Source organism: Buchnera aphidicola (Drepanosiphum platanoidis) (assembly GCF_964020165.1).
Classification (GTDB): Bacteria; Pseudomonadota; Gammaproteobacteria; order Enterobacterales; family Enterobacteriaceae; genus Buchnera_J; species Buchnera_J aphidicola_BL.
On the sequence record NZ_OZ026537.1, the window covers coordinates 288,358 to 346,028 of the forward strand.

Below are 57,671 nucleotides of genomic sequence, written 5' to 3' on the forward strand. Positions count from 1 at the left end.
TTTAATAAAAAAAAAATTTTTTTCTATAGCTGTTATTTTTTTAGCCCCTCTTGAAATTGATTCTATGGCTAAAGAACCACTACCTGAAAAACAATCTAAACATGTAGAATTTTTTATAGAAAACATTAACCAATTAAATAAAGTTTCTTTAATATAATTAGTTGTAGGTCTTAATAAATTTGTTTTTGGAGTATATATTTTTTGATTTTTCAATATACCTGAAATAATTTTAATAAAATTTTTTTTTTTTTTTTTCATAATAATTTGTAAAATTTTAAAATAATAAGATTAAACTTTATATGAAATAATTATATATCAATTATTTTATTTATGTAATATAGAAAATATTTTTTAATAAAACAAAAAATTTTTTATAAAAAATTTTTATATGTTTGAAAATAAAGGTAATATTTAAATTTATGTCAAAAAATAAAAATGTAGGTTTTTTTTCTTGGATAAAAAATATTAAAAATAAAATTTTAAAAAAAGATATAAGAAATAAAAATAATAATAAAAAAAAATTAAGTTTAAAAATTAAAAAAAAGTCTAATAATAAATTTTTAACTTTTTTAAAAAAAAAATTAATACAAACAAAAAATAAATTTTCTAAAATTTTTAAAAATACTTTTTTTAAACAAAAAATAAATAAAAAATTTTTAAAAAAATTAAAAAAAAAAATGATTTTAGCTGATATAGGTTTGGATACAACAAAATATATTCTTAAAAAAATTAAAAAAAAAATTAACTTTGAAGAATCAAAAAATGCTATTAAAATAAAAGATTTAATATTATTAGAAATGAAAAAAATATTGAAAAAAACAAAGTTTAAAAAAATTAAAAGATTAAATAAGCCTTATATTATTTTAATCGTTGGTATTAATGGTGTAGGAAAAACTACTTTAATATCAAAAATTTCTAATTTATATGTTAAAAAAAATAAATCTGTTATTTTAGTAGCAGCTGATACTTTTAGAGCGGCTGCAGTAGAACAGCTACAAATTTGGGGTAATCGAATTGATGTTCCTGTAATTAGTGGAAAAAAAAATTCTGATCCTGCATCTGTTGTTTATAATGCTTTAAATATTGCTATAAAAAAAAAAGTGGATTATTTAATTATTGATACAGCTGGAAGAATGCAAACTAAAATAAATTTAATCAGAGAATTGAATAAAATTGTATCTGTAATAAAAAAAGTCAATAAAAATCCTCCTGACGAAATTATGTTAGTTATAGATGCTTGTATTGGACAAAATACTTTTAATCAAGCAGAAATATTTCATAAAAGTTTAAATGTAAATAGCCTCTCTTTAACAAAATTAGATGGTACTGCAAAAGGAGGTATTATTTTTTCTATATCAAGAAAATTTTTAATTCCTATTAAATATATAACATTAGGAGAATCTATTAACGATATTCAAAAATTTAATTATAAAAAATTTATTCACGCTATATTTAATAAAAATTAATAATTTTTTATAATTATTTAATTTTTACAAGAATTAATACAAATGTGTTACTATTGAGAAATTTTTAAAGATGAATTTTATAAAAAATAAAATAAAAATATTACCAGAATTTCCAATAGGGAATATAGAAGAATATATTAGAATATCAAATTCATGGTCTATTTTATCCATTAAAGAAGAACAAAAATTAGCTAAAAAATTATTTAAAAAAAATGATTTGTATTCAGCTAAAATTTTGATTTTATCGCATTTAAGATTTGTAATTCATGTAGCTAAAAGTTATTCAGGTTATGGATTACCTCAAGCAGATTTAATTCAAGAAGGAAATATTGGTTTAATGAAATCTGTTAAACGTTTTAATCCTAATTTTGGAGTTAGATTAATATCATTTGCAATATATTGGATAAAATCTGAAATACATGAATATGTTTTAAAAAATTGGAGAATTGTAAAAGTTGCTACTACTAAATCTCAAAGAAAATTGTTTTTTAATTTAAGAAAAAAAAAGAAAAAGATTGGATGGTTAAATAAACAAGAAATAAATTTAGTAGCTCAAGAATTAAAAGTAAGTCAAAAAGATGTAAAAGAAATGGAAACTAGAATGTTTGCTAAAGATGTTACATTTAATTTTTCTTCTAAAAATGATAACACAGAAAATTATAATTTTTTTTGTTCACAAAAAAATTATTTAAAAGATCAAATATCAAATTTTTCTAATATTATAGAAAAAAAAAATTGGGAAAAATATGCAATAAAAAAACTTAATCAAGCTTTATTATGTTTAGATAAAAGAAGTAGAAAAATTATTTATAAACGATGGTTGAATAAAAAAAAAAAAATAACTTTAAAAGAAATTGCTGAAAAATATAATATTTCAGCTGAAAGAGTTCGTCAATTAGAAAAAAATGCTATGAAAAAATTGCGTTTGGCTATAGAAAATTAATTTATAAAAAATTTTAAAATTGATTTAAATTTATATTCATATTTTTATTAATTTGGTTTAAAATAAAAATAATTTTTTTTATTAAATATCAGAATTATTTTAGAGTTATAAAGTTTAAAATAATCAATATATATATAAAATATATTGATTATTTTATTTGTTATTAAATAATTTTATAACATAAAATAATTAAAATAAATTATTATACATATTTTTAATTTTTTTAATTTAATATTTTAAGTTTTATAAAATCAATTAATTATTAACATATAATTTTAATAATTTTAATTTAAAAATTTTGTAAAATATTTTATTAAAATTTTTTTAATATTTATTAAATTTTTTTTAATATTTATTAAATTTTTTTTATAGCTTCTTTTAAAGTTTTCCCAGAAGTAAATGATGGTACTTTTGTTGCAGATATTTTAATTTCTTTTCCAGTTTTTGGATTTCTTCCGGTTCTTGCAGCTCTTTTATTTACTTTGAAAGTTCCAAAACCTACTAATTGTACATTTTTACCTTTTTTTAAAGAATTAGTAATTTCAGACAAAATAGCATTTAAAATAATTTTTGTAATTTTTTTTGATAATTTTACTGTTTTTGAAATTTTTTCTATCAATTGTGATTTATTCATGATAATTTCCTATAAAAATTTTTTATAAAATGAAAGTTTTAAAAATTTTTATAAATAATAAATTTTTATTATTTACTTTAAATTACTAGAATTTAATAGTTCAGCTAAACTTGCTGTAGCTTCTTCAGCACTAATTTGAGATTTTTTAGAAAATTTTTTATTTTTTATTTTTTTTTGTTTATTTTTATTTTTTAAAATTCTATCTTGATGATATGAATATCCTGTTCCTGCTGGTATTAATCTACCAACAATAACATTTTCTTTTAGCCCTCTTAAATCATCTATCTTTCCAGCAACAGCGGATTCAGTTAAAACTCTTGTAGTTTCTTGAAAAGATGCGGCAGATATAAAAGATTCGGTAGCTAAAGAAGCTTTAGTAATTCCTAATAAATTTCTTATATATTTTATTTTTTTTTTGTTTTTATATTTTAATTTTTTATTTACAGTTTTAATTTTATAATATTCAATTTGTTCTCCATCTAAAAATTTTGAATCTCCTTTATCTAAAATAGTGGCTTTTCTTAACATTTGTCTAATAATAACTTCTATATGTTTATCATTTATTTTAACACCTTGTAAACGATATACTTCTTGAACTTCATGAATGATATATTCTGTAACTGATTGAACTCCTCTTAATCTTAAGATATCATGAGAAGATTCTGGCCCATCAGAAATTACATCTCCTTTTTCTATTTTTTCTCCTTCAAAAATATTTAATTGTCTCCATTTTGGAATCATATCTTCATATTTTTTTTTTCCATTAATAGAAGTTATGATTAATCTTCTTTTACCTTTTGTTTCTTTTCCAAAAGAAACAACACCAGTTTTTTCGGCTAATATTGCTACTTCTTTAGGTCTCCTAGCTTCAAATAAATCAGCAACTCTAGGAAGACCCCCAGTAATATCTTTTGTTCCTAAAGATTCTTGAGGCACTTTAGCTAAAGTATCTCCAGATTGTATTTTACATCCATCTTCTAATTGAATAATAGATTTTCCCGGAAGAAAATATTGAGCAGGCATATCTGTTCCTGGAATTAAAACTTGTTCATTATTTTTATTTATTATCTTTAAAGATGGTCGTAAATCTTTACCAATTGCACTTCTTTCAGAAGGATCTAATATTACTATAGAAGACAAACCAGTTAAATCATCTGTTTTTTTTACAATAGTTTGATTTTCAATCATGTCTATAAATTTAATATATCCATTGACTTCTGTAATTACAGGAATAGTATGAGGATCCCATACTGCTATTATTTCTCCTGGAAATACTTTTTCTCCAATTTTTTTTTTTAAAGTTGATCCATAAGGAATTTTATAACTTTCTTTAATTCTTTTAGTATTATCTAATATTTTTAGTTCTACATTTCTAGATGTAATAACAATTTTGTTAGATGAGTTAATAACATATTTTTCATTATTTAAGGATATATAACCAATATTTTTTACTTTAATATTTGATTCAGTTGCTATTCTAGAAGCTGCTCCTCCAATATGAAAAGTTCTCATAGTTAATTGTGTACCTGGCTCTCCAATAGATTGAGCGGCAACTACTCCGATAGCTTCTCCTTTTTTAACTAAATTACCTCGAGCTAAATCTCTTCCATAACAATACGCACATACTCCAAAATCTGATTCACAATGAACTACTGATCTTACTTTAATAATATCAATAGAAAATTTTTCTATAATTTTACACCATTGTTCATCAATAAGAGTATTTTTAGGTATTAATATATTTTTTGAATTATTTTCATACACTGTTTTTATAGTAACTCGACCTAAAATTCTTTCTTTTAAAGTATTTTTTATATCGCCTCCATCAATAATAGATGTCATAAAAATACCTTTTTTTGTAAAACAATCATCTTTAGTAACTACGAGATCTTGAGCAACATCTACTAATCTTCTAGTTAAATAACCAGAATTAGCAGTTTTTAAAGCTGTATCAGCTAATCCTTTTCTAGCACCATGAGTAGAAATAAAATATTGTAAAACATTTAATCCTTCTCTAAAATTTGCAGTAATAGGGGTTTCTATAATAGAACCATCTGGTTTCGCCATTAAACCTCTCATTCCAGCTAATTGTCTAATTTGAGCTGCTGAACCTCTAGCTCCAGAATCGGCCATCATAAAAATACTATTAAAAGAAGTTTGTTTTATTTTTTCTCCTCTTTTATCAATTACTGAATCTAATGATAAATTTTTCATCATTGTTTTAGAAATTTTTTCATTTGCAGAGACCCAAATATCAATAATTTTGTTATATTTTTCACCTGAAGTGACTAATCCTGATTGAAATTGATCTTGTATTTCTAAAACTTCTAATTTTGCTTTTGAAATAATATCTTTTTTTTCTAAAGGAATTACCATGTCTTCAATTCCAACTGAAGATCCTGAGCGTGCAGCATAATAAAATCCAGTATACATAATTTGATCTGCAAAAATAACAGTTTTCTTTAAACCTAAAATACGATAACAAACATTTATCATTTTTGAAATTGTATTTTTTTTTAACGTTTTATTAATCATAGAAAAAGGTAATCCTTTAGGTACAATCATCCATAAAATAGATCGCCCTATAGTCGTATTAACAATTTTTTTTTTTTTTTTTATTTTTTTTTCTTTTTTGATTTTATATTCTGTTATTCTTACTTTTACTTTTGAATGTAATTCTACTAATCCTAATTTATAAAGTTTTTCAGCTTCTTTAGGACCAGTTAAAATCATTTTTTCACCTATTCCATTTATTTTTTTTCTAGTCATATAATATATTCCTAATACTACATCTTGAGATGGAACAATTATAGGTTCTCCATTTGCTGGTGATAAAATATTATTTGTAGACATCATTAATGCTCTAGATTCTAATTGAGCTTCTAGAGTTAATGGAATATGAACTGCCATTTGATCACCATCAAAATCTGCATTATAGGCTGCACATACTAGAGGGTGTAATTGTATAGCTTTTCCTTCGATTAATATAGGTTCAAAAGCTTGGATTCCTAATCTATGTAGAGTCGGAGCTCTATTTAAAAGAACAGGATGTTCTTTAATTGATTCATCTAAAATATCCCAGACAATAGGATCTTCTCGTTCAACCATTTTTTTTGCAGATTTTATGGTATTAGCTAATCCTTTTAATTCTAATTTTCCATATATAAAAGGTTTAAAAAGTTCAAGAGCCATTTTTTTCGGTAATCCACATTGATTTAATTTTAGATATGGCCCTACAGTAATTACTGATCTTCCAGAATAGTCTACTCTTTTTCCTAAAAGATTTTGACGAAATCTTCCTTGCTTTCCTTTTATCATATCTGCAAGAGATTTTAAAGGTCTTTTGTTGGATCCAATAATTGCTCTACCTCTTCTTCCATTATCTAACAAAGCATCGACAGATTCTTGAAGCATTCTTTTTTCATTTCTTATAATAATATCTGGAGCAGATAATTCTATTAATCTTTTTAATCTATTATTACGATTTATAACTCTTCTATATAAATCATTTAAATCAGAAGTAGCAAATCTTCCTCCATCCAATGGAACTAAAGGTCTTAAATCAGGGGGAAGAACTGGTAATACATTTAATATCATCCATTCTGGTTTATTTTTTGATTTTATAAAAGCTTCTATAAGTTTAATTCTTTTTGTAATTTTTTTTTTTTTAGTTTCTGAATTAATTTTATCTAGCTCTTTTTTTAAAACTTTATATTTTTTTTTTAAATTTAAATTTTTTAATAATGTTTGTATTGCTTCAGCTCCCATTTGAGCAATAAATTCATCTCCAAATTTTTTTTCTAAATCTAAATAATTTTCTTCATTTAAAATTTTTCCTTTTTTTAAATTCGTTGTACCTGAATCTACTATTACATAAGATTCAAAATATAATATTCTTTCAATGTCTTTTAAAGGCATGTCTAATAATAATCCAATTCTAGATGGCAATGATTTTAAAAACCAAATATGAGCAGTTGGAGATGATAATTCAATATGTCCCATTCTATCTCTTCGAACTTTGCTTTGAGTAACTTCTACACCACATTTTTCACATATTACTCCTCTATGTTTTAATCTTTTATACTTTCCGCATAAACATTCATAATCTTTTATAGGCCCAAAAATTCTAGAACAAAATAATCCATCTCTTTCAGGTTTAAAAGTTCGATAATTAATAGTTTCTGGCTTTTTTACTTCTCCATAAGACCATGATCGAATATTTTCAGGAGAAGACAAAGAAATTTTAATTGAATTAAAATCATTAGATTTATTTTTTAAAGATGTAAATTTTTTTAATTCTTTCAAAAATTATTTCCTATTAAATTGAAACGATTGATAAAATTTTAAATTTTTTATAAATATTATTAATTTTCTAAATCGATATTAATAGCTAATGAGCGAATTTCTTTTACTAAAACATTAAATGATTCTGGCATTCCAGGTTCCATTTTATGATTTCCATCGACTATATTTTTATACATTTTTATTCTACCAGTAACATCATCTGATTTTACTGTTAACATTTCTTGTAAAGTATAAGATGCTCCATATGCTTCTAATGCCCAAACTTCCATTTCTCCAAATCTTTGACCTCCAAATTGAGATTTACCTCCCAATGGTTGTTGAGTAACTAAACTATATGATCCAGTAGATCTAGCATGCATTTTGTCGTCTACTAAATGATTTAGTTTTAAAATATACATGTATCCTACAGTGACTAATCTTTCAAATTTTTCTCCTGTTTTTCCATCAAAAAGTAATATTTGACCAGATTTATCAAATCCTCCTAATTTTAAAAATTCTTTAATTTCAAGTTCTGTAGCTCCATCAAATACTGGAGTTGCCATTGAAATCCCATTTTTAAAGTTGTTAGATAATTCTAAAATTTCTTCATTAGTAAAATTATTGAAATCAATTTTTTGAGATATATTATTATTTTGAGTAAATATTTTTTTTAAAAATTTTCTTAAAAAAAATATTTTTTTTTCTTTTTTTAATAATTTAGATATTTTTTCACCAATTCCTTTAGCTGCCATTCCTAAATGTGTTTCTAAAATTTGACCAATGTTCATCCTTGATGGAACTCCCAAAGGATTTAGAACAATATCTACAGGAACTCCATTTTCATCATAAGGCATATCTTCTACTGGATTTATTTTAGAAATTACTCCTTTATTGCCATGTCTTCCAGACATTTTATCTCCAGGTTGTATGTTTCTTTTTACAGCTAAACATATTTTTACAATTTTTAAAATTCCTGGAGATAAGTCGCATCCCTGAGAAATTTTTTTTTTTTTTTTTTTTAATTTTTTTTTTAATTTTTTTTTTAAAGTAAAATACTGTTTTTTTAATTGTATAATTTCTTCTTTTATAGATTTATTTTTTATTTTTAACATAAAAATTTTTTCAAAATCATTTTTATTATTTTCAAAAGAAATATCATTTTTTTTTAATATTTTTGTTATTCTTTTAAAAAAATGTTTTTTATAAACAGTAAATTCTTTTTTAAAATTTTTTTTAGATTTTTTAAAATTAATTTTTTCAATATCTAAAGTTCTTTTGTCTTTTTTTACTCCATCCCTTGTAAAAATTTGCACATTAATAATTGTCCCTGAAGTGCCGTTTGGAACTCTTAATGATGAATCTTTTACATCTGAAGCTTTTTCTCCAAATATTGCTCGTAATAATTTTTCTTCTGGTGTTAATTGAGTTTCTCCTTTAGGAGTTACTTTTCCTACTAAGATATCCCCTCCATTAACTTCAGCTCCTATATATACTATTCCAGATTCATCTAATGTTGATAATGCTGAAGCTCCTACATTTGGTATATCGGCTGTAATTTCTTCTTTTCCTAATTTTGTATCACGACAAATACAAGATAATTCTTGAATATGAATACTTGAAAATCTATTTTCTTTAACGACTTTTTCAGAAATTAATATTGAATCTTCAAAGTTATATCCATTCCATGGCATAAATGCAACACGCATATTTTGGCCTAAAGCTAATTCTCCTAAATCAGTTGCAGGGCCATCTGCTATAATATCATTTTTTTCAACTTTTTCTCCTATAGATACACACGGTGTTTGATTAATACAAGTATTTTGATTTGAACGATTATATTTTTTTAAATAATAAATATGAATTCCTAATTCATTTTTTTTTAAATTTTTATTATTTGATTCGATTATAATTTTGTATGAATCTAAATATTTTACTATTCCTTTTTTTTTAGACAATACTGTAGAACCTGAATCTTTTGCTACAAATTTTTCCATTCCAGTTCCAATTAAAGGAGCTTCAGATTTTATTAAAGGAACAGCTTGTCTTTGCATATTAGCGCCCATTAAAGCTCTATTAGCATCATCATGTTCTAAAAATGGTATTAAAGATGCTCCAACTGATACTATTTGTTGAGGAGATACATCTATATAATTAATTTTTTTTCTTTCGAATAAATTAGATTCATTTTTGTGTCTACAAGGGACTAATTTATGTAATATTCTATTTTTTTTGTCTAACTTAGTATTAGCTTGAGCTATTATAAAATCTCCTTCTTCAATAGCAGATAAATAAAAAATTTTTTTAGTTACAATTCCTTTTATTACTTTTCGATAAGGTGTTTCTAAAAATCCATATTTGTTGGTTCTAGCAAATACTGATAATGAATTAATTAATCCAATATTTGGACCTTCAGGGGTTTCTATTGGGCATACTCTTCCATAGTGAGTTGGATGAACGTCTCTTACTTCAAATCCAGCTCTTTCTCTAGTTAATCCTCCAATTCCTAACGCAGATATTCTTCTTTTATGGGTAATTTCTGCTAAAGGATTATTTTGATCCATAAATTGCGATAATTGGCTAGAGCTAAAAAATTCTTTTATTGCGGCTGAAATTGGTTTTGCATTTATTACATCTTGAGGCATAATATTATCTATATCATTAGAAGAAATTTTTTCTTTTACAGATCTCTCTAATCGAATTAAACCTAATCTAAATTGATTTTCTGTCATTTCTCCTACAGATCGCACTCTTCTATTACCTAAATGATCAATATCATCTACTATTCCTTTTCCATTTTTAATATTAATTAATTTTTTAATAACGTTTATAATATCTTTTTTATTCAAAATTCCAGATTTATTTTTTTTTTTTGATTTTATAGATTTATTTAATTTCATTCTTCCCACAGGAGATAAATCATATTTTTCTTCAGAAAAAAATAATGATTTAAATAATCTTTCAGATGATTCTTTGGTTGGTGGTTCACCTGGTCTCATAATTCTATATATTTCCATTAATGCTTGAGATTTATCTTTAACTAAATCAAATTTTAATGTATCAGAAATATATGATCCGTGATCAGAGTTATTAGTAAATATAGTTTTAATATTATTAATTTTATATTTTTTAAATTTTTTTATTATTTTTTTTGTAAATGGTTGATTAGCTTTTATAATGTTTTTATTATTTTTTGGATTTTTATAATTTTTTGAAGAAATCTTTCCAATTAAATAATCATAAGAAATATTTTTAATATAAGAAATTTTATTTTTTTTGATTTTTTCAATATGTTTATTAGTAATTCTTTGATTTTTTTTAAATAAAATATTGCCATTTTTTTTTAATATTTTAAATGGTATAATTTCTCCTTTTAATCTTTTTGGAACAAGAACCATATATATTTTATTTTTTTTGATTTTGTAAGTAGTTTCTTTAAAAAATATTTTTAATATTTCCTCTTCATTATATCCTAAAGCTTTTAATAAAATGCTGACAGGTAGTTTTTTTCTTCTATCAATTCTTGCAAAAATATGATCTTTTGCATCAAATTCAAAATCTAACCAAGATCCTCTATAAGGTATAATTCTAGCGCTATATAAAATTTTTCCAGAAGAATGAACTTTTCCTTTATCACTATCAAAAAATACTCCAGGGCTTCTATGTAATTGAGATACAACTACTCTTTCTGTTCCATTAATTACGAATGTTCCATTTTTTGTCATTAATGGAATTTCCCCCATGTAAACTTCTTGTTCTTTTATGTTTTTTATATAAATATTAGAATTTTCTTTTTTTTCATAAATTATTAGTCTTAAAATTGTTCGTAGAGGAGCTGCATATGTGGCTCCTCTTTTTAAACATTCTGATACAGTGAAATGACATTTTCCTAAATTATAATCAACATATTGTATTTCAGAAGTTTTATTATAATTTTTTATTGGAAAAATTGACTTTAAAGCTGATTCTAATCCAAAATTAGAATTTTTTTTTTTTTTTATAAATTTTTTGTATGAATCTATTTGTATGGAGAGTAAATATGGAATTTTTAAAATTTGAGATTGTTTTCCAAAATTTTTTCGAATTCTTTTTTTTTCTGTATTAGAATAATTCATTTTACCTTCATAAGTATAATTATAATAATTTTTATTTTGGAGGGGGGGATTTTGAATTTATTTATTTTTAATTTTTTTTATAAAAATTTTTTTTTAAATATGTAAAAAACTAAAAAAAGCTGGTGACTTTATTAATCACCAGCGACTAAATATTAAAAATTAAAATTAAATTTTTAACAATTTTTATTTAATCTCAACTTCAGCGCCTGCTGATTCTAAAGCTTTTTTTAGTAATTCAGACTCATTTTTATTAATTTTTTCTTTAATCATAACAGGAGCAGATTCAACTAAATCTTTAGCTTCTTTTAATCCTAAACTAGTTGTACTTCTTACAGCTTTAATAACTGAAATTTTATTTTTTCCAATTGATTTTAAAAATACATTAAATTCAGTTTTTTCTTTTTTAATTTCTTGTTTTTCTGTAGGATTATTAACAATATTAATATTAGCAGAAACATTAAATTTTTTTTCTATTGCAGAGATTAATTCCATAATTTCCATAACAGACATTTTTGATATAGATTCTAATATTTCTTGATGAGTAATAGACATTTTTTTTTCCTGAAATAAATTTTATTTTTTTAATTTTTCCAATTTTTTTTTATTTTTTAAAGAACATATTAATCGTAGTAATTTTCCAATAGATAAATCTTTTAAAAGAAATAAAATTTTTTGTATGGATTCTAAATATGTTGGAATTTTTGCTAATTTTTTTATTTTTTTAAAAGATAAAAATTTTTTATTAAATGATGCTCCTTTTATTATAAAATTTTTATTTTTTTTAGAAAATTTAATTAATAATTTAGCTGCAGTTCCTGGATGATCCATAGAATGGGCAATTAAAGTAAATCCTGAGATTATTTTTAATAAACATTTTATAGGTGTTTTTTTAATTGCTTTTTTTAAAAGAGTATTTTTAACAATAGTAATTTTAACTCCAGATTTTCTGGATTTTTTTCTTAACTTATTAATTTCATTTGATGTAATTTTGTTTGAATCTGCAATTACCGCAGAAATAGAATTATTAGAAAGATAATTTATTTTTTTTATAATTTCTTTTTTTTTTTTTATATTTAAAGCCATTTTTTTGCCTATAGATTTTTTAAAAAAAATCTTTTATAATTATTTTATTTATATTTATATTATTTTTATTATTAATTATATATAATAATTTTATATATATTATTAAATAAATAATATAAACTGTATAATTATATTTTAAAAAATTTTTTCCTTTTTATCTGATTTAATTTTATAAATTTTTATTTATAGTTATATTTTAAAAAATATAAAATATTATTTTTTCATATTAATATACAAATAAAAATTTAAATAAAAATTTTTATTTTAAAATTTAATGTTATTTTTTATTTGTATTTAGAAGTAATATAAAATAAAATAAAAGATAAACAAATAATAAAAATATTTTAATTTTTATTATATTTTTTAATTTTATTTTTTAAAATTTTTATTAAAATAGATTTTCCCATAGTTTTAGATAAAAAAATTTTTTTTATATACTGTCCTTTTACTTTATTAGGTTTTAAAGATGTTATTGTAGAAATTATTTTTAAAAAATTTTTTTTTATTTTTTTATATTTAAAATTTATTTTTCCGATAGAAGCATGTATAATTCCATTTTTATCATTTTTAAATCTAATTTGACCTTTTTTTATTTTTTTAACCGTATCATAAATTTTATTAGTGATAGTTCCAAATTTTAAATTTGGCATTAAATTTCTAGGTCCTAAAATTGGACCTAATTTGCTTACTAATTTTATAGTATCTTTAGTTGCTAAAATTACATTAAATTTTTTTTTATTTTTTTTTATTATTTTTAATAAATCATTTGTTCCTATTGCATCTGCTTTTGCTTTTTTAGCTTCTTTTACTAATTTTTCTTCATTTGTAAAAACTGCAACTTTTATTTTTTTTTTTAATCCATATGGTAAATTTATAACTCCTCGAATATTTTGATCTGGTTGTTTTGTGTCTATTCCAAGATTTATTGCAATATCAATGTTTTCAACAAATTTTTTTCTTTTTTGTTTTTTTAATATTTTAATAGCTTCTTTTAATGTAAAAGAATTTTTTTGTGTTGTATTAAGTTTTTTTTTCATATAATGATTTAATTTTTAATTTTTTTTAAGTTTTTTTATTTTTAATTTTTACTTTTATTCCCATAGATTTTGCTGTTCCAATAATGCAACTACATATTTTTTCTAAATTTGAACCTGTCATATCCGGTTTTTTTATTTTTGCAATTTCTATAATTTTGGAAAAATCTATTTCTGCTACATTTTCTTTTGATGGAATTTTAGATCCTAATTTTATTCCTGCTGCTTTTTTTAATAAGTTTGATGCTGGAGGAGTTTTAGTTATAAAAGAAAAACTTTTATCTTGATAAACTGTAATTATTACTGGAATAGGAAGTCCTTTTTCTAAAGATTGAGTTTTTAAATTAAATGATTTACAAAATTCCATTATATTAACTCCTTTTTGTCCTAATGCTGGTCCTATAGGAGGGCTCGGATTTGCATTTCCAGCTGGAATTTGTAATTTTATATATGATTGTATATTTTTTTTCATAAAATTTTCAGTATTTTAAAGTAAAATTAAATAATAAAGTAAATGAATTAAAATTATTTTTATATTATAAAAAATTTTTAATTAAATGTTTTTTGCTTATTTGGAATTAAATTAGTTTAATTTTTTTCAATTTGACTAAAATCAAGTTCTACTGGAGTAGATCTTCCAAAAATTGAAACTGAAACTTTTAATCTATTTTTATCATAATCAACTTCTTCTACAATTCCATGAAAATCAGAAAAAGGACCTTCTTTTATTCTTAAAGTTTCACCTGGCTCAAATAATACTTTTGGTCTAGGAGTATTTCCTATTTTTTTTAATTTTTTTAAAATTTTTTTTATTTCATATTTTTTGATTGGTAAAGGTTTTTCAGAAGTTCCACCTATAAATCCCATTACTTTTGGTATATTTTTTATTATATGCCAATTAATTTCATTCATAAACATTTCTATTAAAATATATCCAGGAAAAAATTTATATTCACTTTTCTTTTTTTTTCCTTTTTTTATTTCTATTACTTTTTCTGAGGGAATCATAATTTTCCCAAACATATTTGATAAATTTTTTTCTTTTATAGAAGTTTTAATTGAATCTACAACTTTTTCTTCCATTCCAGAAATTGATTGAAGAACATACCATTTTTTTTTTAACATTTTATTAAAATTTTTAATTATTTTTAAATTTAAAATATTATTATTGTATTAATTTTAAAAATCTTGTAGAGGGATAGTTAAAGATGTTAAATAAGAAATTAAATGCATTATAATATTATCTAAACTCCATAAAATAATAGAAACTATAGTACTAATTAATATAATGAATAAAGTCATATATAAAGTTTCTTGAATATTTGGCCATTTTATTTTTTTTATTTCTGATTTTAGTTCTAATAATTTAAGAATTATTATTTTTTTATATTTTGAATTATTTAAAAAAGATATAAAAGAGGTTATTAAAACGATAATAGAAATACTTTTATTTATATAATTCATGTTGTAATATTTAAAAAATATAATAATAAAAGTAATAATAAATATTATAAAACTAAAAAATTTTATAATTTTTTTAAAATTTGATAAATTTAAATATTGAAATATTTTTTTAAAAACCATTATTTTCCTTTAAAAATCATAAATAAAAAATTTTTAATTAAATTTATAATTTATAAAATAAATTTAATATTTTTATTTTTAATAATTTTATTTTATTTTTATTATTATATTTTTTTGCTGATACCCAGATTTGAACTGGGGATCTCACCCTTACCAAGGGTGTGCTTTAACCTCTAAGCCATACCAGCAGAAAATTTTAAAAATGTTTTTATTTCTGATTTTTTAAAATTAAAAATTTAATTTTTTTAGCGAGCAGCGGGAATCGAACCCGCATCATCAGCTTGGAAGGCTGAGATAATAACCCTTATATGATGCTCGCAAAAATTTTATATTTTTTTTAAATTTTTAAATAAAAAATAATAATATAAAATTATTATAAGATTTTAAAAATTTATAAAAATTTTTTTGGTGGGAGAAGGATTTGAACCTTCGAAGTCGTAAGACATCAGATTTACAGTCTGCTCCCTTTGGCCACTCGGGCATCCCACCTATTTTTATTAAATTTTTTTTAATTAAATTTTTAATAATTAAAATAAAATTAATTAATTTTTTATTAAAATTTTTATAAAAAAATAATTAAAATTTTAATTATTTTTTATTTAAAAATTTAAATATTTTTTAAAAATTATAAAAAATTATATTAATTATACATTTAATTAATATAATTTACATCATTTTTATAATTATTAAGAATTAAAATTTTAATTATTTTTTTAATAATTAAAATTTTTGATAAAAAATAATTTATAATATTATTTATTAAATTAAATTTTTAATATATAAAATTTAAAAATATTTTTAATGATTTTTTTTTTATGCCGGCTACCGGAATTGAACTGGTGACCTACTGATTACAAGTCAGTTGCTCTACCTGCTGAGCTAAGCCGGCAAATTTATTTATTTATTTTATACTTGTTTTTTAAGTTTTTTGAAATTTAAAAAATTTAAAGTTTAAATAATAAAATATTTTAATTAAAAATTGTATTTTTAAAAAATTTGTTTAATTTTTTAATTTTTAGTTAATTTATATAATTTTAATAAATATATTATTAAAAATTAATAATTTAGATAAATTTTATATTAATTTTATAAAAATTAAAAATTTTAAAATTAAAATTTTAGTTTATGATAAAAAAATAAATATAATTTTTAATTATATTATAATTTAAATTATATATAAATTAAAAAATTTTTAAATGTATTATTAAATTTTTAAATATTATATTATATTTGTTATTTATTTTTTTATAAAAAATAAAATAAATTTAAATTAATTTTTTTCTTAAATGAGAATTATATATATTTTTAAAAAAAATATCAAATTATAAAATAAAAATTTTTATATTTATTATTTTTTATTTTAAATAAATTTTTAAAAAATTATTTTTTAATTTTTGATAAAATTGTTTATTTATTTAAAATAATAAATATTTTTAAGATAATATTTTTATTTATGATTTATTTTGATAATTAATTAATAAAAAGTATATAAAATTATTATAAAATAATAAAAAAATAAATTTTTTTATTTTTTAAATTAATTTTTTTATAATAACATATAAATATAAAAATTTTTTATTATATAAAAAATAAAAATAATAAAAATTTTTTGTTTATAATAATTAATTTTTAAAATTTTTTAAATTAAGTATTATTAATAACAAAATTAAATTAAAAAAATTAAAAAATTATAATTTTTATTATAAAAATTTAATATAAAATTTTTTTTTTATTATTATCTATATACGTATTTTAATAATAAATATTATAGTGATAATATTTAATTTATATTAAAAATATATGAAAAAATTCTTTTATAAATTTTAAATAAATATTATATATTAAAATAAATTTATTATTATAAAAAATTTAAAATATTTTATTATAATAAATTTTTTTATATTTTTAACATTTTTTTGTTAATAATTTTTTATACATTATTTTAATTTTCTAAATATTTTTTATAAAATTAATATAATATAATTATTTTATGATTTAATTATTATAGTTATAATAATGTTAAAATAATTTAATATTATTTATAATTTTATATAAAACATTTAAAATTTTTTAAAAAATATTAAATTTTTTAGTATTAATTGTTATGTATTTTTTATATTAAATTAAAATTTTTTAAAAAATATAGTGAATGTATAAAATTAAAAATATTGTAAAATTTTTTTTAAATTTTTAAAATTAATTAATTTCTTTTAAAAAAAAGTGAATTATAACTTATTATTTAAACTTTTTTTAATATTATAAAAGTATTTTTTAAAAAAATATTTTTAAATAACACAAACAATTTGTTTTTAATAAAATTAATTAAAGATTAATTAATTTTTATTTATATATTATTAAATAATGTTTTTTATAGATATTAATTTTTTTATTTAGTTAATAAAAAAATTTTTAATAAAACAAAATATTAATATTTTATTTTTTTTTATTTATTTAAATTAATATATATATATATTATATATTGTTATATATATATGATATACAATATATAAAAAAATTTATAAAATATATTAAATATTTTAAATTATGTAAAATAAATTTTTTAATAAAATTAATTTTATATCAATAATATTATAATTATATATTTATTATAACTTTAAAATTTAAAATTTATTATTTTATTAGTCAAAAATCATAAAGTTTAATAATAAAACAAATTATAATTTTTTTTATAAAATTACAAAATTTTTTTATTTTTTGCATTAAATTTTTTAAAATATTATTTTTATTTTATTATATTATAAAAAATTTTTTAATTTTTTATTAGGAGATATTTATTTATGTTTGTTAAAAATAATTCTAAAAAAGAAAAAGTAGTTTTAGCGTATTCAGGGGGATTAGATACTTCAGCTATTATTCCATGGTTAAAAGAAAATTATGATTTAGATGTAATTGCAATGGTTGCTGATGTAGGCCAATCAAAAAAAGATTTATTAGGGATTGAAACAAAAGCAATAAATTCTGGAGCATCAAAATGTTATGTTATAGATTTAAAAAAAGTTTTTGTAAAAAAATATGTTTACCCTGTTTTAAAAACTGGAGCGTTATATGAAGGAAAATATTTGTTAGGAACAGCTATAGCTAGACCTATAATAGCTAAAGCTCAAATTCAGTTGGCAAATAAAATCAAAGCAAAATTTGTTTGTCATGGAGCAACTGGAAAAGGAAATGATCAGGTAAGATTTGAAATGGCTTATGCTTTTTTATCTCCTAAAATTAAAATAATTGCTCCATGGAGAGAATGGAATATGAAATCTAGAAAAGATCTTATAAAATATTTAAAAAATAAAAATATTACCACCGATGCTTCTTTAAAAAAAATATATAGTAGAGATGAAAATATATTTCATATTTCTACAGAAGGAGGTAATCTTGAAGATACTTGGAGTAAACCTAAAAAAAACACATGGGTATGGACTAAGAACCCAGAAATTTCTTCTGAAAAACCACAATATGTTTTAATAAGTATAAAAAAAGGACATGTAATTGGAGTAGATAAAGTATTTATGTCTCCTATAAAATGTTTAAAAAAACTTAATTATATAGGTTCTTTGCATGGAGTAGGGAGAATAGATATTGTTGAAAATCGTTTGATTGGAATGAAATCTAGAGGATGTTATGAAACTCCAGGGGGATCTATTATGTATGAGGCAATTCGATCAATAGAACAATTAACTTTAGATAGAGAATGTTTTTATTGGAGACAAATTATAGGATTGCAAATGTCACAAATTGTATATGATGGAAAATGGTTTTTGCCTATTAGAAAAGTTCTTCAGGTATCTTCTAATCAAATATCTAAAAAAGTCAATGGAGAAGTGTTGATTAAATTATATAAAGGTTCAATTACAGTTATTAAAAAACGATCTAATAATTCTATATATTCTAAATCTTATTCTACATTTGAAAAAGATTCCGTTTACAATCAGAAAGATGCATCTGGTTTTATAAACATATATTCTTTATCTTCAAAAATAATGTCAAAAAATAAATAATATTTCTTTATTTTATATTTTTTTAAATTTTTTAGTCTTTTTTTATAAAAATTTAATTATTTAAATTTAACTTTTAATAATAGGTTTTAATTATGAGTCTTTGGGGTGGTAGATTTAAAAAAAAATCTAATTTTTTTTTTAGTAAATTTAATAATTCTTTAAAATTTGATTATTTTTTAATAAAATTTGATATCATTGCTTCTATTGCTTGGTCAAAAATTTTATGTTCTTCTAAAATTATTACTAAATCTGAACAAATTAAATTAGAAAATGCTTTGAATATATTATTGAAAGAAACTAAAGAAAATCCTAAAAAAATATTTTTAAGTCACGCAGAAGATATTCATTCTTGGGTAGAAGAACAGTTAATAAACATGATAGGTGATTTAGGTAAAAAATTGCATTCTGGAAGAAGTAGAAATGATCAAGTTTCAACAGATTTAAAATTATGGTGTAAATATCAAATAAATAAAATTAAAAAATTAATTTTAAAATTTCAAAATAAATTACTTAATCTTGCAGAAAATCACATTTCTTCTTATGTCTCGGGTTATACACATTTGCAAAATGCTCAACCTATTTCTTTTGCTCATTGGTTTTTAGCTTATTTCGAAATGTTTAAAAGAGATTTTCAAAGATTAGATGATTGTTTGTCGAGATTAGATATTAGTCCTTTGGGTTCAGGAGCATTATCTGGAACTGCTGGGAATATTAATAGAGATAAACTAGCAAAATTAATGAATTTTAAAGAATCTACCGAAAATAGTTTAGATAGTGTTTCAGATAGAGATTATGTAATTGAACTTTTATCTTCAGCTTCTATAAGTATGATGCATCTATCAAGATTTTCTGAAGATTTAATTTTTTTTAATTCCGGAGAATTAAATTTTATAGAATTATCAGATTTAGTAACTTCTGGTTCATCTTTAATGCCTCAAAAAAAAAATCCTGATGCATTAGAGTTAATTAGAGGAAAAACGAGTGGAGTTTATGGGTCTTTAATTTCTCTTTTGGTTTTATTAAAAGCTCTTCCTTTAGCTTATAATAAAGATCTACAAGAGGACAAAGAACATCTTTTTAAATCTATAAATGTATGGAAAGATTGTATTCAGATGAGTATTATTGTTTTAAAAAATCTTAAAATAAATCATAAAATATGTAAAATTTCTGCTATGAAAGGATATAGTAATTCTACTGATTTAGCTGATTATTTAGTTAGTAAAAAAATTGCTTTTAGAAGTGCACATGATATAGTTGGAAAAATTGTATTGTATGCAATTTCTAAAAATAAATCTTTAGAAGAACTAAATTTAGTTCAATTGAAAAAATATAGTTCAGTAATTTCTAAAGATGTTTATGAATATATTAGTTTAAATTCATGTATAAAAAAAAGAAATTCTAAAGGAGGTACTTCAAAATTTCAAGTTTTAAAAGCAATTAAGCGAGCAAAAAAATATTTAAAAAGTTATTATTAATTTTTTTGTTAATCGCATTAATTTTTTAAAATTTTGTAATATTAATTAAAATATTTTTTAAAAAAAATATATAAAATATATTATACTTTGACAAATATTTTTTATATTTTTAAAAAATAAAATTTTTTATTTTTTTTAATATTAAATAAAGAGTAATATTATTATGGATTTAACTAATAAAATCAATAAAAAAAAAATTTTCTTTAATCTCAAAAAAGTTTATATAAAAGATATTTCATTTGAAGCTCCAAATACTCCAAAAATATATAATGAAAAATGGAATCCAAAAACTTTATATAACGTTAATATTATTAATAATGATGTTGAAGATAACTTATTCGAAATAATTTTACAAATATCTTTAAAAGTTATTATAAATTCAAAATTAGTATTTTTATGTGAAGTTCATCAAGCTGGATTATTTTTTTGTAAAAATATTCCACAGCATAAAATGTTATTTTTTTTAAGAGTGCAATTTCCTCATATTCTTTTTCCTTATGCAAGAGAATGTGTATCTAATTTAATTTGTAGAAGTGGTTTTCCTCAGTTAAATTTAGATCCAATTAATTTTGAAAAATTATATAAAAATTTAAAAAATTAAAAAAATGTTTTTTATGTTTTATATTTTAATTTTTTAAGAAATAATTTAAATATTTTTAAAAATTTTGTTTTTTTATGTTTTATACTATTGTTAACAATAATTTTTTGATTATTGTTAACTAAATTTCTTTATTATGTTATTTTTAATTATCTAAAAAACTTTTTAAAATTTCAGATCTACTTGGGTGTCTTAATTTTCTTAATGCTTTTGCTTCAATTTGTCGAATTCTTTCTCTAGTAACGTCAAATTGTTTTCCTACTTCTTCTAATGTATGATCAGTATTCATATCAATTCCAAATCTCATTCTTAAAACTTTTGCTTCTCTAGGTGTTAATCCAGATAAAATATTATTTGTTGCATGTTTTAAACTTTTTGAAGTAGCAGATTCTAATGGAAGCTCTAAATTTGTATCTTCGATGAAATCTCCTAAATGTGAATCTTCATCATCTCCAATTGGAGTTTCCATAGAAATTGGTTCTTTTGCAATTTTTAAAACTTTTCTAATTTTTTCTTCTGGTATAAGCATTTTTTCAGATAATTCTTCTGGAGTAGGTTCTCTACCTATTTCTTGCAGTATCTGACGTGAAATTCTATTTAATTTATTTATTGTTTCTATCATATGAACAGGAATTCGAATTGTTCTGGCTTGATCCGCTATAGATCTAGTTATTGCTTGTCGAATCCACCATGTTGCATATGTAGAAAATTTATATCCTCTTCTATATTCAAATTTATCTACAGCTTTCATTAATCCAATGTTTCCTTCTTGAATCAAATCTAAAAATTGTAATCCTCTATTAGTATATTTTTTTGCAATTGAAATCACTAATCTTAAATTTGCTTCTACCATTTCTTTTTTTGCTTTTTTCGCTTGAATTTCTCCAATAGAAACCTTTTTATGAATTTTTTTTATATCAGTAATTTTTATTCCTACTTTTTTTTCAATTTTTTTTAAATTTTCTATATAAAATTTTATTTTTTTTTTTATTTTTTTTATTTTTTTAAACCATGGGCTATTTTTTTTATTAAATATTTTTAGCCAAGTGTAGTTAGCTTCATTTTTTAAAAAATGATTAATAAAAATTTTTTTTGGTATTTTACCTTTTTTGATACATAATAAAATTATTTTATTTTCTTGTTTTTTAATTTTTGTAATATGTTGTTTAATTTTATTTAATAAAAAATCAAATTGTTTTGGAACTAATTTAAACTGTTTAAATATTTTTGATAGTTTTTTAATTTCTTTAATAGATTTGTAATGATTACGTTTTTTTTTTTTAATTATTTTAATAGTTTTTAAATATTGATTTTTTAGTTTTAAAAATTTTTCATATACTAATTTTTTATTTATAGAATTTTCTGAAAAATTATTTGTATCTTCTTTTATTTTACATTTTTTTCTTTCAAAATAATCTTTTTTTTTAGCTTTTTTTATTTTTTTTTTTTTAGATTTTTTTTCTATAAATCCAATAATTATATCAGATAATTTTATTTTTCCTAAAATTGAAAAATTATATTGCTCTAAAATATAATTAATAGAATTTGGAAATTCTGCTATAGAAGATTGTATTGTTCGAATTCCTTTTTCTATTCTTTTTGCTATTTTTATTTCTCCTTCTCTGGTTAATAGTTCAACCGTCCCCATTTCTCTCATATACATTCTTATTGGATCAGTGGTTTTTACAAGATCAGATTCTACATTAGATAATACTTGAGCTGCTTCTTCTACAGCATCATCATCAGTATTTTCAGTGTTTGAATTATTTAAAATTAAATTTTCTGTATCAGGAATTTTATCAACTACTTGAATGCCCATGTCGTTAATCATTTGAATAATTTCATTTATTCTTTCAGAGTTTGATAAATCTTCAGGTAAATGATCATTAATTTCAGAAAAAGTTAAATAGCCTTGTTCTTTTCCATATTTTATAAGTTTTTTTAAACGAGATTTTGGGTTTTGATCCATGATATGACTCTCATTTATAATGTTAATTTTTAAGTAGTTTTATAAAAAATTTTTTTTATAATGTTTAAGTAATAATGAAAGTAATTAATTTTTATAACGAACTAATTAAATTTTTTTTTTGTTATATATTTATTAATCTTCCAAAAAATTTTTTTTTCTTTTTTTGTTAATTTTTTTTTTTTACTTTTTAAAATTATTTTTTCTTGTTTTCGTTCTAAAGATTCTAAATATAATTTTTTTATTATTTCTAAAAATATTATTTTAATTTTTTTTTTAGAAATCATATTATTCCATGAAGATAAATTTTGTAAAGTAGAAAATATTTTTTTGTTTCTATATACTTCTAAAATTTTAGCGGTATTAACATTTTTTATATTTAAACAATTTTTTAATATATTTATAAATATCTTAGATTCTTTAGAGTTTATTTTTTTTATTTTTTTAAATTTTATAATTTTTTTAGCTAAATTAGGATTTTGAATGATTAGACTAATTAAAATTTTAATTTTTATATTTTTTTGACAACTTTTTTTATTTTTTTTAAGTTTGTATGTAATTTTTTTTTTGTTATTAAAAATTTTTTTTAATTCATAAAAATCTGATATTCCAACTTTTTTACCTAATTTTTTTAAAAAAAATAATTTAACTAGTTTACCTGGAATTTTTTTTATTAAATGAATTGATTTTTTTAAAAAAAAAGTTTTTTCTTCAATTTTTTTAATTTTTTTTTTTTTTGAAATTGATTCGAATAAAAAATCATCTATAGATAAAGCATTTAATATTCTTTTTTTAAATAAATGTAGTCCTTCTTTTCTAATAATAGAATCTGGATCTTCTCCTTTTGGTAATAAAATAAATTTAATAGTTCTATTATCATATATATGTGGTAGTGATAATACAAAAGAATTCCACATTGCTTTTTTTCCTGCTGTATCTCCATCATAGCAGTATATTAATGTATTTGTATTTTTAAATAAAATTTTTAAATGTTCATTATTTAATGTGGTTCCTAATAGACCAACGCAATATTTTATATGAAATTGTGTTAATGTAATAACATCGATATAACCTTCAACTAAAATTAAATATTTTAATAATTTAAAAATTTTTTTTTGTTCATATAGTCCATAAATTTGCTGGCTTTTATAAAATATTTTTGTTTCTTGTGAATTTATATATTTTGGACAATTGCTATCATTTATAATACGAGCTCCAAAACCCGTAGTTCTTCCATATATATCTCGTATTGGAAAAATTATTCTATTGATAAATTTACTAGATATAACATTATTTTTTTTTTTATAAAATAGTCCAGTATCATTTATATCAATTTTTTTGAATGATTTTTTTTTTATAATATTTAATAATTTAATATTACTTTTAAAATTTGAAAATCCGATAGAAAAAAATTCTATCATTTTTTTATTAATACCTCTATTTTTTAGATATTTATATGCATATTTACTATTTTTTTTAAAAATGTTTTTATTATATATTTTTTTAGCGAATTTCATTAATGTAAAGAGATTGTTTTTATAATTAAATTTTTGAAGTTCTTGATTATTTTTTTTTTTTTTTGGATATTCTAAATTGTTTAATTTAGATAGTTCTTTAATAGTTTCTAAAAAATTTAAATTGTTATATTTCATTAAAAAATCTATACTATTTCCATGTAATTGACATCCAAAACAATGAAAAAATTGTTTTTCATAATTTACAACAAAAGATGGAATTTTTTCATTATGAAATGGACATTTTGCATAATAATTTTTTCCTTTTTTTTTTAATTCTATATAAGATCCTATTAAATCTATAATGTTAGTTTTTGATAGTATTTCGTAAATAAATTCTTTTGGAATTTTTCTATTCATAAAGTTAATTTTTTAAACAAAAATTTTGCCGTTTTGTTTAAATTAAAAACGGCATGTTAAATTAAAGATGTTTTAAAAATTTATAAAATTTTAATACATTCTAGTTCTTTTTAAATTTTCTCTAGCTAATTTTTTTGATAATCTTTTTTTTGCTGATGCTTTGGCCCTTTTTCTAGCTGTAGTTGGTTTTTCATAACATTCTCTTCTTCTTATTTCTGATAAAATTCCAGCTTTTTCACATGATCTTTTAAATCTTCTTAAAGCTATATCAAATGGTTCATTTTCACGAACTTGAATTATTGGCATATAATTTTTCTCTATTTTAGATTGATAATAAAATTTGTATGTTATTAATTTTATAATTTATTAAAAAGGTAATATTAAGTATATTATGAGAATATTAGGTATAGAAACTTCATGCGATGATACTGGAGTTGCAATATATGATGAAATTTATGGTTTAGTAAAAAATTTTTTACATAATCAAAAAAAAAATCATAATAAGTATTATGGCATAGTTCCTGAATTAGCTGCAAGATTACATACAAAATATGTTCTAAAATTTTTAAGAAAATGTTTAAATTATTCTGTAAATACTAAAAATAAAATTGATGCTATTGCTTATACTGCAGGCCCAGGTTTGGTTGGTTCTTTATTAGTAGGAGCATCTATTGCTTCTTCTTTTGCATTTTCTTTAAATTTACCAATGATCTTGATTAATCATTTAGAAGGTCATTTATTATCTTCTATGATAGAACATAAAAATTTAAAATTTCCATTTTTAACTCTTTTAATTTCTGGAAAAAATACTCAGTTAATTTATGCAAAAAAACTTGGAGATTATATAATTTTAGGAAAAACTTTAGATAATAGTGTAGGAGAAGTATTTGATAAGGTTGCTCGAGGTTTAAATTTAAATTATCCAGGAGGACCTGAAATTTATAAAATTTCTAAATTTGGAAAAAAAAATAATTATAATTTTCCTAAACCTTTAATTTATAGTAAATGTTTTAATTTTAGTTTTTCTGGATTAAAAACTTCAGTTTTAAAAACTATATATAGCGAATCTAAATCTTTTCAGACGAAAGCAAATATTGCAACAGACTTTCAAAATTCTATAATAGAAATATTAATTAAAAAATGTTTTTCATGTTTATTACAAACTGGTTTAAATCGTTTAGTAATTACTGGTGGAGTAAGTTCAAATTTAAAATTAAGAAAAAAATTTATTTTTTTTTCTAAAAAATTTAAAAAAAAAATTTATTTTTCATCGCAAAAATTTTGCACAGATAATGGAGCAATGATTGCGTATGCTGGTTATTTAAAGTTTATTAATCATTGTTATCATAAAAATTCATATATTTTTGTAAATCCAAAATGGAATATTGAAGATTCATGGGTTTTATAATTTTATATTTTTTAAAATTTACTTTAAGAGCAATTTTAAAATATGAAAGTATATTTAGTTGGAGGGGCAGTTAGAGATTTTTTATTAAAGCTTCCAGTACATGATAAAGATTGGGTAATAGTAGGGGGTAAATCGGAAGAATTATTAAGTAAAAAATATAAACAAGTTGGAAAAGATTTTCCAGTTTTTTTACATCCAAAGACTTTTGAAGAATATGCTTTAGCTAGAACAGAAAAAAAAAATGGAGTAGGTTATACAGGATTTTTAACAAATTATTCAAAAAATATTACTTTAAAGCAAGATTTAAAAAGAAGAGATTTAACAATAAACGCTATAGCTCAAGATAGTAAAGGAAAATATATAGATCCTTTTAATGGAATAAAAGATTTGAAAAATCGTCTTTTAAAACATGTTTCTAATGCTTTTGAAGAAGATCCTTTAAGAGTTCTAAGAGTAGCAAGATTTTCTGCAAAATTATCAAATTTAGGTTTTGTAATTTATAAAAAAACTTTGAAAGTTATGAAACGAATAGTTGATAAAAAAGAAATTTTAAATTTAACGTCTCATAGAATTTGGAATGAGACAAAAAAATCTTTAGATACAAAATTTCCACATGTATATATTTTAGAATTAAATAATTGTTTCGCTTTTTCAACATTATTTCCTGAAATTTATTATTTATATAAATTAAATTTAAAAAATATTTTTTTTAATTTTACTTCTATAAATACTGATTTAATTTTTAGATTAGCCAAATTTTCACAAAAAAATGTTAATTTTGATACTCGTTTTATTTTTTTATGTCAGTTTTTAGTATCGTTTTTAGATTTTAATTTGGATATTAGAAAAAAGTCTTTTAGATTAAATTTTTATTCTTTTCTAATAAATAAAATGTTTATAAGATTAAATATTCCTACTAAAATTAAGAATATTACTATTATGATAATAAAATATTATTATATTTTTCATAATATATTTTTATATTCTTCTGAAAAAATAATTTTTATTTTTAATAAAATAAACATATGGAGAAATCCTAATATATTAAATGAAATTTCTTCTTTAGTTAATTTTTGCCCTTATTATAACAATTTTTGTTTATGTAAGAAAAAAAATTTTAAACCTTCAGAAATTTTGAAGATTTTATTTTTTATCTTACAATCTATATCTGTGAAATTTATTTTAAAAAAAGGATTAAAAGGTGTTTTTATAAAGAAAAAGTTAATAAATTTAAGAATTAAATTATTAGATTTTTATAGATTAAAAACTTTATCGATAGAATATAAAAAAAATAAAAATTTTTAATAATTTTTATTTTAAATTAGATATTATTGTTCAGATTTATGTTTTTTATATTTTTATTTAAACGGCGTGTGTATCGCCGTTTAAATAAAATTTTTTTATTATAAAATTTATTTTGTTAACTTCATAATAGTATTTTTTCCTAAAATTACATTACCTTTTTTTTTTTTAATTTTTTTAAAGTCTTCTGTGTTTGAAATAATTATTGGAGTAATTATAGATTTTGATTCTTTTTTTAATAAATTTAAATCTACAGTTAAAATTAGTTCCCCTGTTTTTAAATTTTGATTTTCTTTAACATGACATTTAAATCCTTTTCCATTCATTTTTATAGTGTCAATTCCGAAATGAACAAACAACTGAACTCCATCTATTTTTGATTCTATAGAAAATGCATGTAAAGTTCTGAATATTTTACTAATTTTTCCATCAAAAGGAGCTACAATTTTATTATCAGAGGGATCTATAGCTATTCCATCTCCAACTATTTTTTTAGAAAAAACAACATCTGGAACTTTTTTTATATTAATTATTTTTCCTGAAAGTGGAGCTTTAATTAAAAAATTTTTTTTTTTTTTAAAAAAATTAGAAATAAAGTTCATTTTTTATTTTTTTTCCGTTTATAAGAAATATTTTTAAAAAATTTTTAGTCGGTCATTAAATTTTTTTATTAATTTTAATATTTTTTTAGATGATGATTCATTGAGAACTTTTTTCGCTAGTTCTTTGGCTTTTTTAAAATTTGATTTTCTAATTATTTGTTTAATATATGGAATAGAAGAGGGGTTCATACTTAATTTATCAATTTTTAATCCTAATAATAATGCTGTTGATTTTTTTTCTCCAGCAAGTTCTCCACAAATACTTGTCCATTTTCCTTCTTTATGAGAGGCGTTAATGACTTTTTTTATTAGTTTTAATACAGCAGGGTGTAGTGGATTATATAAATGAGAAATTAAATCATTTCCTCTATCTACAGCTAAGGTATATTGGGTTAAATCATTTGTTCCAATACTAAAAAAATCTACTTCTTTTGCCAAATTTTTAGCAATAAGAGCAGAGGACGGGGTTTCAATCATTACTCCTATTTCTATTTTTTTATCAAATTTAATATTTTTTGAAGAAAGTTCTTTTTTTAATATTTTTATTTTTTTTTTTAAAAATAATACTTCTTCCAATGAAATTATCATTGGAAATAAAATTTTTACTTTTCCAAAAGCCGATGCTCTTAATATTGCTTTTAATTGATTATTTAATATTTCAATTCGATCAATAGATACTCTTATTGCTCTCCAACCTAAAAAAGGATTTTCTTCTTTAGGAAATTTCATATATGATAAATTTTTATCTCCTCCAATATCCATTGTTCGAATAATTACATATCCATTATTTACTTTTTTAGTTACTAATTTATAAGCTTTATATTGTTCTTCTTCTGAAGGTAAATTATTTCTATCCATAAATAAAAATTCAGTTCTATATAATCCTATACATTCTGCTCCATATTTTTTTGCTCTAGATACATCTTCGCAATTTCCTATATTAGCTCCAATTTCTATTTTTGTACCATCTTTAGTAATAGTTGGTAAATTTTTCAATGACATTAATTTTTTTTTATTTTTTAAATATTTTTTTTGGAGTTTTTTAAATTTTTTTATTTCTTTAATAGAAGGATTAATAATAATATTATTTGTTAGTCCATTTAAAATAATAAAATCTTCATTTTTTACAATTTTTGTAATATTTTTTGTTCCTACAATTGCTGGAATTTCTAAAGATCGAGCCATAATTGAAGTATGTGATGTTTTACTTCCAATTTCTGTAATAAAACCTATAATATTTTTTAAATTTATTTGAGCTGTTTCTGACGGAGTTAAATCTTGAGCAATTAAAATAGATTTTTGAGAAATATTTTTTAGTCTAGAAGTATTGATATTAAGAATATTTTTTAGAAGTCTCTTGCCTATATCTTGAATATCAATTATTCTATTTCTTAGATATTCATCTTTTATTTTTTTTAAAGATTTTATTTGATTGTTAATAATTTTTTTAATTGATAATTCAGCTGAAAAATTTTTTTTTTTTATCAAATATAAAACTTCTTTTTCTAATTCTATGTCTTCTAATAAAAGAATATGACTTTCAAATATTTCTTCTTTTTTTTTTCCTAAATTTTTTTTAGTTTTTATTTGGATTTTTTTTAGTTGTTTTAAAGATTTTTTTCTTGCAATATAAAATCGATTTATTTCATTTTCAATTTCTTTATGAAGAATTTTTTTTTTGTTAACGATAATATTTTCTTCCTCTAATAGTAGAGCTTTACCAAAAGCAACACCGGGGGATGCTATAATTCCTGATATCATAAAATTTACCTTTGAATTTTAAAAAAGTACTTTTTATTATTTTTTTTAATATTTCAATGAAAATTTTTAAGTAAAAATATTTATTAATTTTTATAAAATTTAAAATTTAAAAAATTTTTGAAAAAATTTTTTAATATTTTAAATATTATAAAAATAAAAATTTTTATTAGTTTAAATTAATTAATATTTTTTCTAAGGATGTGCATGCTTTTTTTTCATCTGTTCCATTTATAATTATAGTAATAATACTACCTTTGGATATCCCTAAAGTTTGTAAATTAAATAAACTTTTTCCATTAGCTTCTTTCCCATCAAATTTAATTAATATTTCAGATTTAAATTGTTTTGCTTTTTTTACAAATAATGCAGCTGGTCTAATATGAAAACCATATTTTGCATTAATTTTAATTTTTTTTTTTAGCATTTTTTACCTTTTTTATTAAAAAAATGAAAATTTAGTATTTTGAATAAATTTTTTACATATTATAATTATATTAACATTAATTATTTATCTCTAAATATAAAATTATTAAAAATATAGTTTTTTTGATATAAAATTATATTAATTATTTTGATTAATTTCATATATATTATTATTTTTTGCAATATAATAATTTTTGTTTTTTTATGTAAGGTAATAGTTAATGAAAAATAATATTGAGAGTGTAATTAAAAAAATAAAATTAGAAATAAAAAAACATAATTATTTATATTATGTTTTAAATAAGCCTAAAATTTCAGACTTAAGTTATGATATTTTATTTAAAAAACTTTCTTATTTAAAAAAAAAAAATAAATTTTTTAAAAAAAAAAAAAATATTTTTGGTAATAAAAAAAATTTTAAGTTAACACATCATCATTCTAAAATGTTATCTTTAGAAAATACTTTTAGTATTGAAGGAATGTTTAATTTTTATAAAAAAGTTTTAGCTATTTTAAAAAAAAAAAAAATAAAATTTTGCGGAGAATTAAAATATGATGGAGTAGCTGTAAATTTAATTTATAAAAATCGAACTTTATATTCAGCTGCCATGAGAGGAAATGGTGAAATAGGAGAAAATATTACTAAAAATATTAAATTTTTACCGTCTATTCCTAAATTTTTAAATAATAAAAAATTTCCAAATTTTTTAGAAATTAGGGGAGAGATATATATTTATAAAAAAAAATTTCATAAGTTAAATAAACAGAATGTAAAAAATAAAAAATTAATTTTTTCAACTGCAAGAAATTTAGCTGCTGGTTCATTAAGACAAAAAAATTATAAGATTTCTAAAAATAGAAATTTAATTTTTGTATGTCATGGATTTAATTTTTTTAAAGAATTTAACGATATTAAATATTTTGAAAACAATAGTTTTTATAACATATTAAAAAAAATAAAACATGTTGGTTTCTATATTAGTAAAAAAATACGACTTTTAAATTCTTTTGAAGATATTAAAAAATTTTATAAATATATTAAACGAAAAAGAAAATCGATTCCTTTTGAAATAGATGGTATAGTTATTAAAATAAATTCTTTAAAAAGTCAGAAATTAATTGGATATAATAATAAATTTCCAAAATGGGCATTAGCTTTAAAATTTTTAAATCAAAGTAAAACATCTACATTATTACATGTAAACTTTGAAGTTGGAAGAACCGGAGTAATTACTCCAGTTGCTATTTTTAAACCTATAAAAATTTCAGGAGTACTTATTCAAAAAGCTTCTTTATTTAATTATAATTATATAAAAAATTTAAATTTATATTATAAAGATACAATTATTGTTCAAAGATCAGGGGATGTAATTCCTAAAATTATAGGAGTAATTTTTGATAGAAGAAAAAAAAATTTTAAAAAAGTAAAGTTTTTAAGAAAATGTCCATCGTGTCATACAAATTTAATTTCTGAAAAGAATAAAAATATTTATTATTGTAATAATGGTTTTTTTTGTATTTCTCAAAAAAAAAAAAAAATTTTACATTTTTTTTCTAAAAATGCGATAGAAATTCTTGGATTTAGAAAAAATATTATTTTACAATTGATAAAAAATAAAATTTTAAATAATCCCTCCGATATTTTTAAATTAAAAAAAAAAAATTTTTTAAATGTTAAAAAAGTTAGTGTTAAAACTATAAATTTAATTTTAAATCAAATTAATAATATGAATTCTATCAGTTTAGAAAGATTTATTTTTTCTTTAGGTATATTAGGTGTAGGAAAAGAAGCTTCAAAAAAAATATCAAAACATTGTGTTACTTTTGAAAAATTTTTAAATTTATTTTATAAAAATTATACAAAAAAATTTTTTTTAAAAATACCTGGTATAGGTATAAATATTTGCAAAAATATTTATAATTTTTTATCTAATTCAAAAAATAAAAAAATAATATCTTTATTTAAAAAATTTATATTTTAAATATAATTTTTTTTTAATTATTAAAAAAATATAAATTTTTTTATAATTTAAAAAAAATTTTTTTGGGTCGTGCAGGATTTGAACCTGCGACCAATTGATTAAAAGTCAACTGCTCTACCGACTGAGCTAACGACCCTTTTTTTTTAATAAAAATTTTTTTAGGTGATGACGGACTTGAACCGCCGACATCCTCCGTGTAAGAGAGGAGCTCTACCACTGAGCTAATCACCTATTTTATATTTTAAATATAATAATATTTTTTATTTTTTTATTAATAATATTAATAAATTTTTAAAATAATTTTATTAGATTATTATTATATGATAATAGTTAATATTTTATATTATATTTAATTTATTTTAAAATATAAAAAAACTTTTTATTTTTTTAAAATTTATAAAAAAAAATTTTTTTATTTTTTTAGAAAATAATAAATTTTAATTTAATAGAATATCATTAAAAAAAAAAAATGTATATAAAAAAATTAAAAATTTTTTTTATTTTTTGGAATTTTTACAAATTAAAAAAATTAAAAAAAAATTTTAAAAAATATTGTTAAGTTTATTATAAAAATGTTTTAAATTTTTTATATATTTTTAAAATTTAATATTTATTATTTTTTTTAAAAGTGTTTTTACTAAAATTAAAAAAAGTAATTAATAATATTTTTATATATTTTTTCATTATATTTGTAAAATTTAAATATAAAAATTTAATAAAATTTTTATAATAATCTAAAGTATTTAATTTTTATATTTTTTTTGATAATATTAATTATTATTTTAATTTTATTATTTATAAAATTATAAATTTTAAAATTTTATATTATTTTAATTTTTTTTTAGTTAAAAAAATAATTAAGGAACTTTTTATTATGTTTGTAATTACAAGATTTGCTCCTAGCCCTACTGGAAATTTGCATCTTGGAAGTTTACGTACAGCATTATATTCATGGTTGTATTCTATAAAAAAGAATGGAAATTTTATATTAAGAATAGAAGATTCTGATTTTAAAAGATCAAGTTTTAAATTTGTAAAAAATATTTTATATGATTTAAAATGGTTGGGAATTAATTGGCATCAAGATCCAATATTTCAAAGTGATAGATTGATACGTTATAAAAAAATTGTTAAAAAAATGATTAAATTAAATTTAGCTTATAAATGTTATTGTTCTCCTGAAAGATTAAAAAAGCTTAAAAAACATCAAATATTATTAAAAGAAAAGCCTAAATATGATAGAAAATGTAGGGATTTAAAACAAAATATTTCTAATAATAATATAAAAAAAAAATATGTAGTTAGATTTAAAAATCCAAATTATGGAAATATATCATTTTATGATGAAGTTAGAGGAAAAATTATTTTTAAAAATTCAGAATTAGATGATTTAATTTTACAAAGATCAAATGGTTTTCCAACATATAATTTATGTGTTGTAGTAGATGATATGGATTCTAAAATAACACATGTTATTAGAGGTGAAGATCATATTAATAATACACCAAGACAAATTAATATTTTAAAATCTTTAGGAGCTAAAATACCAAAATATGTTCATTTATCTATGATTTTAAATAAAGAAAAAAAAAAACTTTCTAAACGAAATAATTTAAATGATATTTCATATTATAGAAAACAAGGCTATTTTCCTGAGGCTATTTTAAATTATGTAGTCAGATTAGGTTGGTCGTATAAAAATCAAGAAATTTTTACTATTAATGAAGTTAAAAAATTATTTAAATTAAGTGATATTAATATTTCTCCTAGTATTTTTGATCAAAAAAAAATTTTATGGTTTAATAAATATTATATGAATTTATTATCTACAAAAAAAATTAAAAAATATTTAAAAATTTTTTTATTAAAAAAAAATATTAAAATTATTAAAAAACCTAATTTAAAAAAATTTATAAAATTTTTTTCTATGCATTGCAATACTTTAAAAGATTTATACAAATATTATTTATATTTTTTAAATAGTAAAATAAATTTAAAAAAATTTAATTTTGTTTTTACTATTCGTTCATTTAACATATTAAAAATTTTATATCAAAAATTAAAGTTTTTAAAGATTTGGAAAATTCAAAAAATTTCTAAAATTTTAAAAAATTTAGTTATTCATTTAAAAATAAATTTTTCAGATATTGGAATTCTTTTAAGAATTTCTTTATTTGGCAAAATTTCTTCCCCTGATATTAACAAAATTTTATATCTTTATGGGAAGAAACAAACTTTATTAAAAATAAAAAATACATTAAAAAATATTTTAAAAAATTTTAAAAAATTATCTAAAAAAATAGTTTAAATATTGAATATTTGAAAGTATTAAATATAAATAATTTTTAAATAAATTAAATAGTATTAATATATAATATGTAAAATTTTAATAAAAATTTTTATATTTTTTTAAAATTATATTTTTAAATTTGTATATTCATAATTTGTTGATAACTAGAAATAATTTTTTCTCCAATATTTTTGTACATTTGTATTTTTAAATTAAATTTTTGTATATTTTTAAGATTTTTATATTTTAATGAATAAATTTTATTTTTTTCATTAAAAATTTTTTTCTCTTGGTTTTTTGCGATTTTTTGAAGATTTATGATTTTTTTTAATTCAGAAGATATATAATAATAAAAATCATTTTTATTTGTTAAAATGTTTAATTTGAGACAATTAAAAAATTTTTTTTTTAAAAAATTTTTTGTATTTATAGTTATATTATTATTTTTTATAAGAAAATTGTTATTTATATTTAAATTTTTTAAAAATTTTATATACTTAATTTGCATAATTTTATTTTACCTTTCAATAGCATTATAATTCATTATAATGTTTGACAATAATTAATTAAAAAATGTTTAATTATTTAAAAATTTCGTATAATTTTTTATATTAATATAATAATATATATATTAAAATTAATTAAAAAGAGCATATAAACAATTAAGCTTAAAAAGTTTTATTTTAAAATCTTTTTAATTTTTTATTATAACTTTTTTTATAAAAAATTTTTTTATTTTTTTAATAATGTATTTTATTTATTTTATATTATTTTTTTTAATTTATAATTTAATTTTTAATTTTTTATATTAATTTTTATTTTTTATTATAAAAAATTTTTTATATAATTATATTTTTACTACATAATTTTAAGAGTTTAATTTTAGGATTTTTATTTATGAAAATAAATACTTCAAAAGATTTTTTTTTAAAAAATTATAAATATTACATAACAAATTTTTTTTCTTATTTAACTAAAAACCTTTTTTATTTAGTTATATTTTCTTTATTTATTTCATTAACAATTTTTTATCATATAGAAAATTTTAACTATAAAAAGCCAGAATATAAAATATTGTATAATAATTTACCATATAAAGATTTTGAAAATATTAAAAATAAATTAACAAATTTAAATATTTCTTATAAATCTGATAACTTTTTTAATACTATTTTAGTAAAAAAAAATGAATTTGAAACTTTAAGTCAAGAATTTTCTCAAAAAAATATTTTTTCAAATGAAGAGTTACCTGGATTTAAACTTTTAGATGAAGAAAAATTTGGAGTGAGTTCATTTGTTGAAAAAATAAATTTTCAAAGATCTTTAGAAGGAGAGCTTTCAAATACCATAAAAAAATTATATTCTATTAATCAAGCAAGAATACATATTGCTTTTCCTAAAAATTATATTTTAGAAAATACTGGAATAGATAATAATAATGTTGTTTCTGCTGCTATATTTTTAGATGTTAATTATACAAGATTTTTTAATAAAGACAATTTAATAAATTCAATTTTGTATTTTGTCTCTAATAGTGTATCTGGTTTGTCTTTAAATAAAATATCCATAATAGATCAATTCGGAAATTTATTAAATAAAAATTTTTTAATGCATAAAAAAAGCAAAAAAGCTTTACATAGTTATTTTTCTTTAAAAAATAATAACATGATTAATTATTGTGTATTTCACGCGTTTCAATATAAAAATATTAAAAGTTTTTGTGCTTTAAATTTTGATCAATATAATTCTAATAAATTTCCAGCATATAAACGTGATTTAAAAGTATACAATTATTGGGATCTAAAAAAAATTATTTTATCACATAAGAATTTTTTTTCTTATTTAGAAAATAATACTGAACGTCTTAAAATTTTTAATATTTTTTTAAATTCTAAAGTTTATTATTGCAATGTTAAAGTTTTAAAAAATAAACATTCTATATCTTTTATTACATTCTTAAATTTTTTTAAAAATATTAATGATTATAAAAAATATTATCCTTTTTTTTTCAATGATTTAAAAAAAACAGAAATAATTAAAAAAAATATTTTAAAATATAATAATTCATTTAAAAAATTTAATTATAACTGTGTAAATTTAGATACATCTAAAAAATTACAATTTTTTTCATATGATAATTTTTTAAATACACAACTAAAAATTCTTAAAAAAAATTATTTTTATAAGTTTTTAACTTCATTTTTTGCGGAAATATTTTTTTTAATTATTTTCTTTTTATTATTTAAAAAGAAATTTCCAAGTTTTAATTTGCAATTAGAGCAAAATAAACAATTGGATTATCTAAATTCTTTAAGATTATATGATGAAGCTCAAAAAAAATATTCTGAGAAATTAAAAATAAAAAAAAAATATTCTAAAAAATTATCTAAATTATTAAAAAACAAAAAAAAATTTACAAAATATATTTTAAACATTTCAAATAATGAACCTAAAGTAATATCTAGAATTATTAAACATTGGATAAATAAATCATGATATCTAAATATGGAGTAAAAAAAAGTGCTATTTTATTAATTTCATTAAAATCTAAATGTTTTGTTAAGGTATTAAAAAATTTTTCTTCTAAAGAAAAGTTTGTTTTATTTAAAGAAATTTTAAAAATTAATAAAGTTTCTTTTAAGGAAATATTAAAAGTATTTTTAAATTATAAAAAAGATCTTAAAAAAGTTAATAAGATAGTAAATTTTAATCGAGAAAGTTTAAAAATTATTTGTGACAAGTCTAATATTAAAAAAAATGTAAAAAAAGATTTAAAAAATGTTTTATTGCAAATTAAAATTAAAAAAAGTATTTGTAAATTAAACAGGATGAAATATAAAAAAGTTTATAAATTATTAAAACATGAAGATGCTAAAATTGTATCTATGATTTTATATTTTTTAAAACGAGAAATTTCATATCAAGTTTTATTAATGATGAAAAAAAGTTTTATGGATGAAGTTTTACTTAGAATTTCTAATTTTTCTGTATTAAAAAAAAAAAATTTTTTAAAATTTGGTAAAATTTTAATTGAATTATTAAAAAATTTAGAAAAAAGAAAAAATTTCTTTAAATCTCCTGGTCATAAAGCAGTATCAGAAATTTTATATCTTTTTAATAATGATTTAAAAAAAAAATCTTTATCTAAAATCAGTAAAAAAGATCATACAATTTTTTATAAAATTCAAAAAAATATATTAAATTTTTATAATATTTTTGCTTTTAAAAAAAAAGATATAAAATTATTAATACGTTCAAATACTATTTTAGATATTTATGTTGCTTTATCAAATATTAATAAAAATTTACAAAATAAAATTTTGATTCATATGAATCCTTTAGAATTAATAAAATATAATAGCATGTCTTATAAAAATATTCGTTTTTATGAAGAGGATATTCAACGAGCTAGATTAAAAGTTGTAGATAGTATTAAATATATTTTAATAAATAAAAATTTTAATAGTAAAAAATAATTTTAATATTAAATAATTAATTTAAGTTTTATAAAATTTAAAAATTTTATAATTTTAATATATTAAATATCTTTTTTTATATATTTTAATTTAAATGATAAAAAATATTTTTATAGTTTAAAATTTATAAATGATATTATTTTATTTAGAATGTTTTTAAAATAGTTTACAAATATTTTTTTATTTAAATAAGTTTATATATAAATTATATATTAAAATTTAACACAAAAAATATAAAAATTTTTTTTTGATATAAATAGTAATTTTATTAAATATTGTTATTTATTTATTAACTGATATTAAATAATTTTTTATTATTTTTTTTATTAACAAAAGTATAAAATTATTTTTAAAAAATTAAATTATTTTTTATTTTTTTTATAAAAAAATATAAATAATTTTATTAAATATTTTTTATTAATTAATTAATTACTAATTAATTAATTAGTAATTAATTAATTAGTAATTTAGTAATTAATAAAAATATTAATAAAAAATAATTTTTTTATAAAAACTTAAAAAATATTAAATAAATATTTTTTAAAAAATCAACTAAAATTAATATGTTTATTATAAATTTTTATAAAAAATTGATGTATATTTATAATAATTTATAAAATTATATTTTTTAATAATAAAATTCATATGAATTATAATTATATTTTAAAAAAATTTATAAAAATAGAAATATAAAATTTATAAAATTTTAAAAATTTTTTTTAACAATAAATACTAATTTGTACAAATATTGTTTAAAATTTAAAATTATATAAAATATTTTAAAAATAAATTTTTTAATAATTTTTTATTAAATTTTTTTATTTTTTAATATATTATTAATTAATAATTAGCAGAATATATTGTTATAATTGTATTATGTATTTATTTTAAAACTATTTTTTATAAATAATTTTTAAAAAGTTTTTATTGATTAAAATATTAGTTATACAATTTATTAAAAAAATTAAATTAGTTAAAATTTAATAAACTAATTGCATTATTTTTATTAAAAAAAATAAATAAAATATGTCATATTTCTTTATTTATATTTTAGAAATTAAAAAAAATATAAGATTTAAAAATAAAATTAATAATATTAAGAATGTTCAATGTTTAAAAAATAATACATTTTATTTTTATTATTTTAATAAAATATTATTAAAATAAAAATTTTTAATTTTTAAAAATTAAATAAATTTTTTATAAATTAAAAATTGAATATAGAGTATAATAATGAAAAAAATAAGTATTTATAATAAAAATAAAAAAGATGTTTATAAAGATAATATAAAATTAGAAAAAAAGTATAAAAATTTTAAAAAGAATAAAAATTTTAAATTTAAAGATTTAAAGTTTATTTCTAATTTATCTATGAACATAATAATAAAATTAGGTTATGCAAATATTACTATTAAAGAGCTTTTAAAATTATCAAAAGGATCTATAATTTTTTTTAGTAAAAAATCAAAAGATTTATTAAGTATTTTTGTTAATAATTGTTTAGTAGCAAAAGGAAAGATAATATTTAAAAAAAATAGATATGGAGTAAAGATATTAAATTTAATAAAAAATTCTTTTAAAAAAAAATAAATTTTATAATATTTTTAGGAAAAATAAATGAGTATTTTTTCAAAAAAATTTGATTTTTTAAATACAAATAATTTAAATATGAAATTTTTTAACATGGAAAATATGCATCATTATTTTAAGATAATAATAAATTATATAAATTTAAATTATTTTAAATTAATTATCATTTTTTTTATGGTAGTATTAGCATTTATACAAATTAAATTTTTTATTTTTATGAAAAGAAATACAATGATTAAAATGAAATCTCAAATATGTCTTGATAAAAAAAATAATATTTTTGTTATAGATATTAAAAATGTCACATTAGTTCTTGGTGTTTCTTCCAAAAATATTGTATGCTTGCATAAGTTTTCAAAGAAACAAAAAAATTTAGAATAATTATTATATAAAATTAATAAAAATATTTTACAGTGGAATAATAGACATGAATCGTCTTTTAATAATTTTTTTTTTTTTTTTTAGTCATTTTTCTTATTCTCAAGAATTATTACCATCAAAAAATAATGAAATATTTTCATCTATAAGCAATTTTTTATCGAATAATAACAATTTATCTATTTCTATTCCAACCTTAATATTCACATTATTATTAACTTTTATTCCTATCATTATTTTAATGACAACAGCTTTTACAAGAATAATAATTGTTTTTAGTCTATTAAGAAATGCATTAGGTACTCCTTACTCTCCTCCTAATCAGGTATTAATAGGATTATCTTTATTTTTAACATTTTTTGTAATGAATCCTACTTTAAATACGATATATAAAAATTCATATGTTCCATATATAAAAAAAGAAATTGTTTTTAGTGATGCTTTGCAGGAAGGAATTATTCCATTAAAAAAATTTATGTTTTCACAAACTAGAAAATCAGATTTAATGTTATTTTCTAAATTTGCTCATGTAAATAATAGTAAAAATTTTAATGATGTTCCTTTAATGGTATTAATTCCTTCATTTATAACAAGTGAATTAACTACTGCATTTAAAATAGGTTTTACTATATTTGTTCCTTTTTTAATTATAGATTTAATTGTAGCAAGTATTTTAATGTCTTTAGGAATGATGATGATTCCTCCATCTACAATTTCTTTACCATTTAAAATTATGATTTTTGTTTTATCAGATGGTTGGAAATTATTAATAAATTCTTTAATAAAAAGTTTTTATTATTGATAAAAAAATACAAAAAATTTAAATAATTAATTTTTAGACAGGATAAAATGGACATTGAGCCAGTATCAATTTTATTTTTTAATTCTAGTAAAATTTTTTTAATTTTATCTTCTCCTTTATTATTATCAATTTTGTTTATTGGTTTAATAATTAGTATTTTTCAGACTGTTACTCAAATTAATGAGCAAAATTTATCATTTTTTCCTAAAATTATTTCATTAATTTTTATTTTATTTTTTTTAGGTTCTTGGATGATACAAATTTTAGTAAATTATATGCAAGATATTCTTACTAACATTATTATTTTAGGTCTTAATTAATTTTTTATTTATAAATTATGATGGAAATTTTTAACAATTTAAATTTTTTATCTCAAATATCTTGTTTTATATTAGTTTTTTTACGAATATTTACTTCAATGTTTTTTATACCAATTTTTAATGATAAATTATTTAGTTTAACTAGTAAAATAATTTATGCATTAATATTGAGTGGTTTAATAGTGCCTTTTACATATAATCCATATATTTCATTGTTAGATGAAAAATTTATTTTAATATTATTTAATCAAATATTAATTGGATCTATTATTGGATTTCATTTTTTTTGTATTTTATCAATTTCTAGTTTTATGGGAGAAGTTTTAAGTTCACAAATAGGTTTATCATTTGCAAATTCTATTAATTTAAACAATCATTTGTTTCAACCAATTTTGTCTAAATTTTTTAACTTATTATTATTGTTAGTTTTTTTATTTATGAATGGTCATATAATAGGTTTATTTATTTTAATGAATAGTTTTTTTTATTTTCCATTATTAAATAAAATTATTTTAAAAAATTTTATTTTTATATTTTTGAAATTTTTTAAAATTAATTTTTTTTATAGCATTAATTTAATTTTACCTTTTGTAATTATTTTTATTTTATTAAATTTATTGTTAGGTTTTTTAAATAAGTTTATTCCTCAAATTTCTTTTATAACAATTGGTTTTTCACTTAATATTATTATAATGTTATATATTTTAAATCATTCAATTTTTTTTATTATTAATTTTATAAAAATTTTTTTAAATAAATATTATTATTTAATTTTTGATATTTTAAAATAAAAATTTTTAAAAATTTTTTTATATTTAAATTTTTTTTGATATAAGAAAATGATATAAATTTTTAATTTTTAAAGTTTTAGAGTTTTTAAATATAGTATAAAAAATTTTTATACTATATTTATAAAGTTTTTTTATTTTATAAAAATTTTTTTATTTTATTTTATATTCTTTATATAATACTCTTTTTCTAATTATTGGATCATATTTTTTTAAAATTAATTTTTTAGAATTATTTCTTTTATTTTTAGTCGTAGTATAATAATGACCTGTTTTTGCACTAGAAATAAGTTTAATGGTTAATCTAGAACTTTTTGCCATATTTATTATCATCCAAAATTAAGTTTTTTTATTAAAATTATTATATATTTTTTAATATTGTATCTATACCTTTTTTATTAATAATTCGGGTTCCTTTGTTTGAAATTTTTAATTTTACAAATCTTTTTTTATCAAATGACCAAAATTTTTTTTTTTTTATATTAGGGTAAAAACGTCTTTTAGAAGAATTTAAAGCATGAGATCTTTTGTTTCCAAACATTGATTTTTTTTTTGTAAGTTGACAAATTTTAGACATAAAATTTAATTATCCAGTGTTAATAATTATTGGTAAAAGTTAATTTTTTTAATAAATTAATTTTTAAAATTTCTTAATATATTTTTATATGTAAATATAACAAGTACAATTTATATTATAATAATTTTATATTTAATTTTTTTTTTTTTTTAAATATTTTTTATAAGAATTTTCTATTATTTTTTGTGATTTTTTTTTATTTCCCCAATTTTTTACTTTAGACCATTTATTATTTTCTAAATTTTTATAATATTTGAAAAAATGAGTAATTTTTTTTAATACAATTTCTGATATATCTGAAATGTTTTTTATAAAGTTATATTCTTCTGAAATACTTTTGTGAGGAACACATAAAATTTTAAAATCTATCCCAGATTCATCTTCCATATTCAAAATCCCAATTGTTCTACATTTTATAATAGATAATGGAGCTAAAGGATAAGGAGTAATAACCAGAGCATCCAAAGGATCTTTATCTAAAGAAAGAGTTTTTTTAATATAACCATAATTACATGGATAATGCATAGATGTAGGAATAAATCTATCTACAATTAAATTATTTTTGTGTATTTCGTATTTTATAGGATCTGAATTAGCTGATATTTCAATTTTTACATAAAAATTTTTGTAAAATTTATTTTTAAGATTCATTTTTGATTTCTCTAAATTTTGAATTTAAAAAATTATTTTTATTTTTTATTATTATAATATAGTATTTATTTTAATAGATGTTTTTTTGATTAAATTTTAATTTTTTGTAAGAACTAAAATTGATGATGATATAATAAAATATAATTTTATTATATAATATGTAAAATAAATTTGTTTATTATTAAAAAATTTTTTAGTATTTTTAATAGTAATTTTTATTATAAACTTTTGTTGAGACAATATTTTATGTTAAATATAAAAAAGTTTTTAAAATATGAAGATTTATTAAAAACAATTGTAGTAAAATCTTTAAAATTTTTAAAAAATAAAGTTGATTATGCAGAAGTTTCAATTAAAAAGAGTATTGGTCATAACTTTTTAATAAGAACTGGGAAGTTAGAAACATTAGAATTAAATGATGATATATATATATCTATAATAGTGTATAAAAATAATAGAAAAGGTTCTGCTTCTTCTAATAATTTAAAATGGAGTTCTATAAAAAAAACAATTTTTACTGCTATTGAAATTTCTGAACAAACATATTTAGATAAATATTTAATAGTTCCTAAAAAAAAATATTTTTTTTCAGATTATGTAGATTTAAAAACATTTTATCCCATAATGTATACTTTAAAAGAAATTTTAAAATTAACTATTTTAACTGAAAATTATTCAATAAATTTTGATCATAAAATTTTTAATAGTGAAGGTAGTAATTTTTATAGTAGTAATAGTATTTTTGTTTTTGGAAATACTTATAATATAATAAAATCTTATAAAACTAGTATATATTTTTTGTCAATTTCTGTGTTAGCAAAAAATAAAAGTTCTGTTAAAAGTAATTTTAATTATACATTATCTAGAAATTTTAATACTTTAGATAAACCTAAAAAAATTGGAGAAAAATGCTCTAAAATGGTTTTAAAAAAATTAAATTCTAAAAAAATTATTAGTCAAAAAATACCAGTAATTTTTTCTAAAGAAATTTCAAACAGTTTGTTTAAACATTTATTTTATGCTATTCAAGGAGTGAATGTTTATAAAAAATCTACTTTTTTATTAAATTTTTTGAATAAAAAGATATTTCCTAGTTGGTTAAACATTTTTGAAAATTCTCAACTTTTAGGAGGGTTAGGATCTCGTTTATTTGATAATGAAGGTATTTTTTCTAAACCTAAATATATTATTAAAAATGGTATTTTAAAAACTTGGTTATTAGATAATTATTCTTCAAACAGATTAAATTTAAAAAATACAGGAAATTCTGGTGAAATTTATAATTGGATTTTTTCTAATACTTTAAATCAAAAATTTTTTTTTAAAGATTTATTAAAAAAAATGAAAACTGGAGTAATTATTAATGAATTAATGGGTCAGGGTGTAGATATTAATACTGGAAACTATTCTAGAGGAGCTTCAGGGTTTTGGGTTGAAAATTCTAAAATTAAATATCCTATTAGTGAAATAACTGTTTCTGGAAATTTAAAAAAAATTTATAAAAACATAATATGTATGAGTAATGATACAAATTTTAAAAATGAAATTTTATCTGGTTCTATTTTGGTTAAATCTGCAAATATTTCGGGTCTTTAATTTAAATTTAATATTTATAAATAAAATTTTTTTTAATAAAAAATTATTATATTTTATATATAGTTTTTTATGAAGTTGGCGAAATAAGCCGGGTTCTGTAATTATACAGTCATTTATCTGGACTAAATATCACTATTTAGTTCTAGCGGTCTACCCTGGTTTAATCATGGACCATGTTTTAAATAAACCTATATTTGACCTTGCTCCAAGTGGAGTTTACCAAGCTATAATTGTTACCAATTATACGGTACGCTCTTACCGTACCTTTTCACCCTTACTAATTATTTATTTATTTATTTTTTTCAAATAATATTAAATAATAAGCGGTTTTTTTTCTGAGGCACTAATTCGTAATATTGTTATAAAAAATTTATTAATTATTATTATTTAAATTATAACAATATTCCCAGATGTTATCTGGCACTTTGTCCTATGGAGCCCGGACTTTCCTCTCTTTTATTTTATTTTTACTATAATTTTATATATAATAAAATTTATATACAAAGAGCGACTGTTTAGCCAACTTCATTATCAATGATATATTATTTTTTTTGTTTTGTCATTTTTTTAATTTCATAAAATATTTATAGAAAAATTTTTTTTTTTTTAAAAAAATTTTCGATGCTATATATGCAGCTTTTGAGCAAGACAGCTTTTTTTTTAAAATTTTTAAAATTATTTTTTTTTTTTTAGAAATTTTTTTAAATTTAAAAAAAGATTTTAACTTTTTTTTATATTTTTCGATGATTATAACAAATTCTCCTTTAAAAATTATTTTTTTTTTTTTAATTATTTTTATTAAATTTCCTACTTTTGTTTGATAAATATTTTCCCAATATTTTGTTAGTTCTCTAGCAATAGTAATTTTTCTATTTTTTTCAAAAATTTTTGAAATTCTTTTTAAATTATTTATAATTCGATATTTAGACTCGTAAATAATAAGAGTAAATTTTTGAATTGATAGTTTTTTTAATGTTTTTATACATTTTTTTTTTTTTAATGGCAAAAATCCTACATATAAAAATTTATTTGAAGAAATTCCCGAAGAACATAGCGCAGTAATTGCAGCGCATGCCCCTGGAATTGGAACAACTTTTATTTTTTTTTTATGGCATTTTTTAACTAAATTAAAGCCAGGATCATTAATAAGGGGGGTTCCTGCATTTGAAATTAAAGCTATTTTATAATTATTTTTTAATTTTAAAATGATAGATGATAATTTTTTTTTTTCATTATGTTCATGAAAAGAAATCATTTTTTTTTTAATTTTAAACTTTTTTAAAATTTTTAATGTATTAAAACAATTTTCTGCGAGAATAAAATCTATTTTTTTTAAAATTTTAATAGCTCGATAAGTAATATCTTTAATATTACCGATAGGAGTAGCTATAATATATAGAGTTCCTGTTTTCATATTTAACTTTTTTTTAATCTTTAATAAGTTCAAAATTGATTTTTTAATTTTAAAAATTAAATTTTTTAAAATATTTGTAATTTATAAAATTTTCTAAAATAATAAAATTTTTTAAAATATATAAAATTTAAAGAGAAATTTTGTGAAAAGAGTAGTTATTACTGGTTTAGGCATTATTTCTAGCATTGGAAATAATAAATTAGAAGTTGAAAAATCTTTAAAAAATAGTATTTCAGGTATTTCTTTTTCTAAAGAAATGAAAAATTTTGGATTAAAAAGTAATGTTTGGGCTCCTATAAAAAATAATTTTTCAAAAAAATTATTTCATGATTTAAAAATGTTAAAATATATGAATTTTTCTAGTTTTTATGCATATATTTCTATGATGGAAGCTATACAAGATGCTTTTTTAAAAAATTTTCAATATAAAAAAAATTCTAATATAGGCGTAATTGTAGGATCTGGATGTGGATATTTAAATTTTGAAAAATTATTTTTTAATTCCAAAGATAATATTATTCAATCTAAAAACTTTAAAAAAATTAAATTAGATCCATATTTATTATTTAAAACTATGCCTTCTAATATTTCTGCTTGTTTATCAACTATTTTTAAAATTTATGGAACAACATATTCTATGAGTTCAGCATGTGCAACTTCTTCTCATTGTATTGGTCATGCTTATGAATTAATACGTTCTGGAAAACAAAATATAATTTTTTCCGGAGGATCAGAAGAATTAAATGTTAATTTAGCTTGTTTTTTTGATATTTTAGGAGTATTATCAAAAAAATTTAATTTTTCCCCTAAAGAATCTTCTAGACCTTATGATATAAATCGTGATGGTTTTGTAATTTCTTCAGGAAGTGGTATTTTAGTTTTAGAAGAGATGAATCATGCACTTTCAAGAAACGCAAGAATTTATGCTGAAATTATTGGATATGGTACTTCGTCAGATGGACATAGTATGTTTTTTCCTTCAAAAAAAGGTGTATTAAGATGCATGAAAAATGCTCTTAAACAAATATTTTATCATAAACATAAAATAGATTATATAAATACTCATGGAACATCTACTAAAATTGGTGATTTAAATGAATTAAAAGCTATTTTAAAAATTTTTAAAAAACGTGATTTAAAAAAAATATTGATTTCTTCTACGAAATCTATTACTGGTCATTCTTTAGGTGCTTCTGGTGTACATGCAATTATAAATACAATTTTAATGTTTCAAAATAATTTTGTAGCTCCAAATCAAAATATTGTAAAATTAGATAAATTTTCAAAAAATATAAATCTTATACAAAAAAAAAAAGATGTTAGTATTAATATTGCAATGATCAATAATTTTGGATTTGGAGGAACAAATGCATCTTTAATATTAAAAAAATTTTAAAATTAATATTTTATAAAATATTAAAATTTTGAATTATAATATAATTATATAAATAAATATTACAACAATAGAGATAATTTTATTATGAATAATATCAAAGTTAATCAATTAGAGCAATTAAAAAAATATACTAAAGTTGTAGTTGATAGTGGAGATATTGATTTTATTAGGAAATATTCTCCTGAAGATGCAACTACAAATCCTTCTTTAATTTTACAAGTAGTTCAATCTAAGAAGTATGAATCTTTAGTCCAAAATGCTATTTTATATAGTAAAAAAAAATGTAAGTTCTTAAATTCTAGAATAAAAACTTGTATTGACAAAATTATAGTAGAAATTGGAATTAAAATATTAAAAGTTATTGATGGTTTTATTTCGAGTGAAGTAGATGCAAGATTATCTTTTAATAAAGATGAATGCATTAAAAAAGCTTATGAGTTAATTTCGTTATATGAAGAAAAAGGAATTAGTAGATCTAGAGTATTAATTAAGTTAGCTTCTACATGGGAATGTATTCAAGCTGCAAAAGAATTAAAAAAAGATAATATTAATTGTAATATGACATTGTTATTTTCTTTTGCTCAAGCTCAAGCATGTGCTGAAGCTAATGTATTTTTAATATCTCCTTTTGTAGGAAGAATATTTGATTGGTATGTAACTAAAAATCCTACTTTTAAATATAAATTAGGAAAAGATCCTGGAGTAGAATCTGTCAAAAAAATTTTTGATTATTATAAAAAATATGATTATAAAACAATAATTATGGGAGCGAGTTTTAGAAATGTTGAACAAATTTTAGAATTGTCTGGTTGTGATCGATTAACAATTTCTCCTAATTTATTAAATCAATTAAAAAATTGTTATAAACCTATTTCAAAAAAATTATTAATACCTAAAAAAAAATTAAAAAATTTAAACAATATCTTAACAGAATCAGATTTTCGTTGGTTTCATAATGAAGATTTAATGGCTGTAGAAAAATTATCTGAAGGAATTAAAAATTTTAATTCTGATCAATTAATTTTAGAAAGTATAATATCAAAAAAAATATAATAAAATAAAAAATTAAATAAAATTTATAAAAATTTATAATATTAAAACTGGAAAAAAAATGATTGATAAAAATAAAGATTTATCAAATGCTTTAAGAGCTTTAAGTATGGATTCTGTGCAAAAGGCAAATTCAGGTCATCCTGGAGCTCCTATGGGAATGGCTGATATTGCTTCAGTTTTATGGAGAAAATTTTTAAAACATAATCCAAAAAATCCATTTTGGGCAAATAGAGATAGATTTATTTTATCAAATGGACATGCTTCTATATTATTATATAGTTTATTACATTTAACTGGTTATGATGTTTCAATTTTAGATTTAAAGAATTTTAGACAATTAAACTCAAAAACTCCAGGTCATCCAGAATATAGTCATACTCCAGGTGTAGAAACTACAACAGGACCTTTAGGTCAAGGTTTGGCTGTAGGTGTTGGAATGGCTTTATCTGAAAAAACTTTTGGTTCATATTTTAATAGACCAAATTTTAAGATAGTTGATCATTATACATATGTTTTTGTTGGAGATGGATGTTTAATGGAAGGTATTTCTCATGAATGTTGTTCATTAGCAGGTACTTGGAAATTAGGAAAACTAATTGTTTTTTATGATAAAAATGATATTTCTATTGATGGAAAAACTAAAAATTGGTTTTCTGATAATACTGAAAAAAGATTTAAAGCGTATAATTGGCATGTTATTTCAGAAGTTGATGGGCATAATATTAATAGTATTTCAAAAGCAATAAAAAAATGTCAATCTGTTTTAGATAAACCTTCTATTATAATTTGTAGAACTATTATTGGCTTTGGATCTCCTAATAAATCTGGAACTGAACAATCTCATGGAGCTCCTTTAGGAGAAAATGAAATTCTTTTAACTAAAAAAAAATTAAATTGGAAGTATGACAAATTTGAAATTCCTAAACATGTTTATAAATTATGGGATTTTACAAAAAAGGGGAAAATATTAGAAAAAAAATGGAATAAAAAGTTCTCTGATTATTGCTTAAAATATCCTTATTTATCTAAAGAATATATTAGAAGAATAAAAGGAAATTTTCCATTAGATTGGAAATTAAAATTTGAAAAATTAATTAAATTTTTTAATAAATCTCATGAAAATTATTCTACTAGAAAAATTTCTCAAGATATATTAGAATTTATTTCTCCTATTTTTCCTGAATTGTTTGGAGGATCTGCAGATTTAGCTCCTAGTAATTTAACTCAATGGTCTGGGTCAAAACCTATTCATAAATATTCTTCAGGAAATTATATACATTATGGAGTTCGAGAGTTTGGTATGACAGCAATTGCGAATGGAATTTCTCAATATAAAGGATTTATTCCTTTTACAGCAACTTTTTTAATTTTTTCAGAATATTCAAGAAATGCAGTTCGCATGGCCTCTTTAATGAAAATTCGACATATTTTTATATATACTCATGATTCTATAGGATTAGGGGAAGATGGACCTACACATCAACCTGTAGAACAAATTTCTACTTTGAGATTAACTCCGAATTTAAGTGTATGGAGACCAGCAGATGCTTTAGAAACAGCAGTTTCTTGGAAATATGCTTTAGAAAAAAAAAATGGTCCTACTGCATTAGTTTTATCTAGACAAGATTTATGTTGTTTTTCTAAATTTAAAAGAAGATATAAAGATATTGCTTTGGGAGCTTATATTTTAAAAGATTTTGTAAATAATAAAACTTTAGATATAATATTTATTGCTACTGGTTCAGAATTAAAATTAGCTTTTTTAGTAGCACAAAAAATGAGTAATATGGGATATTTTACTAGAGTAGTTTCTATGCCTTCTACAGATGTGTTTGATAGTCAAAATAAATCTTATAAAGAAAAAATTTTACCATCAAAGATAAAAAATCGTGTAGCTATTGAAGCTAGTACATCTGATTTTTGGTATAAATATGTTGGATTACAAGGTAAAATAATTGGAATGAATACGTTTGGAGAATCTGCTCCAGCAAAAGATTTATTTATTCGATATGGTTTTACTTTAGAAAACATTTTAAAAAAATCTTTAGCATTAATAAAAAAAAACAATATACTTAAAAAATAAATTTTTAATATTTTTTTATACATATTATAAAATAATAATAGAATTTATTAAAAAATTATATACTTTTTAAAGTTTTTAAAAAAATATTATTTTAAATTTGAAAAGATAAATATTTATTTTTAATAAATATTTATCTTTTTAAAAATTTTTTATAATTATTTAAGATTTTACTATCAATTTTACATTTGAGATAAACATTTGATATAATATGAATTTGAGATAACAATTATGGATTATAAAGTTGTAAAGTTAGCAAAAAAATTAGTATCTATCCCTTCAATTAGTCCCTTAGATTTAGGTTGTCAGGACATTATTTCTCTTCGTTTAAAAAAAATTGGATTTATAATAAAAAATTTTATTTTTAATAATACAAATAATTTATGGGCTTATAAGGGTTATGGAGATAATTTTGTATTTTTAGGTCATACTGATGTTGTTCCACCTGGAAATCTTAATCAATGGAAATTTAACCCTTTTAAACCTACTATAGAAAACAATATTCTTTATGGAAGAGGAATTTCTGATATGAAAGGGTCGATAGCTGCAATGGTTATTGCTGTAGAAAATTTTGTTAAAAAATATCCTAATTATTTAGGAAAGATATCTTTTTTAATTACTTCAGATGAAGAATCTAAAGCTTTAGATGGAACTAAAAAAGTTATAGAATATTTATTAAGAAAAAATGAAATCATAAAATATTGTTTAATAGGAGAACCTACTAATAAAAAAAAATTAGGAGATACTATAAAAAATGGTCGAAGAGGCTCTTTAAATATTCAAATTAAAATTTATGGAATACAGGGACATATTGCTTATCCGAAACTTTTAGAAAATCCTATTCATAAAAGTATTCCTTTTTTAAATGATTTGATTAACTTAAAATGGGACAATGGAAATTTTTTTTTTTCTAAAAGTAGTTTACAAATATCTGGGATTCATTCTGGAGAAAAAAATTGTAGTAATGTAGTTCCAGGATCTTTACAAGTAAATTTAAATATTCGGTTTAATACAGAAATTACATTACAAGTAATAAAAAAAAAAATTAAATTTTTATTGTTAAAGCATAAATTAAAAAATTCTATTTATTGGTTTTTTTCAGGACATCCATTTTTAACAAAAAAAAAAAAATTTTTGTCAATTTTAAAAAAATCAATAAAACAAGTAGTAAATTTAAAATCTTCTACTTCTACTTCAGGAGGAACTTCTGATGGAAGATTTGTTAATAAAATGGATTGTGAAATTTTAGAGTTTGGCCTTATTAATTCTACCATTCATAAAGTAAATGAATGCGCAAATATAAATGATTTAAAAAATTTACAAAAAATTTATGAATTAACATTAAAAAACATTTTTATTAATAAATAGTAGAAATTATTTATAAAACACAGATTTTCATCCTTGATTCTGTGTTTAATTAAATATTTTATAAACATTTTATATTTTTTAAAAAAAATTTATTATTTTTTAGTTTTTTCAATAAAATATTTTTAGAAGAATTAGATAGTTTAGTCAAAGGTAATCTTAATTGAGAGCTTTTTATTAATCCAAATTTTTTTAAAATCCATTTTACTGGAATTGGATTAGGTTCGATAAATAAAAATTTATGGAAATCAATAATTTTTTCATTGATTTTACGTGCTTCTAAAAATTTTTTATTTAATGATAATGAACAAATGTTAGACATTTCTTTAGCAGCTATATTAGAAGTTACTGAAATGATTCCATCTCCGCCTAATTGCATACAATCAATAGCAGTAATATCATCTCCACCTAAAATAATAAATTTTTTTTCAACTAGACGTTTTATCATATTTATTCTAGATAAATTTCCACTAGCTTCTTTTATTCCAATTATGTTATTAAATTTAGAAAGTAGAGAAATTGTTTTTGGAAGTAAATCGCATCCTGTTCTTGATGGAACATTATATAAAATTTGAGGTAGATCTGTATTTTCAGAGATTTTTTTAAAATGTTGATATAACCCTTTTTGTGTAGGTTTATTATAATAAGGGGTAACACTTAAACAAGCAGATATTCCAATTTTTTCAAATTTTTTTGTTAAAGTTATTGCTTCTTCTGTAGAATTAGCACCTGTTCCTGCTATAATAGGTATTTTATTATTTGACAATTTTAATGTTTGTAGTACTACTTCAAAATGTTCAGATTTGTTTAAAGTAGATGATTCACCTGTAGTGCCTACAGAGACGATAGCTTTAGTTTTATTTTTTATATGGTATTTTATAATTTTTTCTAAACTTTTATAACAAATTTTTCCTTTGTTATCCATAGGTGTAATAAGCGCAACAATGTTTCCTTTAAACATTTTTTTATTTCCAGAATTATTTATTTTAATTTTGAATTATTTTTTATAATTTTAATAATTAAGTTTTAAAGTTTTATGATTTTTTATAAAATTAAGTTTTTATAGCGATAATAAAAGTATTTTATAAAATTTTTTAATTTTTTTTTTTTTTTTTTTTTTTTGCTTTAACGACATTGTGCTTTAAATCTTAATAAATGATCCATAATTGTAATAGCACTCATAGCTTCTACGATGGGAACTGCTCTAATTCCTACACATGGATCATGACGGCCTTTTGTTATTACTATTTTTTTTTTATTTTTATTATTAATACTAGATATTGGTATTTTAATGCTTGAAGTAGGTTTAAAAGCAGTTTTTATTATGATATTTTCACCATTACTTATTCCCCCTAAAATTCCTCCTGAATAATTTGTTAAAAATCCTTTTTTATTTATAGCATCTCTGCTATTGGATCCTAATTTTTCAATTACATTAAATCCATCACCTATTTCTATTCCTTTTACGGCATTTATACTCATAATAGAATGAGCTAATTCAGCATTTAATTTATCAAAGACAGGTTCTCCTAATCCTATAGGAACATTTTTAATAATTACATTAACTTTTGCTCCTATTGAATTGCCCTTTTTTTTTATGTTTTTAATTAATTTAATAATTTCAGGAATTTTTTTTTGATCAGGACAAAAAAAACAATTTTTTTCTATAGTTTTTATGCATTTTAATTTGCATTTAATTTTTCCTATTTGTGATAAATATCCTTGAATTTTAATATTATGATGATCTTTTAAATATTTTTTAGCAATAGCACCTGCAGCTACTCTCATAGCTGTTTCTCTAGCAGATGATCGACCTCCCCCTCTATAATCTCTAATTCCATATTTTTTTTCATAAGTAAAATCAGCATGTCCAGGACGATATAAATTTTTAATTTTTTTATAATCTTGAGATCTTTTATCCTTATTATAAATAATTAATCCTATACTAGTTCCAGTTGTTTTATTATTAAAAATTCCAGATAATATTTTTATTTTGTCTGGTTCATTTCTTGGTGTAGTATATCTAGATTTTCCAGGTCTTCTTCTATCGAGTTCTTTTTGTATATATTTTTTTGATATTTTTAAGTTAGGAGGAATTCCATCTATAATACAACCTAAAGCTTTTCCATGAGATTCTCCAAAAGTAGTTACAGTAAAAATTTTTCCTATGCTATTTCCTGACATAATTTTAGTCCTTTTAATTATAAATTTTTTTTTGATTTTAATGATTTTATATTAGCATATTTTACTAGAAGAATAATTGAAAATAGTTATATAGTACGATACTATTAATAATATTTAATTTTAAAAAAATTTTTTTTATTAGATATAAATTTAATAATTGTTTTATTTTTTTATAAGTTAAAATAATTATTTTTTATTTAAATTTTAAAATTTTTTAAAGAGGTATATTTAATTTTTTATTATGAAGAAAAAAGAATTATTAGATTTAAAGGATCAGAAAATTTTTAAAAATTATTTAAATGGAACTAAAAAAATTTTTCAAGATAAAGTGTTTCATTTTAAACAATCATGTAAAAAAAATAGATATTTAAAAAAATATATTTTTTCTGTAGATTCACATATTTTTTATTTTTCAGATTATCAAGATAACAAAAGATTATTTAATAATAGTCCTTTATATTATATTAGAAAAAATTCAGATTTATCTAAATTTAAAAAGTTAAAATCTGGTTATTATGATCCAAAAATTTTTTTAGATTTACATGGATTTACTAGACTTCAAGCAAAAATAGAATTAGGTCATTTAATGCAATTTTGTAAATTTAAAAAAATTGATTGTATAAATATAATTTATGGTCAAGGAAAGAATATTTTGAAAAATCAAGTTCCTATATGGTTATCTAAACATCCTAATGTTGTAGCTTTTCATAAGTCACCTAAATCTTTAGGAAATACCGGGGCGGTATTAGTATTAACAGATTTTTAAAAATTTTTTAAAGTTATATTTTTATTATCTTAAATAAACATTTTTAAAAAATTTTTTTATTACATATAAAAATTTAAAATAAATTTTTATTAAAAATTTATAAAATTATAATTTATTTTATAAAAATTTCTTAAAATATAGTAAAGTATAAACGTTTTTATAATTTTTTTATTTTTTTATATTAAAGTTTTTGTATTATTTATTAAATATTACAAAAAATAAAAATCTTAAATATTTTTAAATTTTTTTTTATAATTTTTAATTTTATATTTATTATTATTATATAATAATAATTATTAATTTTTTAATTTATGTCTTTATTATTTAAAATAATATTTTTTATAGTTTGTTAAAATATTAATTAAAATATTATAATATTTTTTTATATAATTAAATTTATAAAAGTAAATATTATAAATTTAAAATAAATTTTTGTTTTATATTATTTTAAATTTTTAATTTTTGTTAATATTATGCTAATAAAGTTTTTTTAAAGATATGATATAATAAATTATATGTTTTATAAATTTTGTTTGTTAAAAATTAATTTTATTATTATAAAATAATTTGTATATATATTTATAAATTATTTTTGTTTTTATCAGTGAATTAATCAATTAAATTATAGTTAAAATATTAAAAAATAAAAAAATTTTAAAAAATATATTATAAATTTTTTATATAATAAAAAATTTTATAAATTTAAAAAATTTTTTTAAAAATTAAAGTATTTAATAGTTACTTATATGTACTAAAAATATATTTTAGTAATTTTTAAAATTTTAAAAAAATATAAAAAATTTTATATTTTTTTAAAAAAAAATCAATTAAATATATTTTCAGATTTAAATTAAAATAATAAATATAAAGTATTTAATAATAAAATTTTAATTTTTTTAATTTTTAATTTTTATTAATTTTACTTATAATTTTTTAATATTTTAAAAAATTTTTGATTAAAAATATATAAAATTTTTTAAAAATTATTTTGTAAGAAATATATAAAATTTTAAATAAAATATTTTATATAAAAATTTAATATTAATAAAATGTATTTATTTTTTAACATTAAATATAATAACAAATATTATAAATTTTAAAAAATATATATTTTTTTATTAAAATAAAAATTTTTTATTAATTTCATAAGATATATATTTTTTATAAAAGATTGTATATATAAAATATATAAAAATTTAAAAATTATATATAAATTTAAAAAAATTTTTAATTATTTTTTAAAAAAAAGTATAAATATTAAAAATTATATATATAAATTATAGATAAATATTAGATATATATAAAAAATAATTTTTTATAAAAAGATAATATTATTTATGTTAAAAACTTCTACAAAATTAAGCAAATAAAATAAACAAAAATATAGATATAAAAAAGGTTATTTAAAATGTCTTTGAATAAAATTGGTGTAGTAGGAATGGCAGTAATGGGTAGTAATTTAGCATTAAATATTGAAAGAAATAATTATTCTGTATCTATTTTTAATCGATCTAAAAAAAGAATAGATACATTAAAAAAAAAATTTCCAAAAAATAAATTATTTCCATTTTATTCCATAAAAAGTTTTGTGAATTCATTGAAAACACCAAGAATAATTTTATTAATGGTGGCCTCAGGAAACCCTACAGATGAAATTATTAAATTAATTATTCCTTTTTTAAGTAAAGGTGATGTATTAATTGACGGAGGAAATAGTTTTTATAAAGATACTATTCGAAGAGAGAAAGAAATTACTCAAAAAGGTTTTTATTTTTTAGGAGCAGGAATTTCTGGTGGAGAAAAAGGAGCTTTAAATGGCCCTTCTATAATGCCAGGAGGTTCTATAAAAGCATATAAATTAGTTAAGAATATATTTAAAAAAATATCAGCAAAAACTATATGCGGAGATCCATGTGTAGATTACATTGGTCCAAATGGTTCTGGTCATTATGTAAAAATGGTTCATAATGGAATAGAATATGCTGATATGCAATTAATTTCAGAATCTTATTTTTTACTAAAAAATATTTTACAATTAAATAATAAAGATTTACATTTTATTTTTAAAAAATGGAATAAAGGAGAGTTAAATAGTTATTTAATTGAAATTACAAAAAATATATTTTTAAAAAAAGATGTATGTAAAAAAAAATATTTAATTGACATAATTTTAGATATTGCTTCTCAAAAAGGAACTGGTTCATGGGCAAGTAAAAGTGCATTAGATTTACAAGAACCACTTTCATTAATTACTCAATCTGTATTTTTTAGATATATTTCTAAAATTAAAAATGAAAGAATATTAGCTTCTAAAAAATTAATGGGTCCTTCAAAAAAAACTATAATTTTAAACAAAAAAAAATTTATTGAAGATATTAGAAAGTCATTATATTTAAGTAAA

General features: G+C 18.8%; 46 protein-coding genes, 6 tRNA genes and 1 other RNA gene (2 of these 53 only partly in view). 23 read left to right on the forward strand and 30 right to left on the reverse strand.

From position 1 onward, the window contains the following. Window positions 1-258: the 5' end (the start) of a 16S rRNA (guanine(966)-N(2))-methyltransferase RsmD gene (rsmD, locus tag AACL42_RS01425; protein ID WP_340147379.1), read on the reverse strand. 312 nt of this gene lie to the left of the window's left edge; 258 of the gene's 570 nt are visible here — the first part of the coding sequence; the start codon lies at window positions 256-258; its stop codon lies off the left edge, out of view. A gap of 161 nt (window positions 259-419) precedes the next feature. On the opposite strand from rsmD, the gene ftsY reads away from it, so the two are divergent. Together ftsY and rpoH are read left to right on the forward strand one after the other, a co-directional pair. Beyond that, window positions 420-1,466, forward strand: a complete 1,047-nt coding sequence (ftsY, locus tag AACL42_RS01430; protein ID WP_340147380.1) for a signal recognition particle-docking protein FtsY — start codon at window positions 420-422, stop codon at window positions 1,464-1,466. Between the two features lie 79 nt (window positions 1,467-1,545). Continuing rightward, window positions 1,546-2,409 carry an RNA polymerase sigma factor RpoH gene (gene rpoH, locus AACL42_RS01435; RefSeq protein ID WP_340147697.1) on the forward strand — a complete coding sequence of 288 codons (864 nt, stop codon included), beginning with the start codon at window positions 1,546-1,548 and terminating at the stop codon, window positions 2,407-2,409. Window positions 2,410-2,764: 355 nt separating this feature from the next. Here the strand turns inward: rpoH and AACL42_RS01440 are convergent, their stop codons facing one another. The 13 genes from AACL42_RS01440 to AACL42_RS01500 form a co-directional block, all read right to left on the reverse strand. Beyond that, entirely contained in the window at window positions 2,765-3,043 is a 279-nt protein-coding gene (locus AACL42_RS01440) for an HU family DNA-binding protein (protein ID WP_340147381.1), read from the reverse strand. A gap of 72 nt (window positions 3,044-3,115) precedes the next feature. Further along, window positions 3,116-7,348, reverse strand: a complete 4,233-nt coding sequence (gene rpoC, locus AACL42_RS01445; RefSeq protein ID WP_340147382.1) for a DNA-directed RNA polymerase subunit beta' — start codon at window positions 7,346-7,348, stop codon at window positions 3,116-3,118. A gap of 59 nt (window positions 7,349-7,407) precedes the next feature. Then, window positions 7,408-11,439: a DNA-directed RNA polymerase subunit beta gene (rpoB, locus tag AACL42_RS01450; protein WP_340147383.1), complete on the reverse strand. Its 4,032-nt coding sequence runs from the start codon at window positions 11,437-11,439 to the stop codon at window positions 7,408-7,410. 183 nt (window positions 11,440-11,622) lie between these two features. Further along, window positions 11,623-11,991 carry a 50S ribosomal protein L7/L12 gene (rplL, locus tag AACL42_RS01455; RefSeq protein ID WP_340147384.1) on the reverse strand — a complete coding sequence of 123 codons (369 nt, stop codon included), beginning with the start codon at window positions 11,989-11,991 and terminating at the stop codon, window positions 11,623-11,625. Between the two features lie 21 nt (window positions 11,992-12,012). After that, window positions 12,013-12,522 carry a 50S ribosomal protein L10 gene (gene rplJ / locus AACL42_RS01460; RefSeq protein ID WP_340147385.1) on the reverse strand — a complete coding sequence of 170 codons (510 nt, stop codon included), beginning with the start codon at window positions 12,520-12,522 and terminating at the stop codon, window positions 12,013-12,015. Window positions 12,523-12,866: 344 nt separating this feature from the next. Continuing rightward, complete coding sequence (gene rplA / locus AACL42_RS01465) at window positions 12,867-13,559, reverse strand: 50S ribosomal protein L1 (RefSeq protein ID WP_340147386.1); 693 nt, start codon at window positions 13,557-13,559, stop codon at window positions 12,867-12,869. A gap of 25 nt (window positions 13,560-13,584) precedes the next feature. After that, on the reverse strand, window positions 13,585-14,028 hold the full coding sequence (gene rplK, locus AACL42_RS01470) for a 50S ribosomal protein L11 (RefSeq protein WP_340147387.1): 444 nt from the start codon (window positions 14,026-14,028) through the stop codon (window positions 13,585-13,587). Window positions 14,029-14,144: 116 nt separating this feature from the next. Further along, window positions 14,145-14,681: a transcription termination/antitermination protein NusG gene (gene nusG / locus AACL42_RS01475; RefSeq protein ID WP_340147388.1), complete on the reverse strand. Its 537-nt coding sequence runs from the start codon at window positions 14,679-14,681 to the stop codon at window positions 14,145-14,147. 54 nt (window positions 14,682-14,735) lie between these two features. Beyond that, on the reverse strand, window positions 14,736-15,020 hold the full coding sequence (gene secE, locus AACL42_RS01480; protein WP_340147389.1) for a preprotein translocase subunit SecE: 285 nt from the start codon (window positions 15,018-15,020) through the stop codon (window positions 14,736-14,738). A 235-nt stretch (window positions 15,021-15,255) separates the two neighbouring features. Next, window positions 15,256-15,328, reverse strand: a tRNA-Thr gene (locus AACL42_RS01485). A gap of 59 nt (window positions 15,329-15,387) precedes the next feature. Then, window positions 15,388-15,459 (reverse strand) — tRNA-Gly (locus tag AACL42_RS01490). Between the two features lie 87 nt (window positions 15,460-15,546). Beyond that, a tRNA-Tyr gene (locus tag AACL42_RS01495) sits at window positions 15,547-15,629 on the reverse strand. 327 nt (window positions 15,630-15,956) lie between these two features. Beyond that, a tRNA-Thr gene (locus AACL42_RS01500) sits at window positions 15,957-16,029 on the reverse strand. Window positions 16,030-17,938: 1,909 nt separating this feature from the next. Between AACL42_RS01500 and AACL42_RS01505 the strand changes: the two genes are divergently transcribed. From AACL42_RS01505 to secB, 3 genes are all read left to right on the forward strand, one after another. Next, complete coding sequence (locus AACL42_RS01505; RefSeq protein ID WP_340147390.1) at window positions 17,939-19,153, forward strand: argininosuccinate synthase; 1,215 nt, start codon at window positions 17,939-17,941, stop codon at window positions 19,151-19,153. 92 nt (window positions 19,154-19,245) lie between these two features. Then, window positions 19,246-20,628: an argininosuccinate lyase gene (argH, locus tag AACL42_RS01510; protein WP_340147391.1), complete on the forward strand. Its 1,383-nt coding sequence runs from the start codon at window positions 19,246-19,248 to the stop codon at window positions 20,626-20,628. A 163-nt stretch (window positions 20,629-20,791) separates the two neighbouring features. Further along, window positions 20,792-21,229 (forward strand): protein-export chaperone SecB, encoded by a 438-nt coding sequence (gene secB / locus AACL42_RS01515; protein WP_340147392.1) that lies wholly within the window; start codon window positions 20,792-20,794, stop codon window positions 21,227-21,229. Between the two features lie 142 nt (window positions 21,230-21,371). Here the strand turns inward: secB and rpoD are convergent, their stop codons facing one another. From rpoD to rpsU, 3 genes are all read right to left on the reverse strand, one after another. After that, window positions 21,372-23,195: an RNA polymerase sigma factor RpoD gene (gene rpoD / locus AACL42_RS01520; protein ID WP_340147393.1), complete on the reverse strand. Its 1,824-nt coding sequence runs from the start codon at window positions 23,193-23,195 to the stop codon at window positions 21,372-21,374. A 101-nt stretch (window positions 23,196-23,296) separates the two neighbouring features. Continuing rightward, complete coding sequence (gene dnaG / locus AACL42_RS01525; protein ID WP_340147394.1) at window positions 23,297-25,066, reverse strand: DNA primase; 1,770 nt, start codon at window positions 25,064-25,066, stop codon at window positions 23,297-23,299. A gap of 90 nt (window positions 25,067-25,156) precedes the next feature. Then, complete coding sequence (gene rpsU, locus AACL42_RS01530) at window positions 25,157-25,372, reverse strand: 30S ribosomal protein S21 (RefSeq protein ID WP_340147395.1); 216 nt, start codon at window positions 25,370-25,372, stop codon at window positions 25,157-25,159. Between the two features lie 85 nt (window positions 25,373-25,457). Here rpsU and tsaD point away from each other — a divergent pair, with 85 nt between their 5' ends. Together tsaD and AACL42_RS01540 are read left to right on the forward strand one after the other, a co-directional pair. Then, the gene (gene tsaD, locus AACL42_RS01535) at window positions 25,458-26,474 is read left to right on the forward strand and encodes a tRNA (adenosine(37)-N6)-threonylcarbamoyltransferase complex transferase subunit TsaD (RefSeq protein ID WP_340147396.1); all 1,017 of its coding nucleotides are present in this window, start codon (window positions 25,458-25,460) and stop codon (window positions 26,472-26,474) included. A 42-nt stretch (window positions 26,475-26,516) separates the two neighbouring features. Beyond that, complete coding sequence (locus AACL42_RS01540; RefSeq protein WP_340147397.1) at window positions 26,517-27,779, forward strand: hypothetical protein; 1,263 nt, start codon at window positions 26,517-26,519, stop codon at window positions 27,777-27,779. Window positions 27,780-27,886: 107 nt separating this feature from the next. Here AACL42_RS01540 and AACL42_RS01545 read toward each other — a convergent pair whose 3' ends face one another. The 3 genes from AACL42_RS01545 to AACL42_RS01555 all read right to left on the reverse strand — a co-directional run bounded on the left by AACL42_RS01545 (window position 27,887) and on the right by AACL42_RS01555 (window position 30,563). After that, a complete protein-coding gene (locus AACL42_RS01545) occupies window positions 27,887-28,378 on the reverse strand; it encodes a glucose PTS transporter subunit IIA (RefSeq protein WP_340147398.1) in 492 nt (163 codons plus the stop codon). A 33-nt stretch (window positions 28,379-28,411) separates the two neighbouring features. Further along, on the reverse strand, window positions 28,412-30,139 hold the full coding sequence (gene ptsI, locus AACL42_RS01550) for a phosphoenolpyruvate-protein phosphotransferase PtsI (RefSeq protein ID WP_340147399.1): 1,728 nt from the start codon (window positions 30,137-30,139) through the stop codon (window positions 28,412-28,414). A gap of 166 nt (window positions 30,140-30,305) precedes the next feature. Beyond that, window positions 30,306-30,563 (reverse strand): HPr family phosphocarrier protein, encoded by a 258-nt coding sequence (locus tag AACL42_RS01555; protein ID WP_340147400.1) that lies wholly within the window; start codon window positions 30,561-30,563, stop codon window positions 30,306-30,308. 220 nt (window positions 30,564-30,783) lie between these two features. Here AACL42_RS01555 and ligA point away from each other — a divergent pair, with 220 nt between their 5' ends. After that, entirely contained in the window at window positions 30,784-32,544 is a 1,761-nt protein-coding gene (gene ligA / locus AACL42_RS01560) for an NAD-dependent DNA ligase LigA (protein WP_340147401.1), read from the forward strand. Window positions 32,545-32,607: 63 nt separating this feature from the next. Here the strand turns inward: ligA and AACL42_RS01565 are convergent. Beyond that, window positions 32,608-32,680: transfer RNA gene (locus AACL42_RS01565), tRNA-Lys, on the reverse strand. Between the two features lie 23 nt (window positions 32,681-32,703). Next, window positions 32,704-32,775: transfer RNA gene (locus AACL42_RS01570), tRNA-Val, on the reverse strand. 643 nt (window positions 32,776-33,418) lie between these two features. Between AACL42_RS01570 and gltX the strand changes: the two genes are divergently transcribed. Then, window positions 33,419-34,852, forward strand: a complete 1,434-nt coding sequence (gltX, locus tag AACL42_RS01575) for a glutamate--tRNA ligase (RefSeq protein ID WP_340147402.1) — start codon at window positions 33,419-33,421, stop codon at window positions 34,850-34,852. Window positions 34,853-34,967: 115 nt separating this feature from the next. Here gltX and AACL42_RS01580 read toward each other — a convergent pair whose 3' ends face one another. Further along, complete coding sequence (locus AACL42_RS01580) at window positions 34,968-35,342, reverse strand: flagellar hook-basal body complex protein FliE (protein WP_340147403.1); 375 nt, start codon at window positions 35,340-35,342, stop codon at window positions 34,968-34,970. 389 nt (window positions 35,343-35,731) lie between these two features. Here AACL42_RS01580 and AACL42_RS01585 point away from each other — a divergent pair, with 389 nt between their 5' ends. The 7 genes from AACL42_RS01585 (at window position 35,732) to AACL42_RS01615 (ending at window position 42,191) form a co-directional block, all read left to right on the forward strand. After that, a complete protein-coding gene (locus tag AACL42_RS01585) occupies window positions 35,732-37,330 on the forward strand; it encodes a hypothetical protein (protein WP_340147404.1) in 1,599 nt (532 codons plus the stop codon). After that, window positions 37,327-38,310: a FliG C-terminal domain-containing protein gene (locus AACL42_RS01590; protein ID WP_340147405.1), complete on the forward strand. Its 984-nt coding sequence runs from the start codon at window positions 37,327-37,329 to the stop codon at window positions 38,308-38,310. The genes AACL42_RS01585 and AACL42_RS01590 overlap by 4 nt, the downstream gene beginning before the upstream one ends. A gap of 1,233 nt (window positions 38,311-39,543) precedes the next feature. Further along, entirely contained in the window at window positions 39,544-39,900 is a 357-nt protein-coding gene (locus AACL42_RS01595) for a FliM/FliN family flagellar motor switch protein (RefSeq protein WP_340147406.1), read from the forward strand. A 27-nt stretch (window positions 39,901-39,927) separates the two neighbouring features. Next, complete coding sequence (locus tag AACL42_RS01600) at window positions 39,928-40,281, forward strand: flagellar biosynthetic protein FliO (protein WP_340147407.1); 354 nt, start codon at window positions 39,928-39,930, stop codon at window positions 40,279-40,281. A gap of 46 nt (window positions 40,282-40,327) precedes the next feature. Then, a complete protein-coding gene (gene fliP, locus AACL42_RS01605) occupies window positions 40,328-41,080 on the forward strand; it encodes a flagellar type III secretion system pore protein FliP (protein ID WP_340147408.1) in 753 nt (250 codons plus the stop codon). 47 nt (window positions 41,081-41,127) lie between these two features. Continuing rightward, entirely contained in the window at window positions 41,128-41,400 is a 273-nt protein-coding gene (locus tag AACL42_RS01610) for a flagellar biosynthetic protein FliQ (protein WP_340147409.1), read from the forward strand. Window positions 41,401-41,417: 17 nt separating this feature from the next. Then, window positions 41,418-42,191: a flagellar biosynthetic protein FliR gene (locus AACL42_RS01615; protein WP_340147410.1), complete on the forward strand. Its 774-nt coding sequence runs from the start codon at window positions 41,418-41,420 to the stop codon at window positions 42,189-42,191. Between the two features lie 150 nt (window positions 42,192-42,341). Here the strand turns inward: AACL42_RS01615 and rpmG are convergent, their stop codons facing one another. The 3 genes from rpmG to ppa all read right to left on the reverse strand — a co-directional run bounded on the left by rpmG (window position 42,342) and on the right by ppa (window position 43,416). Further along, window positions 42,342-42,509 carry a 50S ribosomal protein L33 gene (rpmG, locus tag AACL42_RS01620; RefSeq protein ID WP_340147698.1) on the reverse strand — a complete coding sequence of 56 codons (168 nt, stop codon included), beginning with the start codon at window positions 42,507-42,509 and terminating at the stop codon, window positions 42,342-42,344. Window positions 42,510-42,549: 40 nt separating this feature from the next. Beyond that, a complete protein-coding gene (gene rpmB / locus AACL42_RS01625; RefSeq protein ID WP_340147411.1) occupies window positions 42,550-42,765 on the reverse strand; it encodes a 50S ribosomal protein L28 in 216 nt (71 codons plus the stop codon). Between the two features lie 132 nt (window positions 42,766-42,897). Further along, a complete protein-coding gene (gene ppa / locus AACL42_RS01630) occupies window positions 42,898-43,416 on the reverse strand; it encodes an inorganic diphosphatase (RefSeq protein ID WP_340147412.1) in 519 nt (172 codons plus the stop codon). A 246-nt stretch (window positions 43,417-43,662) separates the two neighbouring features. Here ppa and AACL42_RS01635 point away from each other — a divergent pair, with 246 nt between their 5' ends. Then, the gene (locus tag AACL42_RS01635; protein WP_340147413.1) at window positions 43,663-45,012 is read left to right on the forward strand and encodes a metallopeptidase TldD-related protein; all 1,350 of its coding nucleotides are present in this window, start codon (window positions 43,663-43,665) and stop codon (window positions 45,010-45,012) included. Between the two features lie 67 nt (window positions 45,013-45,079). Here the strand turns inward: AACL42_RS01635 and rnpB are convergent. Further along, window positions 45,080-45,539: RNase P RNA component class A (gene rnpB / locus AACL42_RS01640), an RNA gene on the reverse strand. Between the two features lie 32 nt (window positions 45,540-45,571). Further along, a complete protein-coding gene (gene rsmI, locus AACL42_RS01645) occupies window positions 45,572-46,426 on the reverse strand; it encodes a 16S rRNA (cytidine(1402)-2'-O)-methyltransferase (protein ID WP_340147414.1) in 855 nt (284 codons plus the stop codon). A 142-nt stretch (window positions 46,427-46,568) separates the two neighbouring features. Here rsmI and AACL42_RS01650 point away from each other — a divergent pair, with 142 nt between their 5' ends. The 4 genes from AACL42_RS01650 (at window position 46,569) to dapE (ending at window position 52,323) form a co-directional block, all read left to right on the forward strand. Continuing rightward, window positions 46,569-47,822, forward strand: coding sequence for a beta-ketoacyl synthase N-terminal-like domain-containing protein (locus tag AACL42_RS01650; RefSeq protein WP_340147415.1), 1,254 nt, complete (start codon window positions 46,569-46,571; stop codon window positions 47,820-47,822). An 84-nt stretch (window positions 47,823-47,906) separates the two neighbouring features. Further along, window positions 47,907-48,875: a transaldolase gene (gene tal, locus AACL42_RS01655; RefSeq protein WP_340147416.1), complete on the forward strand. Its 969-nt coding sequence runs from the start codon at window positions 47,907-47,909 to the stop codon at window positions 48,873-48,875. Between the two features lie 61 nt (window positions 48,876-48,936). Further along, entirely contained in the window at window positions 48,937-50,958 is a 2,022-nt protein-coding gene (gene tkt, locus AACL42_RS01660; RefSeq protein WP_340147699.1) for a transketolase, read from the forward strand. A 228-nt stretch (window positions 50,959-51,186) separates the two neighbouring features. Continuing rightward, window positions 51,187-52,323 carry a succinyl-diaminopimelate desuccinylase gene (gene dapE / locus AACL42_RS01665; RefSeq protein ID WP_340147417.1) on the forward strand — a complete coding sequence of 379 codons (1,137 nt, stop codon included), beginning with the start codon at window positions 51,187-51,189 and terminating at the stop codon, window positions 52,321-52,323. A 58-nt stretch (window positions 52,324-52,381) separates the two neighbouring features. Here dapE and dapA read toward each other — a convergent pair whose 3' ends face one another. After that, window positions 52,382-53,281, reverse strand: coding sequence for a 4-hydroxy-tetrahydrodipicolinate synthase (gene dapA, locus AACL42_RS01670; RefSeq protein ID WP_340147418.1), 900 nt, complete (start codon window positions 53,279-53,281; stop codon window positions 52,382-52,384). A gap of 164 nt (window positions 53,282-53,445) precedes the next feature. Continuing rightward, window positions 53,446-54,504: a chorismate synthase gene (aroC, locus tag AACL42_RS01675; protein ID WP_340147419.1), complete on the reverse strand. Its 1,059-nt coding sequence runs from the start codon at window positions 54,502-54,504 to the stop codon at window positions 53,446-53,448. A 241-nt stretch (window positions 54,505-54,745) separates the two neighbouring features. Between aroC and smrB the strand changes: the two genes are divergently transcribed. Both smrB and gndA read left to right on the forward strand, forming a co-directional pair. After that, window positions 54,746-55,270 carry an endonuclease SmrB gene (gene smrB, locus AACL42_RS01680; protein ID WP_340147420.1) on the forward strand — a complete coding sequence of 175 codons (525 nt, stop codon included), beginning with the start codon at window positions 54,746-54,748 and terminating at the stop codon, window positions 55,268-55,270. Between the two features lie 1,408 nt (window positions 55,271-56,678). Then, a protein-coding gene (gene gndA, locus AACL42_RS01685; RefSeq protein ID WP_340147421.1) for an NADP-dependent phosphogluconate dehydrogenase crosses the window boundary here: on the forward strand, window positions 56,679-57,671 show its 5' portion. It continues 423 nt past the right edge of the window; 993 of the gene's 1,416 nt are visible here — the first part of the coding sequence; it begins with the start codon at window positions 56,679-56,681; the stop codon falls past the right edge of the window.

Bases quoted from the DNA above. Each gene is read 5' to 3' on its own strand.
- ftsY (WP_340147380.1), top strand. From the start codon at position 420: ATGTCAAAAAATAAAAATGTAGGTTTTTTTTCTTGGATAAAAAATATT.
- AACL42_RS01440 (WP_340147381.1), bottom strand. From the start codon at position 3,043: ATGAATAAATCACAATTGATAGAAAAAATTTCAAAAACAGTAAAATTA.
- rpoB (WP_340147383.1), bottom strand. From the start codon at position 11,439: ATGAATTATTCTAATACAGAAAAAAAAAGAATTCGAAAAAATTTTGGA.
- rplL (WP_340147384.1), bottom strand. From the start codon at position 11,991: ATGTCTATTACTCATCAAGAAATATTAGAATCTATATCAAAAATGTCT.
- rplJ (WP_340147385.1), bottom strand. From the start codon at position 12,522: ATGGCTTTAAATATAAAAAAAAAAAAAGAAATTATAAAAAAAATAAAT.
- rplA (WP_340147386.1), bottom strand. From the start codon at position 13,559: ATGAAAAAAAAACTTAATACAACACAAAAAAATTCTTTTACATTAAAA.
- rplK (WP_340147387.1), bottom strand. From the start codon at position 14,028: ATGAAAAAAAATATACAATCATATATAAAATTACAAATTCCAGCTGGA.
- nusG (WP_340147388.1), bottom strand. From the start codon at position 14,681: ATGTTAAAAAAAAAATGGTATGTTCTTCAATCAATTTCTGGAATGGAA.
- secE (WP_340147389.1), bottom strand. From the start codon at position 15,020: ATGAATTATATAAATAAAAGTATTTCTATTATCGTTTTAATAACCTCT.
- AACL42_RS01505 (WP_340147390.1), top strand. From the start codon at position 17,939: ATGTTTGTTAAAAATAATTCTAAAAAAGAAAAAGTAGTTTTAGCGTAT.
- argH (WP_340147391.1), top strand. From the start codon at position 19,246: ATGAGTCTTTGGGGTGGTAGATTTAAAAAAAAATCTAATTTTTTTTTT.
- secB (WP_340147392.1), top strand. From the start codon at position 20,792: ATGGATTTAACTAATAAAATCAATAAAAAAAAAATTTTCTTTAATCTC.
- rpoD (WP_340147393.1), bottom strand. From the start codon at position 23,195: ATGGATCAAAACCCAAAATCTCGTTTAAAAAAACTTATAAAATATGGA.
- dnaG (WP_340147394.1), bottom strand. From the start codon at position 25,066: ATGAATAGAAAAATTCCAAAAGAATTTATTTACGAAATACTATCAAAA.
- rpsU (WP_340147395.1), bottom strand. From the start codon at position 25,372: ATGCCAATAATTCAAGTTCGTGAAAATGAACCATTTGATATAGCTTTA.
- tsaD (WP_340147396.1), top strand. From the start codon at position 25,458: ATGAGAATATTAGGTATAGAAACTTCATGCGATGATACTGGAGTTGCA.
- AACL42_RS01540 (WP_340147397.1), top strand. From the start codon at position 26,517: ATGAAAGTATATTTAGTTGGAGGGGCAGTTAGAGATTTTTTATTAAAG.
- AACL42_RS01545 (WP_340147398.1), bottom strand. From the start codon at position 28,378: ATGAACTTTATTTCTAATTTTTTTAAAAAAAAAAAAAATTTTTTAATT.
- ptsI (WP_340147399.1), bottom strand. From the start codon at position 30,139: ATGATATCAGGAATTATAGCATCCCCCGGTGTTGCTTTTGGTAAAGCT.
- AACL42_RS01555 (WP_340147400.1), bottom strand. From the start codon at position 30,563: ATGCTAAAAAAAAAAATTAAAATTAATGCAAAATATGGTTTTCATATT.
- ligA (WP_340147401.1), top strand. From the start codon at position 30,784: ATGAAAAATAATATTGAGAGTGTAATTAAAAAAATAAAATTAGAAATA.
- gltX (WP_340147402.1), top strand. From the start codon at position 33,419: ATGTTTGTAATTACAAGATTTGCTCCTAGCCCTACTGGAAATTTGCAT.
- AACL42_RS01580 (WP_340147403.1), bottom strand. From the start codon at position 35,342: ATGCAAATTAAGTATATAAAATTTTTAAAAAATTTAAATATAAATAAC.
- AACL42_RS01585 (WP_340147404.1), top strand. From the start codon at position 35,732: ATGAAAATAAATACTTCAAAAGATTTTTTTTTAAAAAATTATAAATAT.
- AACL42_RS01590 (WP_340147405.1), top strand. From the start codon at position 37,327: ATGATATCTAAATATGGAGTAAAAAAAAGTGCTATTTTATTAATTTCA.
- AACL42_RS01595 (WP_340147406.1), top strand. From the start codon at position 39,544: ATGAAAAAAATAAGTATTTATAATAAAAATAAAAAAGATGTTTATAAA.
- AACL42_RS01600 (WP_340147407.1), top strand. From the start codon at position 39,928: ATGAGTATTTTTTCAAAAAAATTTGATTTTTTAAATACAAATAATTTA.
- fliP (WP_340147408.1), top strand. From the start codon at position 40,328: ATGAATCGTCTTTTAATAATTTTTTTTTTTTTTTTTAGTCATTTTTCT.
- AACL42_RS01610 (WP_340147409.1), top strand. From the start codon at position 41,128: ATGGACATTGAGCCAGTATCAATTTTATTTTTTAATTCTAGTAAAATT.
- AACL42_RS01615 (WP_340147410.1), top strand. From the start codon at position 41,418: ATGATGGAAATTTTTAACAATTTAAATTTTTTATCTCAAATATCTTGT.
- rpmG (WP_340147698.1), bottom strand. From the start codon at position 42,509: ATGGCAAAAAGTTCTAGATTAACCATTAAACTTATTTCTAGTGCAAAA.
- rpmB (WP_340147411.1), bottom strand. From the start codon at position 42,765: ATGTCTAAAATTTGTCAACTTACAAAAAAAAAATCAATGTTTGGAAAC.
- ppa (WP_340147412.1), bottom strand. From the start codon at position 43,416: ATGAATCTTAAAAATAAATTTTACAAAAATTTTTATGTAAAAATTGAA.
- AACL42_RS01635 (WP_340147413.1), top strand. From the start codon at position 43,663: ATGTTAAATATAAAAAAGTTTTTAAAATATGAAGATTTATTAAAAACA.
- rsmI (WP_340147414.1), bottom strand. From the start codon at position 46,426: ATGAAAACAGGAACTCTATATATTATAGCTACTCCTATCGGTAATATT.
- tal (WP_340147416.1), top strand. From the start codon at position 47,907: ATGAATAATATCAAAGTTAATCAATTAGAGCAATTAAAAAAATATACT.
- dapE (WP_340147417.1), top strand. From the start codon at position 51,187: ATGGATTATAAAGTTGTAAAGTTAGCAAAAAAATTAGTATCTATCCCT.
- dapA (WP_340147418.1), bottom strand. From the start codon at position 53,281: ATGTTTAAAGGAAACATTGTTGCGCTTATTACACCTATGGATAACAAA.
- aroC (WP_340147419.1), bottom strand. From the start codon at position 54,504: ATGTCAGGAAATAGCATAGGAAAAATTTTTACTGTAACTACTTTTGGA.
- smrB (WP_340147420.1), top strand. From the start codon at position 54,746: ATGAAGAAAAAAGAATTATTAGATTTAAAGGATCAGAAAATTTTTAAA.